Origin of the sequence: Zemynaea arenosa, assembly GCF_004614185.1 — a bacterium.
In the GTDB taxonomy this organism is placed as follows: Bacteria; Pseudomonadota; Gammaproteobacteria; order Burkholderiales; family Burkholderiaceae_D; genus Telluria; species Telluria arenosa.
Genome location: NZ_SPVF01000039.1, coordinates 1 through 52,182, shown reverse-complemented (window position 1 = coordinate 52,182; position 52,182 = coordinate 1). Strand labels below are relative to the sequence as shown.

Below are 52,182 nucleotides of genomic sequence, written 5' to 3'. Positions count from 1 at the left end.
GGCGCACACCGCTCCGGCCTGGGTGCTGGCAGCCGGTGTACTGGCCCCGATCGCCGTGCCCGCGCGCGGGGCGCCGCAGCTGCCGGCGCTGGGCGTGGACCTGGGTCAGACCACGGTGTCCGGCGTGTCGTCGGGCGCGTACATGGCGGAGCAGTTCGCGGTGGCGTATTCCAGCACCGTGTCCGGCGTGGGGATGATCGCGGGCGGGCCATATTTCTGCGCGGGCGAACCGGAGTCCAATCCGCCGCTGTGGAACGCCTTCTCGCGCTGCATGAACCCGGCCGCTGCGGGCGTCGACCCGCCCGATGCCACGGTGCTGTGGGCGAAGACGCAGGACTTTGCCGCGCAGGGACAGGTCGATGCGCTTGCGGGCATCCGCCACCAGCGCGTTTTTCTCTTCAGTGGCATCCAGGACGAAGTGGTGACCAAAGTGGTGATGGCGCAGACCCGCCGCTTCTACGAGCTGGCGCAGGCGGCGTCCATCACCTATGTGAACAACGTGCAGGCGGGCCACGGCATGATCACCGCCCGCCCGCAGGACAGCGCCTGCCAGTCCAACCTGCCACCCTACTTCAACAACTGCGGCCGCACGCTGGCCGGGGAGCTGCTGGCGGCGCTGTACGATGGGATCGCGGCCGCGCCGGCCGGGCAGCCGGTGGAGGGCAGCATCGTCCGCTTCGACCAGCGGCGCTACGCGGCGGCCAGCAGCGGGCTGGCGGCCGAGGGCTACGCCTTCATCCCGAGCGCGTGCCGTCGCTCAGCCTGCCGGGTGCATGTCGCCTTTCACGGCTGCTTCCAGACTGTGAACGCGGTGGAGGACCATTTCTACCGCTACGCCGGGTACAACGAGACCGCCGCCGCCAACCGCATTGTGGTGCTGTATCCACAAGTGGCGCCAACCACCCTGCCCTACAATCCGCTCGGCTGCTGGGACTACTGGGGCTACTCCAGCAGCGGGTTCTACGGTCGCGCCGGGCCCCAGGCCGCCGCCGTGCGCGCCATGCTGGCCCGGCTGGCCCAGCGGCGGCCGGTGCGCGTCCGGCACCGCTAGCCGGAGCGCGCCAGCCGAAAGCCCAGGTCGTCCACGCTGTACGTCGGATGGCTCTTGCGGCGGCAGGCGGCGCGCAGCTGTTCCGGCGCATCGTTCCAGCCGCCCCCGCGGAACACGCGGTAGCTGCCGTAGACCGCGGGGTCGTACAGGTCCCAGCACCACTCCCACACGTTGCCGAGCATGTCATGCAGGCCCCAAGCATTGGGCGCCAACACGCCGACCGGATGGGGCCCGCCGTCCGCATTGGCGCGGTACCAGGCGATGGTTTCCAGTTCGCCATAGCGCGCTGCGTTGCTGCCAGCGCGGCAGGCGAATTCCCATTCGGCTTCGGTGGGCAGGCGATAGCCGTCGGCGCTGCGGTCCCAGACGGCGCCCTGGTCCGGATCCAGTGCGTAGGCCGGGCGCAAGCCCTCGGCCGCCGAGCGGCGGTTGCAGTAGCGGACGGCATCGTCCCAGCTCACGCCGGTGGCGGGCAGCTGGCCCTCAGGCCCCGGCACGCCCGCATAGTCAGCCTGGGTCACCGGCGTGGCCGCCAGCAGGAAGGGGGCGATGGGAACGGTCCACCAACGGCCGGAACCTTCGTCCTTGAGACTGATGACGCCGGGCGGGATCTCGATCATGTCATGGACGTGTTATCAAAACGACAGAAACCACATCTTAACGCGCTCCTGATCGCTGTCAGCACAATCGCGTTGCCACACGGAAATAACTCATGTAATCTGCGTAACTCTTCGACCGCCCAGGAGCGCGCAATGCCCGACATGAGCCTGCCCACCGCCGTGAATCCGCACGTGCTGCGGCGCCTGGTGGCGCTGGCCCAGCGGCAATCGGTGCTGGTCATGGAGGACATCTTCGACCAGCGCGGGCAGAAGCTGGCGGCCGCCGGGGACGGTTTCACGCCCGAGGTGCAGGCGCGCATCACCCAGCACAAGCTGAAGCGGCCGCTGGAAGCCTGCCTGGGATTGGAGTCAGCGCCGGACGCCCAGCTGATCGTGGAACGGGCGCGGCACCTGATCGACACCTGCGCGCCGCTGAGGCGCATCCTCGCTCTGGCGGTACGTGAGCGCTCACCCATCCATTTGCTGGCCACCGTCGAGTTCAGTCATTCGACCGCCCTGCTGCTGGGCCTGGCCGCCGACGGGCACCCGCAGGCCCTCGACCATTGCGTGCTGGTGAGCCTGCTGGCGATCGCGATGGCGCGCACCCTGCGCCTGTCCGAGGACGACCAGGTGGCGGCCGGGATCGCGGGCCTGCTGCACGACCTGGGCGAGCTGTACATCGATCCGGCCTGGCTGGCGCCGGGCAAGCGGCTGCGGCCGCACGAGTGGGCGCACATCGTGGCGCACCCGCGCATCGGGCAGATGCTGGTCAACGAGCTGGACTCGTTTCCGCTGGCGGTCGGGCGGGCGGTGGCGGAGCACCATGAGCGCTTCAACGGCTCCGGCTATCCACGCCAGGTGGGCGGGCACAGCATCAGCGGCCCGGGCCAGGCGGTGGCGGTGGCGGAGATGATCGCGGGCCTGCTGAACCGCGACCAGCCGCTGGAGCGGGCCGAACTGGCCTTGAAGATCATCCCGGGCGAGCAGGCGCACGACCTGGTCTCGGCCGTCTCGGGCGCGCTGCGCACCCAGGCCCGGCTGGAGATGCTGGACGAGCAGATCGAAGGCGGCGCCGACGTCGAACGCCTGTTCTGGCGCATGCAGTCGGCGCACCAGATGGCCGAATGGCTGGTGGCGGGCGGCGGGCACGGCTCGGCGGCCGGGCGCACCCTGATTGCGCGGACGCTGGAGCGGCTGGAAGCAGTGCAGCGCGCCTTCGTCAGCACCGGGCTGGACACGTGGATGCGGCCGGGCCACGGCCTGCACGAGGGCGGCGCGGCGGTGCACTTCGAGCGCATCGTGGCCTCGCGCGAAATCGAATGGCGGCTGCGCGACCTGGCGCGCGACGTGGCCCTGCAATCGAGCGGCGGCGACCAGGCTGCGTTCGGGCGCCTGATCGACCTGCTGGACGGCACGGCCGACGAGCCGGACGATGGCCTGGCGCCGCCCTGCGGCTTGCACGCGCCGGCGCCGGCGGTGGCTACTCCAGCTTGAGCTTGCCGATCTTCGGATCGGTCTTGGGGAACTGCAGGTCCATGCCGCGGAACACGTCGCGCAGCAGGGTGGCGATGATCAGGTTGCGGTGGGTCTTGGAATCGGCCGGGACGATGTACCACGGCGCGGCATCGGTGTTGGTGGCGTTGATCGCGTCCTCGTAGGCTTTCTGGTAGGCGTCCCAGTGCTTGCGCTGCTCGAGGTCGGCGGGGTCGAACTTCCAGTGCTTGTCCGGGTCGTCCAGGCGCGCCTGCAGGCGCTCGCGCTGCTCCTCCTTCGAAATGTGCAGGAACACCTTCATGATGGTGGTGCCGTTTTCGGCCAGCATGCGCTCGAAGTCGCGGAGCTGGGCGTAGCGGCGCTCGCATTCCTCCGCGTCGATCATGCCGAGCACGCGCGTGATCAGGACCTCCTCGTAGTGGCTGCGGTTCCAGACGGCGATCTCGCCGTTGCCGGGGGCGTGGCGGTGCACGCGCCAGAGGTAGTCGTGGTTCTTTTCTTCCTCCGTCGGCGCCTTGAAGCCGACCGCGTTCAGGCCCATCGGGTTCATGCCGGCGAACAGGGCTTTGATGGTGCCGTCCTTGCCGGAGGTGTCGGTGCCCTGGAGGATGATCAGCAGCTTCTGGTTACGGGAGGCGTAGAGCTTGGTCTGCTGGTCGTCCAGATCGCTGGCGATCTCGCTGGCCTGGTCACGCTCGCGCTGCTTGATCACGCTGCCCGGTTCATCGGACTGCACACGCAGGGGCTTGTCGCTGGCGTCCGCGTCGCGCAGCTGGAGATCCTTGGGGGCGCGGAAGCGCTCGCGGGCGTCCATCAGGCGCCTACTGTCATCGCGTGTTCCACTTTCATGCAGGCGTCCTGCACGACGTCCAGGCCGGCGGCCGCGGCGAGGTCGGCGGCCTGCTGGTTCGCAATGCCCAGCTGCATCCACAGGACCGAGGCGCGCACGGCGATGGCGTCCCTGGCGATGGCGGGGATCTCCTCCGGCTTGCGGAAGCATTGCACGATGTCGATGCGGGTGCCGGTGGCGGCCAGGGCGTCGGCGGCGGCATGCAGGTCGGGGTAGACCTTTTCGCCCAGGATCTGCTGGCCCTCATAGCGCGGGTTCACCGGGATGATGCGGTAGCCGTGGTCTTGCAGGTAGTGGGCCACGCCCTGGCTGGGGCGGTCCGGCTTGGGGGAAAGGCCGACCACGGCGATGGTGTGGCTCTCCTGGAGGATGTGGGGGATCGATCTCATGGCGTGGTCGCTGCTTGTGTTGTCGGATACACAAGCGTAGCAAATCGCCGCCCGCCCCGTCGCACGGCCTCAGCGCGGTGATGGCGGCGCTGGAGGGGCCCCGGCGCAGTCGCGGACTGCGGTCGGCTGGCGCGCCTCCGCCTGCAAGGCTTGCAGGACTTGCTCTTGATGCTCAAGCTGTACTTGCATTGCGGCCCACCGATGGACGACAGGCATGGCGAAATAGAAAGCCCAGCTCGCGATGACCCAGATAATGAGCAGCCCCCACAGCGCGACCGATGTGACGATGCATTCGTCGCGCAAGCGTCGAGCGTCGTCGTGTGAATTGTCGGCGGCGAGATCCATGTACCTCAGGTTAGGGCACAGAATTGCAGCGGGCTTGCGGTGAATCTGGGCGGTGCGGGGAACTTTTAGGAAGGTGGCGGAGGCGCGCGGGGCGGCTCCGCCGGGACTGCGGTTACGAGGCGAAGATGATGATGTCGGCGTCGCAGTTGCGGTAATGGATCACGATGATGATGATGCGGCGCAGCCGGGCCGCACGGGCCGCCTCGGTCGCGAGGCTGGTGACGGCGGCGCGGTCGGCGCGGTTCTTCATCGTGACCTGCACGGCCGATTCATCGGTCGTCGGCACGCCCATGGCCTTGATCGCGGCCTTGGGGTTGGCCATGATGGTCATGGCGGTGGCGGCGTCCACTTCCGCGCGGTGCACGGACTCGACGATGTCGGCCTCGGGGTCGGTGGTGGACAGGTATTGCCGCAGGGCTTCGGTGTCGTCCTTGATTTCCATGATGCTGCTCCTTCACTCAAGTGCGGGGGGCACGCGGGCCCCGATGAGACACACCTTAGTCAGCAGCGGGCGGGCCGGGTTAGAGCAGCCTCAAGCTTCATGGGAAAGCGGGGAACTATCTGCGCGGGAGGGGCGGCGATGCTCCGGTCTTGGCCGCCAGCACGCTGTCGATGCGGTTTGAGAGCCCGGCAATCTCTTGCCGCACCTGCTCGCGGTCGGCCTTGCTCTCTTGCCGCAACTGCTCCCGATCGACCTTCATCTCCTGGCGCAACTGCTCGCGATCGGCCCTCATCTCCTGCCTTAGCTGGGCAAACTGGGCGTCACTATGCGCGATCAGGCTCGCATACATGCCCCCGATGCCGAACGCGCCGGTGACGATGGTGCCGATCAGCCAGTACTGCATCTTGCTCAGCCGCGCATTGATCGTTCGCTCGACGCTGAGTTGAACGTCACCCACGTAGAGCCGAATGCCAGCCATCTCTTCTTTGACGCCCAGGAGATCGGCCTTCGAAGCCAGCCGAGCGCCGGCAATCTCGTCTTTGACGCCCAGGAGATCGGCCTTCGAAGCCAGCCGGGCGCCGGCAATCTCGTCTTTGACGCCCAAGAGATCGGCCTTCGTGGCCACATGCGGCAGCGTGGCATCGAAGCGTGCGGTAAGGACCGCCACGTCGGTGGCCACTTTGGCGAGCAGTTCGTTATCGCTGTCGGAGCGCGCGTTCATGGAGACAGCTTAGGCCATCGATGGACGCTGCGCTTGTTAACTGTCAGCGGAACATACGGAACCAAAACGAAAAGGGCAGCCGAGGCTGCCCTTTCCTTTACTGCGGAGGTGAAGCTCAGCGCTTGGCGCGCAGCTTCTGGATCGCGGCGAGCTGCGCGATGGCGGCGGCCAGTTCGGCCTGGGCCTTCGCGTAGTCGATCGTCGAGTCCTTGTTCGTCATCAGCTCTTCGGCGCGCTTCTTCGCTTCCGATGCCTTCGCCTCGTCCAGGTCGTGACCGCGGATCGCGGTATCGGCCAGCACGGTAACGGCGTTCGGCTGCACCTCGAGCAGGCCGCCGGCCACGAACACGAATTCCTCGTCCGCCTGGCCCGCCACCTTGATGCGCACCGCGCCCGGGCGGATGCGCGTGATCAGCGGCGTGTGCTTGGGATAGATCCCCAGCTCGCCCGCTTCACCCGGCAACGCGACGAACTCGGCTTCGCCGGAAAAGATCTGCTCTTCCGCCGACACCACGTCCACGTGAATAGTGTTTGCCATAGTTGTCCTATCGATGCACAGCGCGGCCGCCGCAGCGGCCACGCCTGCGCGTCACATTAGCCGAGCTTCTTGGCCTTCTCGATTGCTTCTTCGATCGTGCCAACCATGTAGAACGCCTGCTCCGGCAGGTGGTCCAGCTCGCCCGATGCGATCATCTTGAAGCCCTTGATCGTGTCCTTCAGCGAGACGTACTTGCCCGGCGAGCCGGTGAAGACTTCCGCCACGTGGAACGGCTGCGACAGGAAACGCTGCATCTTACGGGCACGGGCCACCACCAGCTTGTCTTCCGGTGCCAGCTCGTCCATGCCCAGAATCGCGATGATGTCACGCAGTTCCTTGTAGCGCTGCAGGGTGCCCTGCACGGCGCGCGCGGTGTCGTAGTGCTCCTGGCCCACGACCAGCGGATCCAGCTGGCGCGAGGTCGAGTCGAGCGGGTCCACGGCCGGGTAGATACCCAGCGCGGCGATGTCACGCGACAGCACCACGGTCGAGTCCAGGTGACCGAAGGTGGTCGCCGGCGACGGGTCAGTCAGGTCATCCGCAGGAACGTACACGGCCTGGATCGAGGTGATCGAACCAGTCTTGGTGGAGGTGATGCGCTCCTGCAGGCGGCCCATCTCTTCGGCCAGGGTCGGCTGGTAGCCCACCGCGGACGGCATCCGGCCCAGCAGTGCGGACACTTCGGTACCGGCCAGGGTATAGCGGTAGATGTTATCCACGAAGAACAGAACGTCACGGCCTTCGTCACGGAACGATTCCGCGATGGTCAGGCCGGTCAGTGCCACGCGCAGGCGGTTGCCCGGCGGTTCGTTCATCTGGCCGTACACCATGGCGACCTTGGAGTTGCCCAGGTTGTCCAGGTCCACGACCTTCGCATCGGCCATCTCGTGGTAGAAGTCGTTACCTTCACGGGTACGCTCACCCACGCCGGCGAACACGGACAGACCCGAGTGCGCCTTGGCGATGTTGTTGATCAGTTCCATCATGTTCACGGTCTTGCCCACGCCGGCGCCGCCGAACAGGCCGACCTTACCGCCCTTGGCGAACGGGCAGACCAGGTCGATCACCTTGATGCCGGTTTCCAGCAGTTCCTGCGACGGCGACAGCTCGTCGTATTCCGGCGCTGCGCGGTGGATCGAGGCGGTGCGCTCCAGCGACACCGGGCCCCGCTCGTCGATCGGGTTGCCCAGCACGTCCATGATGCGGCCCAGGGTCGCAGTACCGACCGGCACCATGATCGGGTTGCCGGTGTTCTGGATGGTCATGCCGCGACGCAGACCTTCGGACGAACCCAGAGCAATGGTACGGACCACGCCGTCGCCGAGCTGCTGTTGAACTTCCAGGGTCAGCGCGGAGCCTTCCATTTTCAGTGCGTCAAACACCTTCGGCATCGCGTCACGCGGAAATTCCACGTCAACCACAGCGCCGATACACTGAACGATTTTGCCATCAGCCATTTTCGTTCCTTCTCTATATATTGAAATTCGTTACACCGCCGCCGCGCCGGCAACGATCTCGGACAGTTCCTTCGTGATGGCGGCCTGGCGGGTCTTGTTGTAGACCAGCTTGAGTTCACCAATCACGTTGCCTGCGTTGTCGCTCGCCGACTTCATCGCGACCATGCGTGCCGACTGCTCGGACGCCAGGTTTTCCGCGACCGCCTGATAAATCAGCGCTTCGACGTAACGCACCAGCAGTTCATCGATCACGACAGCCGCGTCGGGCTCGTACAGGTAGTCCCAGGAACGGGACGCCTTGTCGGCCTCCATGCGGTCGGCGGCCAGCGGGAGCAGTTGCTCCACCTGCGGCTCCTGGCGCATGGTGTTGATGAACTTGGTGTAGCACAGGTAGACCGCGTCCAGCTGCCCTTCCTGGTAAGCGTCGAGCATGACCTTCACCGGCCCGATGAGCTTGTCCAGGTGGGGCGTGTCGCCGATCTGGATCACGTGCGAGACGACAGGCACGCCGATCCGGTTCAGGAAACCGAGGCCCTTGTTGCCGATGGCAACTGCTTCAATCTTGTTGCCCGCCTGTTCCAGCTCGCGGGATTTCTGCGTCACCAGGCGCAGCACGTTCGTGTTAAGGCCACCGCACAGACCCTTGTCGGTCGTGACGATGATGAAGCCGACCTTCTTGGAAGGCTGGGCATTCTTGGCCTTGGCCATGAACGGGTGCGTGTACTCAGGATTCGCAGTCGCAAGATTGGCGGTGATGTTCCGAATCTTCTCACTGTAGGGACGGGCGGCGCGCATGCGATCCTGCGCCTTGCGCATTTTCGATGCGGCGACCATTTCCATCGCCTTGGTGATCTTCTTCGTATTCTCTACGCTCTTGATCTTGCCACGTATCTCTTTGCCTACTGCCATGAGTCCTTACTCCTTATCGCCGGGGGCCGGAGCCCCCTGGCATCATCAGAACGCGCCCGATTTCTTGAAATCGGCAATGGCGGCGGCCAGCGCAGCTTCGCCGTCCTTGTCCAGTTGCTTCGATTCTTCGATCTTGGCGAGGAGCGCAGCCTGCTTGGTCTTCAGGTAGGCGTGCAGGCCGGCTTCGAACGCGAGCACTTTCTTGACTTCGACGTCGTCGAAATAGCCCTTGTTCACGGCGTACAGCGAGGCCGCCATCAGCGAGATCGGCAGCGGTGCGTACTGGGCCTGCTTCAGCAGTTCGGTCACGCGGGCGCCGCGGTCCAGCTGCTTGCGGGTCGATTCGTCCAGGTCGGACGCGAACTGGGCGAACGCAGCCAGCTCACGGTACTGTGCCAGGTCGGTACGGATACCGCCGGACAGGCCCTTGATGACCTTGGTCTGCGCAGCACCACCGACGCGCGACACCGAGATACCGGCGTTGATCGCAGGACGGATACCGGCGTTGAACAGCGAGGTCTCCAGGAAGATCTGGCCGTCGGTGATCGAGATCACGTTGGTCGGCACGAAGGCGGACACGTCACCTGCTTGCGTTTCGATGATCGGCAGGGCGGTCAGCGAGCCGGTCTTGCCGGTCACGGCGCCGTTGGTGAAGGCGGACACGTAGTCGGCGTTCACGCGCGCAGCGCGCTCGAGCAGACGCGAGTGCAGGTAGAACACGTCGCCCGGATACGCTTCGCGGCCCGGCGGGCGGCGCAGCAGCAGGGAGATCTGGCGGTAGGCCACGGCCTGCTTGGACAGGTCGTCGTACACGATCAGCGCGTCTTCGCCGCGGTCGCGGAAGTATTCGCCCATCGCGCAGCCCGAGTAGGCCGAGATGTACTGCATCGCAGCCGATTCCGACGCGGTCGCGGCGACCACGATGGTGTACTCCATCGCGCCGTGCTGTTCCAGCGAGCGGACGATGTTCTTGATGGTCGAGGCCTTCTGGCCGATCGCCACGTACACGCAGGTCATGTTCTGACCTTTTTGGTTGATGATCGCGTCCACTGCCACGGCCGATTTACCGGTCTGGCGGTCGCCAATGATCAGCTCACGCTGGCCACGGCCGATCGGCACCATCGCGTCGATCGACTTGAGGCCGGTCTGCATCGGCTGGGAGACGGACTCACGGGCGATCACGCCCGGAGCGATCTTTTCCACCGGCGAGGTCAGCTTGGCGTTGACCGGACCCTTGCCGTCGATCGGCTGGCCCAGAGCGTTGACCACGCGGCCACGCAGTTCCGGGCCGACCGGCACTTCCAGGATGCGGCCGGTGCACTTGACGGTGTCGCCTTCCGAGATGTGCTCGTAGGCGCCCAGGATCACGGCGCCGACGGAGTCGCGCTCGAGGTTCATCGCCAGGCCAAAGGTATTGCCCGGGAATTCCAGCATCTCGCCTTGCATCACGTCCGACAGGCCGTGGATGCGGCAGATACCGTCGGCCACGGAGATCACCGTGCCTTGGTTCTTCACTTCAGCGCCGCCTTCGAGACCCTGGATGCGGCTCTTGATCAGTTCGCTGATTTCAGATGGGTTGAGTTGCATACTAACTCCGTTAATAGTTTCTTGATGCGTAGGGCCGGGGCGCGAAGGGCGCGCATGCGGCGCGGGCGTTCAGGCGGGGATCACGCCGTCAGGGCGATTTCCATCTGCTGCAGCTTGGCCTTGACGGAGGTGTCCAGCACCTCGTCGCCGACCACCACGCGCACACCACCGATCAGCGACGGTTCCACTGCCACGCTCGGGTTGAGCTTGCGGCCGAATTTCTGTTCCAGCGTGCGCACCAGCTGCGCGGTCTGTTCGGCCGACAGCGGGAAGGCGCTTTCGATCAGCGCGTCGGCGGCGCCCTCGGCGGCGTTCTTCAGGGCCGCGAACTGGGTGCCGATTTCGGGCAGCAGTTCGATCCGGCCGTTTTCGGCCAGCATGCGGAGGAAGTTCTGCGCTTCGGGAGTCACGGGAGCCTTGACCAGCGACGCAACCGCGTCGACGATCTGCTGGGCACTGACGTTCGGGTTGCGAGCGAAGGCCTGCACATCGGCGTGCGAACCGACCTGGGTCAGCTCGGACACCAGTTCGGACCAGGCTGCCGTGTTGCCGGTTTGGGCAACGCGGAACAGCGCTTCGGCGTAAGGACGGGCGACGGTTGCGAGTTCGGCCATGATTACAGCTCGGTAGCGAGTTGGTTCAGCAGGTCGGCGTGGGCCTGGGCGTTGACTTCGCGCTTGAGGATCTGCTCGGCGCCTTTGACGGCCAGCGAGGCGACCTGGCCGCGCAGTTCTTCGCGCGCCTTGGTGACTTGCTGCTCGGCGTCCGCCTTGGCTTGCGCCAGGATGCGGTTGGCTTCGGCTTGCGCGTTGGCCTTGATCTCTTCGGCGACCAGCTGGGCACGCTTCTCTGCGTCGGCGATGCGCTGGGCGCCCTGGTCGCGGGCGGAGGCCAGCTCGGCCTGCACGCGCAGTTCCGCGTCAGCCATGGCTTTCTTGCCCTGATCAGCAGCAGCCAGACCCTCGGCGATCTTCTTCGCGCGCACGTCCAGGTTGCCCGCGATCAGCGGCCACACGAACTTGGCGATCGTCCATGCCAGGATCAGGAAGACGATCGCCTGAATGAACATTGTCGAATTGAGGTTCACAGCATTTTCCTTCTCAGAAAGACACGAGCCGGGGCGGCAGGATTGCCGTCCCGGCACTCGAGAGCGGGCTCTTAGGCCGGGAACGGGCTGGAGAACGCGAACATCATCGCGATACCAACGCCGATCAGGAATGCCGCGTCGATCAGACCGGCCAGCAGGAACATCTTGGTTTGCAGGGTGTTCATCAGTTCCGGCTGACGTGCGGAAGCTTCGATGAACTTACCGCCCATGATGCCGATACCGATACATGCACCGATAGCGCCCAGACCAATGATGAGACCGCAAGCCAGTGCAACGAAAGCGACGTTAGTCATCGAAAAACTCCTTAGATAAGCAAAAAGAACAAAAATTAAAAAGGTAGAACTCTAAAAACTACTTGATGCTGCTATTAGTGGCCTTCGTGCGCCTGGCCGATGTACACCAGCGTCAGCATCATGAAGATGAATGCCTGCAGAAGAACGATCAGGATGTGGAAGATCGCCCAGATCGAACCGGCAAACAGGTGCAGACCGGCCAGCGACAGGCTCTGGGCGGTGAAGCCAACCCAGGTGGAGCCCAGCAGCGCGATCAGCAGGAAAATCAACTCGCCGGCAAACATGTTGCCGAAGAGTCGCATCGACAGCGACACGGTTTTGGCTGCGAATTCGATCAGGTTCAGTGCGAAGTTGAAGATCCACAGGGCCGGATGCGCGCCGAACGGTGCAGTGAACAGTTCATGGACGAAGCCGCCGCCGCCCTTGATCTTGATGTTGTAGTACAGCATGAAGAACAGGACGACGATGCCCATACCGAGGGTGCCGTTCAGGTCGGCGGTCGGGACCACGCGGAAGAACGGCTCGTGGCCTTCGGCGGTGTGGATGCCGGCGGCGCGGAAGAACGAAGCGAACAGGTCGACCGGCAGGAAGTCCATGGAGTTCATCAGCAGGACCCAGACGAACGCGGTCAGGGCCAGCGGGGCGATGAAGGAGCGGTCGCCGTGCACGATCTGCTTGGCCTGGTCGTCGACCAGTTCCACGACGGACTCGACCAGACCCTGGAAGCGGGTCGGCACGCCCGGCTGGACGCGGCGCGCGGCGGCGTACAGCAGCACGAAGGTGAGCGCGGCCATCAGGACCGACCAGAAGATCGTGTCGTAGTTGATGATGCCGAAATCGATGATCTTGGTCTGAGTCGCCGAACGCAGGTGCGTCAGGTGGTGGGTGATGTACTGACCCGCGGTGACGGCATGTTCGCCGGCCGGTGCTGCCGCTTCTGCGACTTTTTCGAGTGCCATGTTCAGTGCCTAAACAATAAGATGATGTAACTTTTCAGTGCCACGATGAACCCGGCGATCAGGGCCAGCCAGTTCAGGTCGGGGTACAGCTTGGCGATCGCGAACAGCAGGGCGAGCGTCATTGCAATCTTGATGAATTCACCGATGAAGAAGCTCATCGGGTTGGCCTGGCCGAGCCGCTGGGCGTTCGCGAACAGGCGCAACGCAAACAAACCATTCGGCACCACACAGCACAAACCGCCCAATACGGCCGACACCATCGCGGCCCATCCCCCCAGCAGTGCGGCGATTGCGCCAGCGACCACTGTTGCGATCAATTGCAGGGAGACTATGCGCAGCATCTTGTGTTCTTCTCGCGCCTAGCCGTTTGGGACCGAGTTACCGGATATTGAAACGTGAATCGACGGGATTATAAGTGTTTATACTGACGCACGTCAAACCACGGATGCCCGTGGGGACATTGAAAAGTGTGCAAAAGACACGCTTTACGGGCAACTTTTTTGCACTTTCATTGTGCGCCGCCGATCCGCTCCGGTCCTCCCGGCTGGTTGGCCTCGATTCATCTTTTTGACGGGTCCAGTGTGCGCTGAGCCGTTCGGGGCGCCAATTACCTGGCACGTCAAGACTCGCAGCACTGCGAGCGGTCTGCAAGAACCCCCTCGCGTGGGGCACCTGCCGGCGCGGCAAGGTGGGTACGATCACGGCTTCGAGACCCGGGCCTCTTGCCCGGTCCATGACAAAGGAACGTGATGTACCGACTCTGCCTGGCCGCCAGCGCGGCCCTGATGCTGGCGGCCGCCGGCCCCGCCGGCGCCGCCACCGCCCCTGCCCCGACCATGCTGGTGCTCGACGCGTCCAACAGCATGTGGGGCCAGATTGGCGGAGTCAGCAAGTTCGACATCGCGCGCAAGAGCCTGGCTTCATTCGTCGGCGCCCTGCCCGCTGGCCAACCGATCGGCTTGACCGCCTACGGCCACCGGCGCAAGGACGACTGCCTGGACGTCGAGACGGTGCTGCCGGTCGGCGTCCTGGACAAGTCCAGGCTCGACGCCGCCCTCAAGCCGCTCGCCCCGCGCGGCAAGACGCCGCTGGCGCGTGCCATCGCCCAGGCGGCGGAGACTCTCGACTACAAGAAGCAGCCCGCTACCGTGGTGGTGCTGACGGACGGACTGGAAACCTGCAGCGCCAACCCGTGCGCGGAGGTCGAGCAGCTGGTTGCGCAGGGGCGGCAGCTGACTGTGCATATCATCGGTTTCGACATGCGCGCTACCGAGCGCGAGCAGCTGCGCTGCATCGCCCAGGCCGGCCATGGGCGGCTGGCCTTGGCGGGCAACGCACAGGAACTGGCACTGGCGCTGGCCAACGTGCATGGCACCGCCGCGGTGCCGGAGGCGGCCGGCCGCAAGAGTGCGGCACTGCATGCGGCGCCGGCCGCACCCAGGGCGGGTGCGCAATTTGAGGTGACCTGGGACGGCGCAGCCATGGACGGGGATTCAGTCACGCTGTCGCTGCCCGAGGTGCCGCTCGGGGGCGGCGCAGGCTTCTCGTACCTCAAGAAGACCGGCAAGGCGGTCGTCACCGCGCCCGAGACTCCAGGCGCGTATGAACTGCGCTACCTCGACAAGAAGGGCGGCAAGCCGCTCGGCACGCTGGCGCTCACGGTGGAACCGGCCGAAGCGTTTGTCACGCCGCCGCCGACCGTCCCTGGCAACAAGCCCTTCCTGGTGAAATGGGGCGGTCCCGCCAATCGTGGCGACATGATCTACCTGGTCGAGGGCAAGAAGCAACTGGCCTATGCCAACCCCACCAAGGGCAGCGACGCCAAACTGCGCGCGCCCGCGCGCTCGGGTGAATTCGAGGTGGTGTATCAGACCCAGAACGGCAAGGTGCTGGCCACGCAGCGCGTGACGGTCGCCATGGAGCCTATCGTGCTGCGCCTGGCGGGGCTCGTGGCGAAGGGCAAGCCGTTCACGGTGGCCTTCACCGGCTCGGTGGGTGACGGCGATGTGGTCTCGTACACGCCGGTGGTCGATCCGCATGCGTCAGGACGCACCTATTACAACGCGATTGCCGGCAGCCCGGCCAAGCTGGTGGCGCCAACCGTGGCGGGCAAGTACGAGATTCAGTACAAGAACGATGGTGTGTTGCTGGCCACGCTGCCGCTGATCGTTCAGTAGCCGGGGGGCCGCTACCGGGGGACCGCCAGCGGGAGGCGGCCGCCAGGATGCGGCGACCGGGTGCGGCGTCAGGCGCGCAGGCGGAGGAGGACGGAGTCGAGCACGTCGAGGTCGGCGAAGTCGATGATCATCTGGCCGCGGCCTTTGGTGCCCATCTTGAACACGACCGGGGTGGCCAGCTTGTCCGACAGCTCTTCTTCCAGTCGCACGATGTCGCCCGACTTCTCGCGCTCGCGCTTGGCCGGCGCCTTGGCCTCTTCCAGCGAGCGGGCCACCAGCTTCTCGGTCTCGCGCACCGACAGGCGCTTGGCGATGACCTGGTTGGCCAGGGTGATCTGGCTGGCCGCGTCCACCGCCAGCAGCGCGCGGGCGTGGCCCATGTCGATGTCGCCGGCCATCAGCATGGTCTGCACCGGCTGCGCCAGGTTGATCAGGCGGAGCAGGTTGGACACCGCGCTGCGCGAACGGCCGACCGAGGTCGCGGCCTGCTCGTGGGTGAAGTTGAAGTCGTTGATCAGGCGCTGGATGCCCTGCGCCTCTTCCAGCGGGTTCAGGTCCTCGCGCTGGATGTTTTCGATCAGCGCCATAGCGGCGGCGGCCTGGTCGTCCACGTCGCGCACCAGCACCGGGATCTCTTCCAGCCCCGCCAGCTGCGCCGCGCGGAAGCGGCGCTCGCCGGCGATGATCTCGTAGCGCCCGGAGCCGACCGGCCGCACCAGCACCGGCTGCATGATGCCCTGCGCCTTGATCGACGCGGCCAGCTCGGACAGCGCGCCTTCGTCCATGCGCGTGCGCGGCTGGTACTTGCCGGCCTGCAGATGCGACACCGGCAGAGTCGACGGCGTGCCCGGATCGGCCTTGGTGGTGATATCCGCGCCATCGCCGCCCAGCAGGGCTTCCAGTCCGCGGCCGAGGCCCTTCATTTTTTTCGTTGCCATGATTCGTTGATTCTCTTTGCTGATTATCGGTGTTGATTACATCGTCTTGATGCGTTCGACCATCTCCGCGCCGAAGGCGATGTACGCCTGTGCGCCCTTGGAAGACGGATCGAAGGTGACGCCCGGCACGCCGTAGGACGGTGCCTCGGCCAGCCGCACGTTGCGGGGGATGATGGTCTTGAAGACCTTGTCGCCGAAGTGCTGCTCCAGCTGCGCCGACACCTGCTGCGACAGCGTCATGCGCGGGTCGAACATCACGCGCAGCAGGCCGATGATCTTCAGGTCGTGATTCAGGTTGGCGTGCACCTTCTTGATCGTGTTCACCAGGTCCGACAGCCCTTCCAGTGCGTAGTACTCGCACTGCATCGGAATGATTACGCCGTGTGCGGAGCACAGGCCGTTCAGCGTGAGCATGGACAGGGCGGGCGGGCAGTCGATCAAGATGAAGTCGTAGTCCTGGTCCACGGCGGCGAGAGCATCCTTCAGGCGCCGCTCGCGGTTATCCAGCTCCACCATCTCCACTTCCGCGCCGGCCAGCTCGCGGTTGGAGGGCAGCACGTCGAACTTGCCGGACTCGGAGGTCTGGCGCGCGGTGGCGATGTCCGCCTGGCCAAGCAGCACCTCGTAGGTCGATGCCGTCAGCCCCGCCTTGTTGATGCCGGCCCCCATGGTGGCATTGCCTTGCGGGTCCAGATCCACCAGCAGCACCCGCTGCTTCAGCTTCGCCAGCCCGGCCGACAGGTTCACGCTGGTGGTGGTCTTGCCTACTCCGCCCTTCTGATTCGCTACGCAGAAAATCTTCGCCATTGGACTTTATTATTTATACCGTTTATACGATTTATACTATCTAAACCGTATAAACGATTTGTACTGTTTATCAGGTATAAACTGTTTATACCGTTTATATCGTTTTGTTGCGCTCGATGAAAACGAGGTGACGTTCCGCTGCCAGCCCTGGGACCTGCAGAGGTTCCAGTTTCGCCACACGCCATTCCGCAGGCACCCGCTCCTGCTCGTCCTGCGGTGCCGTCCCCTTGAGTGCAATGAAGCGCCCACCGTCCGCCAGCAAGTGCCCGGACCAGTTGACGAAGTCCGAGAGGTCCGCAAATGCGCGGGAAGTTATGGTGTCGAAAAGTTCCGGAACCTGCAGCTGCTCAACGCGCGCCGTGTACACGGTGACGTTGCTTAAACCGAGTTCTGCCTTGACCTGCGTGAGGAAGGCGGTCTTCTTGTGCACGGTGTCCACGAGGGACACCTTGACGTCCGGCCGCGCGATCGCCAGCACGATGCCCGGCAATCCGCCCCCTGCCCCCACATCCAGCACATTCTGCGCATGCTCGAAGGCCGGCACGGCGGCCAGCGAATCGAGGATGTGCAGCGTCGCCATCTGCATGGGGTCGCGCACCGAGGTCAGGTTGTAGACCGAATTCCACTTGAACAGCAGTCCGAGATAGTCGAGCAGCTGCTCATGCTGCTTGTGGTCGAAGTCCAGCTTGAGTTCGCCAATCCCCTGCGCCAGCACGTCGGCCAGCGTGTCGCGGTCGAAGTTCTTCATCAGGCCGCCGCGTCAGTGTTGAGGTTGACAAATCCACCGTACCCCGCCTTCTTCAAATGTACCAGCAAAAGCGAGATCGCGGCAGGTGTCACACCGGAAATTCTGGACGCCTGGCCCAGGGTTTCGGGGCGCTGCTTGTCGAGTTTCTGGCGCACTTCGATGGACAAAGCCTTGATGTCCAGGTAGTTCAGGCCGGCCGGGAGCTTGAGGTTTTCGTAGTGCTCATGGCGCTCAACTTCGCGCGCCTGGCGCTCGATGTAGCCAGAATACTTGAGCTGGATTTCCACCTGCTCCTGCACGGCCGGGTCGGTCACGCCGGGCCCCGCCAGGGGCTGGCCTTCCATGCCCTGCATGGTCATCAGCTGGTCGTAGTCCACGCCCGGACGGCGCAGCAGGTCCGCCAGGTTGTACTCGCGCTCGATGGCCTGGCCGATCACGCGTTCGGACTCGGCGGCGGCCAGGATGCGCGGGTTCACCCAGGTCGATTTCAGGCGCTCCAGTTCGCGGGCCACCGCCTCGCGTTTGGCTTCGAAAGCGGCCCATTGGACATCTCCGACCACGCCGAGCTGGCGGCCGATCTCGGTCAGGCGCATGTCGGCGTTGTCCTCACGCAGGCTCAGGCGGTATTCGGCGCGGCTGGTGAACATGCGGTAAGGCTCGGCCACACCCTGGGTGGTGAGGTCGTCGACCAGCACGCCGAGGTAGGCCTCCGCCCTGCCCGGCACCCAGGCGTCCTTGCCTTGGGTCTGCCGCGCGGCATTCAGGCCAGCCAGCAGGCCTTGTGCGGCGGCCTCTTCGTAGCCGGTGGTGCCGTTGATCTGGCCGGCGAAGAACAGGCCCTGGATGGCCTTGGTTTCCAGCGACGCCTTCAGACCGCGCGGGTCGAAATAGTCGTACTCGATGGCATAGCCGGGGCGCAGGATGAAGGCGTTTTCCATGCCTTTCATGGAGCGCACCAGGTCCAGCTGCACGTCGAACGGCAGGCTGGTGGAGATGCCGTTCGGGTAGAACTCGTTGGTCGTCAGGCCTTCCGGCTCCAGGAAAATCTGGTGCGATTCCTTGCTGGCGAAGCGGTGGATCTTGTCTTCGATGGACGGGCAATAGCGCGGCCCCACGCCCTCGATCACGCCGGTGTACATGGGGCTGCGGTCCAGGCCGCTACGGATGATGTCGTGGGTGCGCTCGTTGGTGTGTGTCACCCAGCACGGCAGCTGGCGCGGGTGCATGGACACGTTCCCCATCACCGAAAACACGGGGATCGGGTCGAGGTCGCCCGGCTGCTCGGTCATCTGCGCGAAGTCGATGCTGCGGCCGTCGATGCGCGGCGGCGTGCCCGTTTTCAGGCGGCCTTGGGGCAGCTTGAGCTCCTTCAGGCGGGCGGACAGCGAGATCGCTGGCGGGTCCCCAGCGCGGCCCGCCGAGTAGTTTTGCAGCCCAACGTGAATCTTCCCGTCCAGGAAAGTGCCTGCCGTCAGCACCACGGCGCGGGCCCGAAAGCGCAGACCGACCTGGGTCACGGCGCCGACCACGCGGTCGCCCTCCACCATCAGGTCATCTACCGCCTGCTGGAATAGCCACAGGTTGGGCTGGTTTTCGATGCGGGAGCGGATGGCCGCCTTGTACAGGACGCGGTCTGCCTGGGCGCGGGTGGCGCGCACGGCCGGGCCCTTGGACGAGTTCAGGATGCGGAACTGGATGCCCGCCTCGTCCGTGGCGATTGCCATCGCGCCGCCCAAGGCATCGACTTCCTTGACCAGGTGGCCCTTGCCAATACCGCCAATGGACGGGTTGCACGACATCGCACCCAGGGTTTCGATGTTGTGGGTAAGCAAGAGCGTCTTCTGCCCCGTGCGGGCGGAGGCCAGCGCGGCTTCGGTACCGGCGTGGCCGCCGCCGACGACGATCACGTCGAATTCGGTTGGATAAAGCATGGTGATGAGATGAGGCGGGAGTGAGTCGAGATTATAGGCCGATTCGCTGATTGTTTCACGTGGAACAGTCGAGGCGGGACTTGTCCGAACGTTTCACGTGAAACAATCAGAGGCCTACCATGGGAGCTTGGTAAGCGCGTCGTAACCCGTTTTCACAATCAACAGTCCGACGACCACCAGAAACAACCGACGTACGAAGCCGCTGCCATGCTTCAGGGCGAGACGGGTGCCGACCAGCGAACCGGCAATCTGACCGAGCGCCATTACCGCACCGAGCTGCCACAGCAGGTGTCCGCTGTACTGGAACCACATCAGGGCTGACAGGTTGCAGGCCACATTGACCACCTTCGCGGCCGCCGAGGCGGACAGGAAGTCGAAGCCGAAAAAGCGCACGAACAGGAAGATCAGGAAGCTGCCCGTACCCGGACCGAACAAGCCGTCATAGAACCCGATCGCACCGCCCGCCCCCAGTGCGAACAGCCGCTCGGTGCTGCCGCTGTGGCGCGGCGCATGGACGCTGCCCAGATCCTTCTTCCTGAAAGTGTAGACGGCCACAGCGAGCAGGATTAGCGGCAGCAGGCCGCGCACGAAATCGGCGGGCACGTGCGTCACCGTGTAGGCGCCGGCGAAGGACATCACAAAGGCGGCCGCGGCCGCTGGGGCAGCCGTGCTCCAGGCCACGGCCACCCGGCGCGCGTAGTTCACGGCCGCGGTCGAGGTGCCGACGATGCTGCCCAGCTTACTGGTGCCGATCACCGTGGCCGCTTCCACACGCGGGAACAGCGAGAAGAACGCGGGCAGTTGGATCAGCCCGCCTCCGCCGACCACGGCATCCACCAGACCGGCGAAGAAGGCGGCACATCCCAGCAAAACGATCTCGAGCATCAAAGTCTTTCAGCGGCAAAAGATGGGATTGTACGGAACATTGGTCTGCGCCGCCTGTCCCAGCCTGGAGGCTTTGGTGTAAGCTTTCCGCAACACTCATCCCAGGATTGCCATGGCCGACCTCGCTGCCTTCGCCTTCTCCACCGTCCCCCACCTCGTCTGCCAGACCGGCGCCATCCGCCACCTCGGCAAGCTGGTCGCCGAGCGTTTCCCGCAAGCGCGGCGGGCGCTTCTGATCACGGACCGCGGCTTCCTGAAAACCGGGCTGCTGGATGCGCCGCGCGCGAGCCTGGCCGCCAACCAGATGCATGTCGAAATCTATGCGGACGTCATGGCGGACCCGCCCGAGCACGTCGTGCGCAGCGCAGTCAAGTTCGCGCGCGAGCAGGCCATTGACCTGGTGATCGGCGTGGGCGGCGGCAGCTCCATGGATGTCGCCAAGCTGATCGCCGTGCTGGCCGGGCACGAGCAGCCCCTGAGCGACATCTACGGCATCGGCAATGTGAAAGGTGAACGGCTGCCGCTGGTGCAGATTCCGACGACGGCCGGGACCGGCTCCGAAGTCACCAACATCGCCATCGTGACCACCGGCGAAACCACCAAGATGGGCGTGGTCTCAGCGCAGCTGTATGCCGACCTGGCGATCCTGGATGCGGAGCTGACCCTGGGCCTGCCGCCCGCCGTGACCGCTGCCACGGGCATCGACGCCATGGTTCATGCGATCGAGGCGTACACCAGCAAGCACAAGAAGAATCCGCTGTCGGACAGTCTGGCCCGCCAGGCGCTTGGCCTGCTGTCGGCCAACCTGCTGAAGGCCTGCGAGAACGGGCAGGACCTGCAAGCCCGGCAGGCGACGCTGCTCGGAGCCATGCTAGCCGGGCAGGCGTTCTCGAATGCGCCGGTGGCGGCGGTGCACGCGCTGGCATACCCGATCGGCGGCATCTTCCACGTCCCGCACGGGCTGTCCAACTCGCTGGTCCTGCCGCACGTCCTGCGCTTCAACCTGCCGTACGCCGCACAGCTGTACGCGGAGCTGGCCGATGTCGTTGTGCCGCACGCGGCCGGCAGCCCCGCCGTCAAGGCGGAAGCGCTCATTGTTGCGATGCAGCAAATCGCAACGCTCACCGGGATCCCGACCCGGCTCGAGCAGGTGGGCGTCAAGGAGTCCGACCTCGACCGGCTGGCCGACGACGCCATGTTGCAAACCCGCCTCCTTGGCAACAATCCGCGCGAGCTCACGCGGGCGGACGCCTATGCCATCTACGCAGCCGCGTTGTAGAGTACCGGAAACACTCTCAGCACGAGGAGGCCCATGGATTGGCTGTACACGCTGCGGGCGCGCTGGCACCTCGGCACCTCCGGGCACCGGGCTCAACTGGAGGCCCTTCCGGAGCCTCTATACGCGTTTTGGGCGCGTTCTGTGGCCCGGGAGTACCCCAGCCTACCCCGCAACCGCTACACCTTCCTGCGGGCCGCTGAAGGGCTCGTCTACTTCTTCAAGGCCGTGAGCGCCACGGGCCGTGCCTGCGCCCTGCCATCTGCCGCCGCCGACTCCGTCTGGCATGCCTGGCTGGCCTGGAACCGCATCAACCTCGGTACCTATGGCAGCACCCATTTCGGCCGCGACGTCAGCCACTTGCCCAACGCCAGCCTCGCTTCGACGGCGCTGGCCCACACACTGGTCCTGTGCCGCGAACTGGAGGGCAAGCCCGCACACGGGCCCGACCTTCCCAGCCTGTTCCGCCTCGACCGCGATGTGCGCATGCCGGGCGGCCACGGCTATTTCCGCACAGCCGAAGGCATCATGTACGTGCCACTGAGTCCGCGCGGGAGGACGGCGCGCCGCCCCGCCCTGCACCCCAAGTTGACCCCGGACGCACTGCTGGCCGCCGGGCTGATCACGCGCCGGCAGTACGCCGCCCTGCTGCGCGAGCAGCGCATGATGAGCGACGACACGGCGGCCACCTGGGCGGGCGCGGACACCACCGCCCTGGCCTTCGCGGACGCGGAAGACAGCAGCTCATCGGACCGCGGAGACAGCCTTGCCTACGACGCCAGCAGCAGCGACAGCAGTGGCAGCGACAGTGGCAGCAGTGATTGTGGAAGCAGCTGCGGCGGCAGCAGCTGTGGAGGCGGCGGAGACTAGCCCCGCCGCGGGTGAGGACAGGATCAGCCCGCGTGGGGCTTGCGGTTCAGCAGGGCACTGATTTCGCCCACGATGCCGCGGCGGAACAGCAGTACGCAGGCGATGAAGATCAGCCCGGTGACCATGCCGACCGACTCGCCCAGCGTGTTGAACCATTCCACCTGGGTCTGGTTGTACAGGAAGGTGCCGATGTCCCCCAGCTTGTTCTCCAGCGCCACGATGACGAAGGCGCCGATGATCGGCCCGGCCAGCGTGCCCATGCCACCGACCAGCGTCATCAGGATCACCGAGCCGGACATGGTCCAGGCCACGTCCGTCAGCGTCTCAAAGCCCAGCACGACCGTCTTGGTGGCGCCTGCCAGCCCGGTGAGCCCAGCCGACAGCACGAAGGCCAGCAGCTTGTACTTGTCCACGTCATAGCCCAGCGACACCGCCCGCGGCTCGTTGGCTTTGATCGCATTGAGCACCTGCCCGAACGGCGAATGCACGATGCGCATGATGATGGCGAACCCGGCCACCGCGATGGCCAGCACCACGTAGTACATGGTCAGGTCCGGCGACAGGTCCAGCAGGCCCAGCAGCTTCCCGCGCGGCACGCCCTGCAGGCCGTCCTCACCGCCGGTGAATGGCATCCGCAGGCAGGCAAAATAGACCAGCTGGGCCAGCGCGAGGGTGATCATGGAGAAATAGATGCCCTGCCGCCGGATCGCCAGCGAACCCATCACGTACCCGATGACCGCGCCCACCCCCACGCCCGCCAGGATGCCGGCCTCGGGCGAAAAACCCATGTCGCGAATCACGTGTCCGGCGATGTAGCCCGCCGAGCCAAAGAAGGCCGCATGGCCGAACGACAGCAGTCCGGTGAACCCGATCAGCAGGTTGAACGCGCAGGCAAACAGCGCGAAGCACAGCAGCTTCATCAGGAACACGGGGTAGCCGACGAAGGGCGCCGCGAGCGCAATGGCGAGGGCGATGCCGTAGCCGATTTTCTTGTTCATATGTATAAGCCCTCCCCGATTATTTTTCCTTACCGAATAATCCGGCAGGGCGCAGCAGCAGCACGATGATCATCACCACGAACACGACGGTGGACGAGCCTTCGGGATAGAACACCTTGGTCAGCCCCTCGATCACGCCCAGGCCCAGGCCTGTGACGATGGAACCGAGGATCGAGCCCATGCCGCCAATCACCACGACCGCGAACACGGTGATGATGAGGCCAGACCCCATCAGCGGGCTGGGCGGCGTGATCGGGGCCGCCAGCACCCCGGCCAGGCCCGCCAGCGCGACGCCGAAACCATAGGTCAGCGTCACCATCAGCGGCACGTTGATGCCGAACGCTTCCACCAGCTTGGGGTTCTCGGTGCCGGCGCGCAGGTAGGCGCCCAGCCGCGTCTTTTCGATCACGAACCAGGTCGACAGGCACACCGCCAGCGAGGCCACCACGACAAAGCCGCGGTACTTGGGCAGCACCATGAAGCCGAGGTCCATGGCCCCGGCCAGCGCGTCCGGCACCGAATACTGCTGGCTGGACACGCCGTAGAACGAACGGAACAGCCCTTCGATCAGCAGGGTGAGCCCGAAGGTCAGCAGCAGCCCGTACAGGTGATCCAGCTTGTACAGCCAGCGCAGCATGGTCTTCTCGATGAGGATGCCGAGCACTCCGACCACCAGCGGTGCGAGCGCCAGCATGATCCAGTAGTTCAGCTCGAAGTAATTCATCCCCATCCACGCCAGGAACGCGCCCATCATGTAGAACGCGCCGTGCGAAAAATTGATGACGTTGAGCAGGCCGAAGATCACGGCCAGGCCGAGCGACAGCATGGCGTAGAACGAGCCGTTGACCAGGCCCAACGTCAGCTGGCTGAGCATGGCGGGAAGGGGAACGCCGAAGATGTCCATAGGCGGGAACAGGTGAGTGACGAAGCGTGATGCCGCACGCTCTCCGCCCGCCGCAGCGGGACCGGGAGCGTCAGGAGACGAGGCGCTGGCTTACTTCCAGGCCGCGCACTTCGATTCCGCCTTGGTGGCGTAGGCTTGCGCACCCGGAATCGTCTGCACCACCTTGTAGTAGTCCCATGGATACTTGGACTCGGACGGCTTCTTCACTTCCATCAGGTACATGTCGTGGACCATGCGGCCGTCCGGACGGATCACGCCCCCTTTCGCGAACATGTCGTTAATCGGCGTCTTCTTCAGGTAAGCCATCACCTTGTCCGCGTCATCGGTCTTCAGGGTCTTGACCGCGTTCAGGTAGTTGGTCACCGCCGAGTAGTCCGCCGCCTGCAGCATGGACGGTTCCTTCTTCATCTTGGCGAAGTAGCGCTTGGCCCAGGCGCGGGTGTCCGCGTTCATGTCCCAGTACCAGCCGGTGGTCAGGTACATGCCCTGGGTCACGTTCAGGCCCAGCGAGTGCACATCGTTAATGAACATCAGCAGGCCGGCCAGCTTGGCGGACTTGGTGATGCCGAACTCGTTGGCGGCCTTGATCGAGTTGACCGTGTCCAGTCCGGCATTGGCCAGGCCGATGATCTGGGCCTTGGACGACTGCGCCTGCAGCAGGAAAGACGAGAAGTCCGACGCCGACAGCGGATGCTTCACGCTGCCCAGCACCTGACCGCCTTTGGCCTTGACGACCTCGGTGGTGTCACGTTCCAGCGACTGGCCGAAGGCATAGTCGGCAGTCAGGAAGAACCAGGTCTTGCCACCCTTGGCGACCACGGCGCTGCCGGTGCCGCGCGCCAGCGCGATGGTGTCGTAGGCGTAGTGCACGGTGTACGGCGAGCAGGCCTCGTTTGTCAGCTGCGAGGTGCCGGCGCCGATGGAGATGAACACCTTCTTCTTGTCCTGCGCGATCTTCGCCATGGCCAGGTTGGTGCCCGAATTGGTGCCGCCGATCAGTAGGTCCACGCCCTGCTGGTCGAACCATTCACGCGCCTTGGACGCGGCCACATCGGCCTTGTTCTGGTGGTCGGCGTAGATGAACTCGATCTTCTTGCCGTTGATCGCGCCGCCCGCGTCGGCAATCGCCATGCGGATCGCTTCCACGCCGCCTGCCCCGTCGATGTCGGCATACACCCCGGACATGTCGGTAATGATGCCGATCTTGATGGTATCGCCCGAGATCTGGGCCTGAGCCGGCAGCGACATGCCGAGTGCGCACGCGGCGGCCGCGGCAACAGCGAGTACTTTGCGTTTCATATTGTCTCCGTGAGAAGTTGTTTTTAGACGCCCAGCAGTTCCGTGAGGACAGGCATTTTGGCGCTGAGTTCCGAGGAAGCGAAGGTCTCGACGATATGACCATGCTCCATCACGTAAAACCGGTCCGCCAGCGGCGCGGCAAACCGGAAATTCTGTTCCACCATCACGATCGTGTAGCCCTTGGCCTTGAGCGTGGTGATCATGCGGGCCAGCGCCTGCACGATCACCGGCGCCAGGCCTTCCGAGATCTCATCCAGCAGCAGGATGCGCGCTCCGGTGCGCAAAATGCGCGCCACTGCCAGCATCTGCTGCTCGCCGCCGGACAGGCGGGTGCCCTGGCTTTGCCGCCGTTCCTGCAGGTTCGGGAACATCTCGTAGATCTCGTCCACCGTCATGCCCTGGTGGCCGGTGCTCAGCACAGGCGGCAGCATCAGGTTTTCCTCGGTGGAGAGCGAGGAGAAAATGCCGCGCTCTTCCGGGCAGTAACCGACGCCGAGGTGGGCGATCTTGTGCGTGGGCAGGCCGATCGCCTCCTTGCCGTTGACCTTGATGGAGCCCTTGCGCGTGCCCGTCAGGCCCATGATCGCGCGCAGCGTGGTCGTGCGCCCGGCGCCGTTCCGTCCCAGCAGGGTGACGACTTCACCCTCGCTCACGCTCAGGTTCACATCGTGCAGGATGTGCGATTCGCCGTACCAGGCCTGGAGGTTGGAAATGTCGAGCACGGTCGCCATCAGTGGGCACCCTCCAGCTCGCTCGCCGAAGTGCCCATGTAGGCCTCCATCACCTGGGGATTCTTCGACACCTCGGCGTAGCTGCCTTCGGCCAGCATGGCGCCGCGCTGCAGCACCGAAATGCGGTCGCAGATGCCGGACACCACGTTCATGTTGTGTTCGACCATCAGGATGGTGCGCCCGGCCGAGACCTTTTTGATCAGCTCGGTGACGCGGTGGACGTCCTCATGGCCCATGCCCTGGGTCGGTTCGTCCAGCAGCATCAGTTCGGGTTCCATCGCCATCGTCGTGGCGATCTCCAGCGCGCGCTTGCGGCCGTAGGGCAGGTCGACGGTCACGGTGTCCGCAAATCCGGCCAGGTCGACCTCGGCGAGCAGGGCCATGGCGCGCTCGTTCAAGCTGTTGAGTGAACGCTCACTGCGCCAAAAATGGAAGCTGGTGCCCAGGTTGCGCTGCAAACCGATGCGCACATTCCCGAGCACGGTCAGATGGGGGAACACCGCTGAGATCTGGAACGACCGGATGATGCCCATGCGGGCAATCTGGGCCGGCCTGGCGCGAGTGATGTCCTTGCCGTTGAACAGGATGTGGCCCGAGGTCGGCACCAGGAACTTGGTGAGCAGGTTGAAGCAGGTGGTCTTGCCGGCCCCGTTGGGCCCGATCAGCGCATGGATGTGCCCGCGCTGGACCTGGAGGTTCACGTCATTCACCGCCGTGAACCCTTTGAATTCCTTGGTCAGGTTCCGTGTTTCCAGGATGACGTCGGACATTGTGTCTCCGCTTTTTTTCGTTCCGTTTTGACAAACGTTTCAGCAGATCATACACAGAAAAACAACAGTGTCCAATACAGTAGCACTACGCAGAAATGCACACTCATTCTGCGGTCTGCAGAATGAGCGCCGCCGCTTTTTCCGCGAACATCAGGGTCGGGGAATTGGTGTTGCCGGAGGTAATCGTGGGCATGATGGATGCATCGATTACGCGCAGTCCGCTGATGCCCACAACACGGAACTGGCTGTCGACCACCGCGCCCGGGTCGCCTGCCCTGCCCATGCGGCAGGTACCGACCGGGTGAAAGATCGTGGTGCCGATCTGTCCCGCTGCCTCGGCCAGTTCCTCATCGGTGCGGCAGTGAATACCGGGGCGGAACTCTTCCGGCGCGTACTTCTGCAAGGCGGGCGCAGCGACGATCCGGCGGGTCAGGTTGAGGGCATCGGCCGCCACCTTGCGGTCCTCGGGCGTGCTCAGGTAGTTGGGCGTGATTTTCGGTGCGGCGTAGCTGTCCGCGCTGGCAATGCGCACGTGGCCGCGGGCGGTCGGCCGCAGGTTGCAGACGCTGGCGGTGAAGGCCGGAAAGGCGTGCAGCGGTTCGCCGAACTTGTCCAGCGACAGCGGCTGCACATGGTATTGCAGGTTCGGAGACGCCTGAGACGGATCGGACTTGGCGAAGGCACCGAGTTGCGATGGTGCCATAGACATCGGCCCGCTCTGCGTCAGCGCATACTGAAGGCCGATCTTCATTCGTCCGAACCAGCTGGCGGCCGTGGTATTCAGCGTACGCGCCTTGACCTTGAAAACCATGCGCAGCTGGAGATGATCCTGCAGGTTCTCGCCCACGCCAGGCGCGTCATGCTTGACCGGAATGCCATGCCTCTGCAGCAGCTCGCCCGGGCCAATGCCGGACAGCTGCAAGAGCTGCGGAGTACTGACCGCCCCCGCTGCCAGCAAGGTTTCGCGCCTGGCCTCCGCCGTCCAGCGGGTGCCGCCGCCGGTGAACTCGACGCCCCGGCAGCGCCCTTCTTCAATGATCAGCCGCTCCACATGGCAGCCCGTCATGATGGTCAGGTTCTCGCGCTTGGAAGCAGGGCGCAGGAAAGCCTTCGCGGTATTCAACCGGATGCCACGGCGCTGGTTGACGTTGAAATACGCGCAGCCGAAGTTGTCGCCGCCGTTGAAATCGTCCACTTTGGGAATACCAGTCTGGTGCGCCGCCTCGCGGAACGCATCCAGGATCTCCCACGAGAGGCGCTGCCGCTCGACCCGCCATTCCCCGCCCGCCCCATGCAGTTCGCTGGCGCCGCCGTAGTAGTCCTCGCTCTTCTTGAACAACGGGAGCACCTGATCCCAGCGCCAGCTTTCATCGCCTGTCAGCTCAGCCCAACGGTCATAGTCCCAGCGCTGGCCGCGCATGTAGATCATGCCGTTGATGGACGACGAGCCACCGAGCACCTTGCCGCGCGGGTAGATCAGCGAGCGCCCGCCCAGGCCGGGATCGGCTTCCGTCCGGAACAGCCAGTCGGTACGAGGATTGTTGATGCAGTAGAGGTAGCCGACGGGAATGTGGATCCACAGGTAGTCGTCCTTGCCCCCGGCCTCGATGAGGAGGACCTGGACCTCCCGCTTGCGGGTCAGGCGGTTGGCAAGCACGCAGCCCGCGGTCCCGGCACCAATGATGATGTAGTCGTACTGGCCAGCCGATTCCAATCCCGCTCCCCGATGATCTTTTGACCAGCATACGCCGGAACCGTTCAGCAGCGCAATCACCCAACTGTGGATAACCCGCTGAATATCCACAGGGACGGATTGTGAAGAACCGGGTCAGTTGCCCACAGCCGGAATCTTGTCCCAAAAGAGTTCTTCGCAAACACAAGGGTAAACCACCTGCTTGTCCGGCCTCCAAATCATTGATTCTTCTACGTTAACCGGGCTTGTCCACAGATGAGTCCCCCTGTTAACAACTACTACTACCGTTGTATACATACTTGTTTTGTTAACCCGAAAAACCTGCCGAACCCAATTTTTGAAAAACAGAGCAAAAAAGCCATTGTGGATAAACCCCTGAATATCCACAGGAACGGATTGTGCAAAACCGCCCTTCTTGTTCACTGGCTCGGAATTGTCCAGATTTCCCAACAGCCAGAATCAGCGTTAACTCACCGGTTTACGCATGCCTCAAGCTTTTGATTCTGTGGACAAAAGACGATTTATCCACAACTGAAGCCTCCGTTAACCACTACTACTACCTTTGTATACATACTTTTGTTTTAAAAGCAGAATACAGAGATGAAGCTCGGAATCATCAGCGCCCTCCATGAAGAACAGGCTGGCATCGTAGAAGCGATGTCTGGAGCCACCCGGCACGTACACGGCATGCGGGATTACTGGTCTGGCAGGCTGGGAGACACCGAAACGGTCTGCGTGCTCTCGAGAATCGGCAAGGTCGCCGCTGCCATGACTGCGGTCACGCTGGTGGAACGCTTCCAGGCGACGCACATCGTGTTCACAGGCGTAGCCGGTGGGGGCAATCCTGGGGTGAAAGTCGGGGATATCGTGATTGCCGAGTCCTTGGTCCAGTACGACATGGACGCCAGCCCCCTTTTCCCGCGTTTTGAGGTGCCTCTAACGGGTCTTTCACACTTCCCCTCGGACACGAAGCTCAGCAGCGCTCTGGCCCGCGCGGCGCAAGATTTCGTCGACCAGGATTTCGAGAAGGTCATTGATATCGCCGAGAGACGCGATTTCAGCCTCGTGGCGCCCCGCGTGCATCGCGGCCTCATCGGGAGTGGGGATCAGTTCATTTCGAGCCGCCAGCGCCTTCTGACGCTGTCTGAGGCCCTTCCCGGGCTGCTGGCGGTGGAGATGGAGGGCGCCGCGGTGGCGCAGGTGTGTTTCGAGCTGGGCGTGCCGTTCGCCGTGGTCCGGACGATTTCCGACAACGCCAATGAAGAAGCGGCCACCGATTTCATGCGCTTCGTGAAATCGGTGGCCGCCATTTACTCACGACGGGTGGTGCTGAGGCTTAGCCGAGCATAGCGTCCGCTGGCACATAGTCGTAGCCCAAGTCCTTGGCCACGGCTTCGTAGGTCACCTTCCCCTTGCAGACATTCAGGCCGTTCTTCAGGTGCGCATTGTCCTTCAGCGCCTGCTGCCAGCCCTTCTCCGCCAGCGCCACCGCGTGGACGATGGTGGCGTTATTCAGCGCAAAGGTGGAGGTGCGGGCGACAGCGCCTGGCATGTTGGCCACGCAGTAGTGGATCACGCCATCCACCACGAAGGTCGGCTCCGCGTGGGTGGTCGCGTGCGAGGTTTCGAAGCAGCCGCCCTGGTCGATCGCCACGTCGACGATCACCGCGCCCTTCTTCATCTTGGAAACCATCTCGCGCGTCACCAGCTTCGGCGCCGCCGCACCCGGCACCAGCACGCCGCCGATCACCAGGTCCGCCGCCAGCACGGATTCCTCGATCGACTGGGCGTTGGAGTACAGGGTCGTGATGCGGTTGCCGTAGACGAGGTCCAGCTGGCGCAGGCGGTCCACGCTCTTATCGAGCACGGTGACCCGCGCACCGGTACCGACGGCCATCTGCAGCGCATTGGTGCCCACGACGCCGGCGCCGATGATCACCACATGGCCCGGCGCCACGCCCGGCACGCCGCCCAGCAGCAGGCCCATGCCGCCCTTCGACTTCTCGAGGTGCGCGGCACCGGCTTGAATGGACATGCGCCCCGCCACTTCGCTCATCGGCGCCAGCAGCGGCAGCCCGCCGCCCGCACCGGTGATGGTCTCGTAGGCGATGCAAATCGCACCCGAGGCGGCGAGCGCCTTGGTCTGCTCCGGGTCCGGCGCCAGGTGCAGGTAGGTGTAGAGGATCTGGTCCGGGCGCAGCATCGCGCATTCCACGGGCTGCGGCTCCTTGACCTTCACGATCATGCCCGCGCGCTGGAAGATCTCCTGCGCCGTGTCCACGATCTGCGCGCCGGCAGCGACGTACTGGCTGTCATCCAGCCCGATGGCGCTCCCGGCATCTTTCTGCACCAGCACCGTATGCCCGCGCGATGTCAGCTCGCGCACGCTGGGCGGGGTGAGCCCGACGCGGTACTCGTGGTTCTTAATCTCTTTTGGGACGCCTACTATCATGGTGAAACTCCTCCGAAGGGTACTTCGTCTCCAAATCCGCGGCGCTGGATCGCAGTCGCCACGAATCTTCCTAAAGCTTCTTACAGCCCGAGTGTCATCAGGCTGGCATTGCCGCCCGCCGCCGTCGTGTTGACGCACAGCGCGCGTTCAGCCACCAGCCGCCAGAGCGGGATCGCACCTTCTTCCGAGGTGTCGATCACGGCGGCGATGGCGCCGCTGCGGGCCGCGAGGGCCGGGCGCAGCGTGGATACCAGCGGCAGCTCGATCATCGTGGCCTGGAACGGGGCCGTGATACCCTGAATATCGCCGACCTGGTGGATCCAGTCCTTGACTTCGTTTGGCAGATTCGCAGGCAGCAGCTGCTGGCCATTCACGACCAGCGCGCGGTTGCCGGTGGCGAGAGCCGCGGCGACCTGGTTCAGCAGACCGGCACTGGATGCCGCCGCACACACCACATCCCCGCGCGGCGCGAACGACAGCGTGTTGCGTTCACCGGTCGGGCCGGGGAGCGTAAGCGTGGTGCCGATCAGCGTGGTGCGCTGGTACTGCTCCGCCAGCGCAGCCAGCCCGGTGTGATTGTTCTGGCGGGCCCACGCCAGCAGCGCGTCAATGCAGGCGCTCGGCTGGCGCTCGTGCTGGAGCAGCGGCGGCGCGTTCTTCTGCAGGCGCTTGAGGTAGAGCGGTCCGCCCGCTTTCGGGCCGGTGCCGGATTTGCCCTCGCCGCCGAACGGCTGCACGCCCACCACCGCGCCCACGATATTCCGGTTCACGTAGATATTGCCCACGTGCGCCCGGGCAACGATGAAGTCGATGGTCTCGTCGATCCGCGAATGCACGCCCAGCGTGAGGCCGTAGCCGGTCGCGTTGATCGAGTCGATCACCTGGCCCAGTTCCGAACGGCGGTAGCGCACGATGTGCAGCACGGGGCCGAACACTTCCTGCGTCAGTTCGGCGAGCGAACCGATTTCCAGCACGGTCGGCGGCACAAAAGTGCCGTTCAGCGTGGGCAGCTCGAGCTGGTAGACGCCTTTGGCCTGCGCCTTCATGCGCTCGATGTGGCCCAGCAGATTACCCTGCGCTTCCGCATCGATGACCGGGCCGATGTCGGTGGCCAGGCGGTCCGGCACGCCCACGCGCAGCTCCTGCATCGCACCCTTGAGCATGCGGATGGTCTTGTCCGCGATGTCCTCCTGCAGGAACAGTACGCGCAGCGCCGAGCAGCGCTGGCCCGCGCTGTCGAAGGCGGAGGTGATCACGTCCTGCACCACCTGCTCCGGCAGCGCGGACGAATCGACGATCAGCGCATTCTGGCCGCCCGTCTCCGCGATCAGCGGAATGTCGCAGCCCTCGCTGACGGCGCGCTTGGCGAGGGTACGGTTGATCAACTGCGCCACTTCGGTGGAACCGGTAAAGATCACGCCCTTCACGCGCGCATCCGCGGTGAGGCGCGCGCCCACTACTTCGCCGCGGCCCGGCAGGAACTGCAGGGCGGCCATCGGGACGCCCGCCTCATGGAATAGCTGCACGGCGCGGTAGGCGATCAGCGGGGTTTGTTCCGCAGGCTTGGCCAGCACCACATTGCCCGCGACCAGCGCCGCCGCCACCTGACCGGTGAAGATCGCGAGCGGGAAGTTCCAGGGGCTGATGCAGACCACGGGGCCCAGCGCCGGCGCGGGTGCGGTGCCATGCACCAGCGACGGGTAATAGCGCAGGAAGTCGACGGCCTCGCGGATCTCGGCGATCGCATTCGGCAGCGACTTGCCCGCTTCGCGCACGGCCAGCGACATCAGCTCCGCCATGTGCTCTTCAAACAGGTCGGCCACGCGGGCGATGATGTCGGCGCGGCTGGACGGCGACATCGACTGCCAGTCCTGCGCGTGCGCGGTGGCGCTGGCGATGGCTGCTTCCACATCGGTCTCAGTGGCTTCGGTCACGTAGCCCACCAGGTCCGCGTGCTGCGCGGGATTGGTCACCGGCAGCGGCTTGCTGGCAGCGCTGATGGGCGCATCGATCAGCGGGGTGGCGATCCAGTCGCGCTGTTCGGCGAGGGCCACGGCCAGCTTGGCCAGCACGTCTTCATTGGTCAGGTCCAGGCCGGCGGAGTTGGCGCGCTCGCGGCCGAACATCGCGCGCGGCAGCGGGATATTCGGGTGCGGCTCGCCGCCGAGCGAGCGGGCCACATCGATCGGGTTGGCGATCAGGCGTTCCACCGGAATGGACTCGTCGACGATCTGGTTCACGAACGAGGAATTGGCGCCGTTCTCGAGCAGGCGGCGCACCAGGTAGGCCAGCAGCGTTTCGTGCGAACCGACGGGCGCGTAGATGCGGCAGGCCTTGCCCAGGTTTTCGCTGCCGACCACCTGGTCGTACAGCGTTTCGCCCATGCCGTGCAGGCACTGGAATTCGTAGTTGTCGATGCCCGCTTCCTGCGCCCAGGTGTAGATGACCGACAGCGTGTGCGCATTGTGGGTGGCGAACTGCGGGTAGATCACGTCAGTGGCGCCAAGCAGCTTGCGGGCGCAGGTCAGGTACGAGACATCGGTGTACACCTTGCGGGTGTAGACCGGGAAGCCCGGCATGCCATCGACCTGCGCGCGCTTGATTTCCGCGTCCCAGTAGGCGCCCTTCACCAGGCGCACCATGAATTTGCGGTTGCTGCGGCGGGCCAGGTCGGCCAGGTAGTCGATCACGAACGGGCAGCGCTTCTGGTAGCCCTGCACCACGAAGCCGATGCCCTCGAAGCCGGCCAGGTCGCGATCGAAGGCCAGGGCCTCCATCAAGTCCAGCGACAATTCCAGGCGGTCCGCCTCTTCGGCGTCGATGTTCACGCCGATGTTGTATTCCTTGGCCAAGGCCACCAGCTTTTTCACGCGCGGCAGCAGCTCGGCCAGCACGCGTTCAGACTGCGCGCGGCTGTAGCGCGGGTGCAGGGCGGAGAGCTTGATCGAGATGCCCGGGCCGTCCTTGATGCCGCGGCCATTCGAAGCCTTGCCGATCGCGTGGATCGCCATCTCATAGGCTGCGTAGTAATTGGCCGCATCGTGTTCGGTCAGGGCCGCTTCGCCCAGCATGTCGTACGAATAGCGGTAGCCGCGCGCCTCGTTGGGGCGGCTGTTTTTCAGCGCTTCCTCGATGGTCTGGCCGGTCACGAACTGGTTGCCCAGCATGCGCATCGCCAGGTCCACGCCTTTGCGGATCAGCGGCTCGCCGCCCTTGCTGATCAGGCGCGTGAGCGCGCTGCCCAGCCCCTGCTCGCTATTGGTCGACACCAGCTTGCCCGTGATGAGGAGGCCCCAGGTGGCCGCGTTCACGAACAGGGACGGCGATTCGCCCAGGTGCTTGCGCCAGTCGCCCTTGCTGATCTTGTCCGCGATGAGGCGGTCCGCGGTTTCCGAATCGGGAATGCGCAGCAACGCTTCGGCGAGGCACATCAGCGCCACGCCTTCGTCCGAGGACAGCGAGAACTCGTGCATCAACGCATCCACGCCGGAAGCGCGGGTGCGCTTGGCGCGCACCTGCGTCACCAGCTTTTCGGCCAGGTCGTGCGCCTGCGGCAGCGCCTGTGCGCCTTGCGCCAGCAGCCATTGCACGGCCTCGCGCTCGTCGCGGCGGTAGGCGGCGGTGACGGCGGCGCGCAGCGGCGTTTGTTCGGTCTTGGCCTCGGAGAGCAGGGCCTGGAAGGGGGCGTACGCGGTGGCAGGAGAAGCGCCAATATGCATGAAAAACTCGTCAAGAAAATAGGTGAACCGTAGATACGACGACGCAGCAAAAGCCGGCACCTGTTGCGAGAGAAGGCGGCGGCGTTTGCTGCGCGTGAATGATGATTGGATTGTAGAGGAGTATCTTTCGGATTAATTCTGGAATTACGAAAGAGTAGCAATAGATAGTTTTTGGTGAGACAATTCCACCAAATAATATTCAAGGGGAGAGACATGCTGGACAAGATCAGCAAGAAGATCCTGGCTGAGCTGCAGAACGACGGACGCATCAGTAACGTCGAGCTGGCTGCAAGGGTGAACCTGTCACCCGCCGCCTGCCTTGAACGGGTGCGCAAGCTGCACGAAGCCGGGTACATCATGGGGTACACGGCGCAGCTCAATCCGCAGCTGCTCGATGTCTCCCTGCTGGTCTTTATCGAAGTGGTGCTGGACCGGACGACGCCGGAGGTGTTCGATGCGTTCAAGAACAGCGTCCAGATCATCCCCGAAGTGCTCGAGTGCCATATGGTCGCGGGCGGCTTCGACTACCTCGTCAAGGCGCGCGTGAAGGACATGGCCGCCTACCGCGAATTCCTCGGCAAGACCCTGCTCCAGAAAGGCGTGCGCGAGACGCACACCTACGCCGTCATGGAAGAGGTCAAGAATACGACCAAGTTGCCCATCCGATAGTGGTATTTGCGCCGCAGTTTAGCCGGATGGGCTAGCGCGCGGGCGGGGAAAGCGATAGTTTGTTGTTGTAGAGCATCATCCGGTGCGGGTGATGCGCTCCGACATCATGGAGGCTATCGTGCTGACCTTCGTCCGCCATCACCGCGGGGCCGTTGCGGCGGTCCTGGCCCTGGGCGCCGCCGCCCTGCTGGCTCATGTGGCGTCTCTTGCTCCCCTTGTCTCCGCCCTGCTCGGCGGCGTGTGCGTGGTGCTGGCGTACTGGCTGGCCGCGCGAGCGGACGGGGCCGGCAGCGCCGACCAGGTGATCGGCACCGTTGGCCACGCCATCGACGACATCATGATCGGCGCGGCCGAGACCTCTTATTTTGTCGATTCCATGCGCCGCAAGGTGGAGGTCGACACCCAGGCAGCCGTCGGCGTGGTGCAGAGCGCGCACCGGAATGCCGCGACCACGGACGAGATGGCGGCCAAGGCCCAGCGCGCCGCGGCGGCCATCGCACTGGTTCGGGAGCGCAGCGTGCAGGGGCAGCGCGAGATTGCCTCCGGCCTGGACAGCATCGGCCAGGCCCGTGACGAGGCCCGGCAGGCCGGCAGCGTGATGGAGGCGCTGCGCGGCAATGCGCACGGCATCGCCGGGTTCGCCGGCGTGATCAGCGAGATCTCGGCCCGCACCAATTTGCTGGCGCTGAACGCGGCCATCGAGGCGGCCCGTGCCGGGGAACATGGGCGCGGCTTTGCCGTGGTCGCCGGCGAGGTGCGGCAGCTGGCGCACCGGACGCAGGAGGCCACCGATGAAATCCGCACCATGGTCCGCGCCATCAATGAGCAGGCCGAGCAGGCTGCCCGCGGCATGGACACGCTGAACACGGCGGTGGGCGCGGCGGCCGGAAATGTCGAGCGGGTGCACGGGATGATGGACGAGATCGAGACCGCGGCCGAGGATTCGGAGCGCGAGACCGGGCAGATTGCGCGCGCGGCCGCGGAGCAGGTCAGCGTGACGCACGAGATTGCCGATGCGCTGAGCGGAATCCGGGACCGGCTCGCGTCGACCGAGCGCGAGCTGCCGCGGGTGGCGGGGTCGGCCAATGCGCTGGCGGAGAAGGCAGAGGCGATCGCCGGCGCGCTGGGCGAGGCCGGCGTGGCGACCGCGCACGACGCGATGCGCGCGGCGGTGCAGGCCGCGGCGGCCGAGGTCGGCCAGCTGTTCGAGCAGGCGCTCGCGCGCGGCGACATCACGCGGGACGCGCTGTTCGACCGGCGCTACCGGCCGATCCCGAACACCAACCCGCAGAAGTACCACACCCAGTTCGACGGTTTCACCGACCGGGCCCTGCCGGGGCTGCAGGAGGGCCTGCTGGCGCGGATACCGCAGCTGGCCTACGCGGGCGCGGTGGACGACCACGGCTACTTCCCGACGCACAACAAGAAGTTCTCTCAGCCGCTGACAGGCGATTACGACATCGACATCGTCAACAACCGCACCAAGCGCATCTTCGAGGACCGCACCGGCCAGCGCTGCGCGCAGAACACGCGCTCGTTCCTGCTGCAGACGTACAAGCGGGACACGGGCGAGGTCATGCACGACATGTCCGCCCCGATCTACGTGCAGGGCCGCCACTGGGGCGCCTTCCGCATCGGCTACCGCTCCCAACCCGCCGCGCACCAAAGTCGCGCCATGTGATACCGGGGTCAGGCCTGTTTCTGACCCAGCGCAAAAGTCACGAGCCAGCCGCCCGGCTCCCCGCATCCGGTGCCAGACCCCGGTAGCAGATTCCGCGACAAAGTCGCATTCCCCGATACCGGGGTCTGGCCTGTTTTTGAGATAGCGCAAACGGCGCGAGGGGGGCGAGCCGGCGACGGCGCGCGGTGCCAGACCCCGGTAGTGGATTTCGCGACGAAGTAGCGCGCTGCGCTACCGGGGTCTGGCCTGTTTTTGAGGTGGCGCAAACGGCGTGAAGGGGGCGAACCGGCGACGGCGCGCGGTGCCAGACCCCGGTAGTGGATTTCGCGACGAAGCAGCGCGCTGCGCTACCGGGGTCTGGCCTGTTTTTGAGGTGGCGCAAACGGCGTGAGGGGGGCGAGCCGGCGACGGCGTGCGGTGCCAGACCCCGGTAGTGGATTTCGCGACGAAGTAGCGCGTTGTGATACCGGGGTCTGGCCTGTTGTTGAGGGGGCGCAAACGGGCCGGGGGCCGGGCGCGGGGGGCGGCGCTCAGGCGGGACGGGCCAGGGGGGTCTTGGACATGTCTTCCAGGTGCTGGCGCAGCCATTTGTGCGCGGGGCTGCGCGAATCGCGCTCGTGCCAGAGCATGTCGAGATGCACGGCGGGCAGCTGGAACGGCAGCTCGCGCCACACCAGCGCGTGCATCATGCCGGTCGAGGCGATCAGGTGCTTCGGCAGCACGGTGATGAGGTCGGAATCGGCCACCACCCGCCCGGCCGTGAAGAACTGGTTCACCGTCAGCAGGATGCGGCGTTCGCGCCCCAGCTGGGCCAGCGCCTCGTCCACCAGCCCGTGCGCGCGGCCCGAAAAGCTCACCAGCAGGTGATTGGCCGCGCAATACTTGTCCAGCGTGAGCTCGCCCTTGGCCAGCGCATGCCCCTTGCGCATCACGCTCACGTACTGCCCGGAATACAGGCGCTCATGGCGGATCGGCGAGACGGCGTCGCTGGTCAGCTGGGCCGCTACGCCGGGGAAGAAGCCGACCGCCAGGTCGATGTCCCCGCGCAGCAGCATCGGCCGCGGCTCGCGCGTGGTCAGTGGCACCATCCGAATGTTGATGTTCGGCGCTTCCTGCTGGATCGAGCGCATCAGCGAAGGCAGCCACAAGGCTGCGGTCGCATCCGCCATCGCGAGGCGGAAGGTGGCATGCGCCTTGGCGACGTCGAAGGTTTCCGGCGAGACGGCCGCCTCGAGGTTGGCCAGCGCCTGTCGCACGGTCGGCCACAGCGCTTCCGCGCGCGGGGTCGGCTTGACGCCATACGCGGTGCGGATCAGCAGCTCGTCGCCGAGGCTCTCGCGCAGGCGCTTGATGGCGTTCGAGACGGCCGGCTGGGTCATCGCCAGGCGCCCGGCGGCGCGCGTCAGGTTCTGTTCGGTCATCACGGCGTCAAAGACGCGCAGCAGATTCAGGTCCAGCGTGAGGAAACTCATGTCGTGCTTGCCACTTTCTGTTCGTCCGTCGAGTGTACCCGAGTTTTATTCACGGTCAATATAACACCCATGGGAAATCAAAATTAGATTTATATGTTGCGTCGCCGTATAGTTCTCTACATCAATACATTGTGCGCAGGTTTATCGTGTCGTCGTCCTTCATTCTCCGCATGTTCGCTCTCGCCGTGACGGTGGTGTTCTTCCGCCCACTGCTGGTGGGTGTGCTCAAGGCCCTGGTCCTGGTGGTGCGCCCGCGCCTGACCCATGAGCAGCGCGTGGCCCGCGCGCAGCAGCTGAACGCCCGCATGGTGCACGAAGTGTCCAGCCTCGACCCCGTCACCTCCGCCGAACTGCGCGCCATCGCCGCCCGCGGCTGATTCCAGACAGACGAAAAACGCGGCGTCCCGGGTCACCGGGCGCCGCGTTTTTCTTTGCCCCGCCGAAAACGCTCAGCCAGCCTCGCCCAGCAGGTTCGGCTTGAGCCCGCTGTCCGCCGGGTGCTCGCCCAGCCAGATCTTCAGCACGGCGTTATAGAAAGCCACGTCCGGCACGGCATCGCCGACCTTCTTGCCATTCAGCGTGACCACCGTGCCGGTGCCCGGCACCCAGTCCAGGTGCAGCGTGTCGCCCTTCTTCAGGCCCGGGAACATGGCGAACATCTCGCCAAACTGCATGGTCTGGTTCAGGATCTTGGTCTTCTCTTCCTTGGTCGAGTTGGCGTTCAGGCCGGTCATGAAGGCCTGGCCGAAGTCCTCGGACGAGATCTCGCGCATCATCACCAGTGTCACGCGGCGCGGGCCGTCCATCTTCATGATGTCCGCCACGTTGTGGGTCTTGTCGGTCAGATACAGGCCGGCGGCGTAGACCTTGAACATCAGCTTCTTGCGCAGGCCCGCGCCATTCAGCTTGAGGTCTTTGCCGGCCACCTTGGTAGTGTCGTCAAACTTGATGCCGGCCACGTCGGCGGCGTGCGCGGCGGTGGCGGCCACGGCCAGGCAGACGCCGGCCAGCAGGGCTTTCAGGCGGAAGGTCGAGGTTGCAGTCATACAGGTCTCCGTTCAGGTGTGTTGTGGTGTTATGAGGTTCAGGCCGCTTCGGCTTCGGCTTCAGCTTCAGCTTCGGCCGGGCGGATGGTCGGTGCGGCTTGGCCGATGGCTTTGGCGCGCCTGGAGCGCACCGGCGCGTGCGCGGGTGGCACTTCGTCCAGCTTGAAGACGCTGACCACGCGCGCCAGTTCGGCGGCCTGGTCCTGCATCGACGCAGCGGCCGCGGCCGCTTCTTCGACCAGCGCGGCGTTCTGCTGAGTGGTCTCGTCCATCGCGTGGATGGCGGTGTTGACTTGGGCAATCCCTTCGCTCTGCTCCATGCTGGCGGCGGTGATCTCGCCCATGATGTCGGTCACGCGGCGCACGCTGGCCACGACCTCGTCCATGGTGGCGCCGGCGGCGGCGACCAGCTTGCTGCCCTCGCCCACCTTGTCCACCGAGTCCCCGATCAGGGTCTTGATTTCCTTGGCGGCGGCGGCCGAGCGCTGCGCCAGGCTGCGCACTTCGGAAGCGACCACGGCGAACCCGCGGCCCTGCTCCCCAGCCCGGGCCGCTTCCACGGCGGCGTTCAGGGCCAGGATGTTGGTCTGGAAGGCAATGCCATCGATCACGCTGATGATGTCCACGATCTTCTTGGACGAGGTGGTGATCGAGCCCATGGTGTCGACCACCTGGGCCACCACGCTGCCGCCGCGCACGGCGATCTCGGAGGCCTGCGCGGCCAGCTGGTTGGCCTGGCGCGCGTTGTCCGCATTCTGCTGCACGGTGCCGGTCAGCTCGCGGATCGAGCCGGAGGTCTGGCCCAGCGCGGCGGCCTGCTGCTCGGTGCGCGAGGACAGGTCCAGGTTGCCGCTGGCAATTTCGCTGGAGGCGGACGTGATCGCCTCGGTGCCGCCGCGGACCTGGGCCACGATGCGGATCAGGCTGTCGTTCATGTGGCGCAGGGCGCTCATCATCTGGCCGGTCTCGTCGCTGCGGGTGGCGACGATGGTGCTGGTCAGGTCGCCTTCGGCCACGCGGCGGGCGATGTCCACCGCCTCGCTCAGCGGCTGGGTGATCGAGCGGGTGGACAGCACCGCCACCGCCAGCGAACCGGCCGCAGCAACCACGGTTAGCACCACGATCAGCAGCTCGGTGCGGTGGGTGACTGCGGCGGCCCCGGCGCCCGCGTCCGCCATCACGTCATTCTGGTAGGCGACGAAGCGGTCCAGCTGCTCGAAATACTTGGCCTGCAGCGGACGGACCGAGAACATGTACTTGAGCATGGCCTCGTCCTTGCGGTCCTCGGCGATCAGCCCGGCAAAGGTGGTGTGGATGGGGCCGAACTTGTCGCGCAGCGGCAGCAGGGCCTTCAGGATCTCCTGGCCCTTGGCGTCCGTGGTGGTCGCGGCCAGTTCGTCGATCGCCTTCGAGGCGCCCACGGTGCGGGCGGCCACATTGTCCATTTCTTTCTTGACCTGGCCGGGGTCGGTCATGATCAGCGACAGCAGCATCCCGCGTGCGGCCTCGCTCACATCGGCCTTCACCTTGTTCGCCGCCACCGTCTTGGGGTAGCGCTCCTTGATGATGCTCTCGACCTCGCGGTTCAGCGAAGCCATCCGGTTATAGGACAGCCCCGCCAGCAGAATCAGCAGGGCAATCACGATGCCAAATCCACAGGCCAGGCGCTGGCCGATACTCATGTCTCTCATTGTCGTTGTCGTTGTGAGTTTTAGTGGCGGCCACCGGCTTTCCGCAACCGGTTGTGAAAAAAAAGAATGGCCGTGCTAATTTATTTCTAAAAATATACCACCGGAAAGACTCCACTTAGTGGGCTGGCGGTGGCTTTTTTGAAGAAATAGTTATGAAAAACCAACAGGCTGTGGCTGAGTTATCACAGTTCTTAATGTCGGTTATGGTTTTTCGTTTTCGATGGCATTGAGGACGGCGGCGGCATCAGCCGGCTTGGCCAGTTCGTCGGCTTCCGGATCGGGCTTGTTGCGTACGTTGGGGAGGTCGGCGCGCAGGTCTTCGAGCAGGCAGATGATCTTGCTGCTCTTCTTCTCGGTCAGCAGATTGACCTGCAAGTCCAGGTGGGCGTGGTGCTCGGCCAGCTTGGCGGCGTGGTTCTGCCGGATCAGCACGGTGGTCGAGATGATGAAGGCGTTCAGGGCGATGATGCCCTGCAGCCAGAAGAAGGGCGGCTCGTCGAATACCGTCCAGGTGAACTCCTCGGCCAGCAGGTTGTAGGCGATCCAGGCCAGCACAAACGCCAGATTGGCCAGCACATAAGCCGGGCTGCCGACGACATGGCTGAACCGTTCCACGAAACGCTGGGCGCGCGGCTTCTCGCGCTCGTGCCGTTTGTAGAAATCGAGAATGGTGTCGATGTTGTCGCTGACCGCTTCCGGCAAGTCCTCGCGGGTGGGCCGTTGCGGTGGCGCCAGGGGATCGTGCTCGTGCTGCGGCTGCTCTGCCATGCGGGGCCTCCTGCGGCCGAGCATAGCACCGGGGCGGGGCGCCCGGCGTCCGGCAGCTTACTCGGCCTTGGCGAGCGTGAGGCGCTCGTATTTGGCCATCAGCTGCTCCCTGGACTCGCGCCAGTCCGGGTGCAGCGGAATGCAGGCCACCGGGCACACCTGCTGGCACTGCGGCTCATCGAAATGGCCGACGCATTCGGTGCACTTGTTCGGATCGATGACGTAGATCTCCGGACCGAGGGAGATCGCTTCGTTCGGGCACTCGGGCTCGCAAACGTCGCAGTTGATACAGTCGTCCGTGATCATCAAAGCCATGGCTGGCCCTACCTCGACAGCAAGTTGTTACGGATTGGCGGCCTTGAGCTGGGCGATTTTCTTCTGCAGCCAGCGGTCCACCGAGGGGAACACGAACTTGGACACGTCCCCGCCCAGCATGGCGATCTCGCGCACGATGGTGCCGGAGATAAATTGGTACTGGTCGGACGGGGTCAGGAACAGCGTTTCCACGTCCGGCAGCAGGTAGCGGTTCATGCCCGCCATCTGGAATTCGTATTCGAAGTCCGACACGGCGCGCAGGCCGCGCACGATCACACGGGCGTCGTGCTGGCGCACGAAATCCTTGAGCAGGCCGGAGAAGCTCTCCACCTTGACGTTCGGATAATGCCCGAGCACTTCGTTGGCGATTTCGAGCCGCTCGTCGAGCGAAAAGAAAGGCCGCTTGTTTTTGCTGTCCGCCACGCCGACCACCAGCGTGTCGAAGAGCCCGGATGCGCGGCGCACCAAGTCTTCATGTCCCCGGGTCAGGGGATCGAACGTTCCTGGATAAACGGCTACAACCATCGTGGCTCCCTGCGATGCACCAATTCAGAACGCGCATTATGCCTGAAAATTGTGCGCTGCATTAATTTCGGGCAAGGCCCGCCTTCAGCCGCTCCGCCGCAGCAGATGAAAGTACACCATCCCGGCTTTGTCGGCGCGCACGGCTTCCCAGCCTTGCAGCCACTGCGGCACCGCGTCGGCGCCCTGCCCATCGAAGGGCAGGGCGAGGCCGGACTCAGCGTACACCAGGCCGCCGGGCTTCAGCAGCGTTAGGCACAGCGGCAGCGCGGTGGCCAGCAGATCCTGCTGGTAGGGCGGGTCCAGGAAGATCAGGTCGAAGGTCTGGCCGCGCGCCGCCATGTTGCGGGCGGTGGTGAGCGCGTCGCCGCGCACAACGCTGAGGTTGGCGGCCTCCAGCTTGTCCTTGTTGGCCTGCAGCTGGCGCACCACGCCCTGATGGGCATCGACCAGGATGACGGACGCAGCGCCACGGCTGGCGGCTTCGAAGCCGAGCGCGCCGCTGCCGGCGAACAGGTCCAGGCAGTCGCGCGTGCTCCAGACGCCGTCGAACTGGTGGTTGATCCAGTTGAATATGGTTTCGCGCACCCGGTCGGGCGTGGGGCGCAGGCCGAGCGCGTCCAGCACGGGCAGAGGGGTGCGCTTCCAGGTACCGCCGATGATGCGGACCGACTGCGGAGCCAGGCGTGGGGTGTGGCGGGTCAGGGTGCGCTGCGGGCTGCGGCTGTCTTCGCTTCGCGCGCCGCCGCGGCCACCGGATGAGGATTTCTTGTACATGGGCGGCACTATAGCACCGCCCTGCGGCTTACCTGCCCTCGGCCGCCAGCGTGTTCAGGTCGTTGATCCAGCCCTGCATGCGGTCCTGGGCGTGGGCGCGCTGCTCGGGCGTGGTGAGCTGGATGACGGCCAGGATGAACTTGGAGGTGGTGTCCACGTAGCCGTCGAAGAAGGCCTTGCGGTCGGGCTGGTCGAAGCGGTCGACCGTGTCCTTGATCAGCCCGGCGACCAGGGGCGTGGCCGCCTCCTTGCTCAGCTTCTCGGCCTGGATCTTGCGCACCACCTCGATGATGCGCTTCTGGCGCCGCATGCGTTCATCGAGCCAGATGTCGTTGTCCAGCGGCCGCGCGTCCGACAGGCGCCGGATCTGCGCCTCCTGCTCGCGGCTGAAGCTGCCGAACCAGAGCTTGAACTGCTCCATCGCCTTGTCGTAGCGCACTTCCTTGCGGTGGTCGAAGCTGCCGCTCATGAACTTCTTGCGGTAGTCCGCGTTGTTCTTTTCGAACTTCTTTTCCATGCGCTCGATCTGTTCGGGTTTCACCGAGCGGGCCAGGTCGACCAGGTCCGGCAGCGATTTCACCATTAACTCGCGCGTTTCATCGCGGATCTTCTTGTAATCGCCCAGCAAATCCTGCTGAGTCGGGTTGCCGGCCAGCTGCTTCTGCGCGGTGCGCAGGATGTTGACGTAGTCGGGCAGCTGGGTCTTGCGGTGCCAGTCGAAGAACGCGTCGATGTCGCGCTTGACCCAGGCTTTCTGGTCCGAATCGATGTCGAGGTAGGCGTTGAGCCACCAGTACAGCAGGGTGTCGCCATGGTCGTAGGTGAAGCGGATGGTGCTGCAGGCCGACATCAGCAGCAGCAGACCCAGCGCGAGGAGCATGGAAAAGCGTTCTTGGAGTGTCCGCTGCGTGTTAAACTTTTTCATCTTTTTTAACTTTTCGAACCCTGGTCTTATGAATGTCGTGATCCTCGCTGCCGGTATGGGCAAGCGCATGCAATCGTCGCTGCCCAAAGTGCTGCACCGCCTCGCAGGCAAGCCGCTGCTGAAGCATGTGATCGATACGGCGCGCGAGCTGTCGCCGTCCAGATTATGTGTCATCTATGGACACGGCGGCGCAGCGGTGCCCGAGATGGTGGGCCAGCAGAACACCGGCGCCTTTCCCGAGATCCTGACCGCGCTGCAGGAGCCGCAGCTGGGCACCGGCCACGCCGTGATGCAGGCGCTGCCGCAGATCGACGAGAACGACTCGACCCTGATCCTGTACGGCGACGTGCCGCTGACCACGGCGGCCTCGCTGCGCAAGCTGCTGGAAGCCGCCGGCACGGACAAGCTGGGCATCCTGACGGTGGAGATGGGCAACCCCTTTGGCCTCGGCCGCATCATCCGCGAAAACGGGCGTATTGTCCGCATCGTCGAGGAAAAGGATGCGACCGACGCACAGCGCCAGATTCGCGAGATCAACAGCGGCATTCTCGTTGTGCCAGGCGGGAAGCTGAAGCAGTGGCTGGGCGCGCTCTCCAACACCAATGCGCAGGGCGAGTACTACCTGACCGACATCGTCGCTCAGGCGGTGGCGGAGGGCGTGGAGGTCGTGTCCGCCAATCCGTCGGCGGAGTGGGAAGTGGCCGGTGTCAACAGCAAGGTCCAGCTGGCCGAGCTGGAGCGCCAGCACCAGCGCAACATCGCCAATGCCCTGCTCGAGCGCGGCGTGACGCTGATGGACCCGGACCGCATCGACGTCCGCGGCGAGCTGATCTGCGGGCGCGACGTGACCATCGATGTTGGCTGCGTGTTCGAAGGCCGGGTCGACCTGGCCGATGGTGTCACCGTTGGCGCGCACTCGGTGATCGTGAATTCCGCGATCGCGGCCGGCGCCAGCGTCAAGCCATTCTGCCATATCGAAGAAGCCGTGGTCGGCGCGCAGTCGCTGATCGGCCCGTATGCGCGCCTGCGCCCGGGCACCACGCTGGCCGAGGACGTGCACATCGGTAACTTCGTGGAAGTGAAGAACAGCCAGATCGCCGCACACACCAAAGCCAACCACCTGGCCTACGTGGGCGACGCCACCATCGGCTCCAAGGTCAACATTGGCGCAGGCACCATCACCTGCAACTACGACGGCGCCAACAAGTTCCGCACCGTCATCGAAGACGACGCCTTCATCGGCAGCGACTCGCAGCTGGTGGCCCCGGTCACGGTCGGCAAGGGCGCCACCCTGGGCGCCGGCACCACCCTGACCAAAGACGCCCCGGCCGGCAAGCTCACCATCTCGCGCCCCAAGCAGCTGACCATCGACAACTGGAAGCGCCCGGTCAAGACCAAGCACTGAGCCGGGCCGCGCCGGTCAGGGCGCGATCCGCGTTTCAAATTTGCTGCGGAAGGTGGAGAAGTAAGCCTTCACATTCCGCACATTCTTCTGCGCCGCGAACACCCGGTGCGCCAGCGCGTGATAGGCGGGCATGTCTGCAACCTGCACCACCAGCACGAAGTCCGGCCCCGGCGAGACGCGGTAGCACTGCAGTATCGCCGGCTCCGCCGCCACCACCTTTTCGAACTCGTCCATCCGTTCGGCCGCCTGCACATCCAGCGTAATCTCCACGATGGCGGTCAGCCGTGCGCCCAGTTTCTCGGGCGCTACCAGGGCCACCTGGCGCTGGATGACGCCGGTTTCGGTCAGATGCTTCACTCGCCGCAAGCAAGTCGGCGGCGATACGTGCACCAGTTCAGCCAACTCGGCATTGGTGTGCGACGCGTCCATCTGCAGCACATCTAGAATGCGGCGGTCGAGTTCGTCGAGTGTGTCCATAAATTTCAACGGGCGAGCCAAGATGAAAGAATATTTCAATCATAGCATATCGTGAAATATTCTGTCATCGCAAACGCGATTTAGAAAGCTTATTTCAACACGACTGCTCTAAGATTCCTGGCATCATTTAATTCATTTGCAAGAGGTCATTATGTGTGGAATCGTCGGCGCCGTCGCCCAGCGGAACATTACCCCGATCCTGATCGAGGGCCTCAAGCGCCTTGAGTACCGCGGCTACGACTCCTGCGGCGTCGCCCTCCACGTCGATGGCCAGCTGCAGCGCTCGCGCAGCACCTCGCGCGTGGCCGACCTGGAAAGCCAGATCGGCACCGCCCGCCTGCAAGGCTTCACCGGCATCGCCCACACCCGCTGGGCCACCCACGGCGCCCCGGCCTCGCACAACGCCCACCCGCACTTCTCCCCCAGCAGCGAGAACGCCCGCATCGCCCTGGTGCACAACGGCATCATCGAAAACCACGATGAGCTGCGCAGCGAACTGCAAGGCCTCGGCTACGAATTCCAGAGCCAGACCGACACCGAAGTGATCGCTCACCTGGTCGACCACATGTACAACGGCGACCTGTTCGACACCGTCCAGCAGGCCGTCAAGCGCCTGCACGGCGCCTACGCCATCGCCGTGTTCGCCCGTGAAGAGCCGCACCGCGTGGTCGCCGCCCGCCAGGGTTCGCCGCTGATCGTCGGCCTCGGCGAAGGCGAGAACTTCGTCGCCTCCGACGCGATGGCCCTGGCCGGCACCACCGACCAGATCATCTACCTGGAAGAAGGCGACGTGGTCGACCTGCAGCTGGGCCGCGTCTGGATCGTGGACGCCGACGGCAAGCCGGTCGAGCGTGAAGTGAAGACCGTGCACGCCCACACCGGCGCGGCCGAGCTCGGCCCGTACCGCCACTACATGCAGAAAGAAATCTTCGAGCAGCCGCGCGTGGTCGGCGACACGCTGGAAGGCGTCACCGGCATCATGCCCGAGCTGTTCGGCGACAACGCCTACAAGATCTTCAAGGAGATCGACCGTGTGCTGATCCTGGCCTGCGGCACCAGCTACTACGCCGGCGTGACCGCCAAGTACTGGATCGAATCCCTGGCCAAGGTCCCCGTCAACGTCGAGATCGCCAGCGAATACCGCTACCGCGACAGCGTGCCCAACCCGAACACCCTGGTGGTCACCATTTCCCAGTCCGGCGAAACCGCCGACACCCTCGCCGCGCTCAAACACGCGCGCGCGCTGGGCATGACCAAGACCCTGACCATCTGCAACGTCGCCACCAGCGCCATGGTGCGCGAATGCGAGCTGTCGTACATCACTCGCGCCGGCGTGGAAGTGGGCGTGGCCTCGACCAAGGCCTTCACCACCCAGCTTGCGGCCTTGTTCCTGCTGACCCTGACGCTGGCCCAGGTCAACGGCCACCTCACCGACGAGCAGGAAGCGCAGCACCTGAAGCAGATGCGCCACCTGCCGGTCGCGATCGCCGCCGTGCTGGCGCTGGAGCCCCAGATCATGGCCTGGGCCGACGAATTCGCACGCAAGGAAAACGCCCTCTTCCTGGGCCGCGGCATCCACTACCCGATCGCGCTCGAAGGCGCGCTCAAGCTGAAGGAAATCTCGTACATCCACGCCGAGGCCTACCCGGCGGGCGAGCTCAAGCACGGCCCGCTGGCGCTGGTGACGGACGAGATGCCGGTGGTGACCATCGCCCCCAATGACCAGCTGCTGGAAAAGCTCAAGTCCAACATGCAGGAAGTGCGCGCCCGCGGCGGCCAGCTGTACGTGTTCGCCGACGTTGATTCGCGCATCAGCTCGTCGGATGGCGTGCACGTGATCCGCCTGCCGGAGCACTATGGTCTGCTGTCGCCGATCCTGCACGTGGCCGCCCTGCAGCTGCTGGCCTACCACACGGCGCTGGCCCGCGGCACCGACGTCGACAAGCCGCGCAACCTGGCCAAGTCCGTGACGGTGGAGTAAGCGCCAGGCGCTGCCGCTTGAGCAACCACACCAATCTCGTCGGCCTGCACGGCGAATACCTCCTGGGAACAGAACTCATGTGGCCCGTCCCGGGTCCACGGGTTCTGTTAGAGCCTTATCTCATTGGAGGCAAGGCGCCGACGCTCGACTACATCGTCTATTTGCTGGACGCGAGCGGCCATCGGTCGGGACCCTTCTTCTTTGTTCAGGGGAAGACCACGGATCAGCGCCCGCAACCGGGTGATCCCTACCCCATCAAATTCGCCGCCACCGATGTGGACCGAGCGATCGCCACCAACTATATCGTGAGCTGTGACCTCCGCAAGGGTCGCGGCGGCCGGCCGCAGGACGTAAGAAGTCCTTAAGATCCCGGCCGGAACATGGTGCACAAGGAGGTTCACCATGTTCAGCACAGCACGCATCTGTCTCACGGCCGCATTGGCCGCCATGCTCGCCACCGGCAGCGCGCAGGCCGCGACACCGCCCGAACTGCTGGCTAGCTATACCGCCCAGGCCGGCGCCCCCGCCGATCCCGAACGCGGCCGCCAGTTCTTCGTTAACCGTCACGGCCAGCAGTGGGCCTGCGCCTCGTGCCACGGCGCGCGGCCGGTCAGCGCCGGCGAGCACGCCGCCACCGGCAAGTCGATCTCGCCCCTGGCGCCCGCCTTCAGCCCGCAGCGCTTCACTGAGGCCGCCAAGGCCGACAAGTGGTTCCGCCGCAACTGCAAGGATGTCATCGGCCGCGAATGCACCGCGGCGGAAAAGGCCGACGTGCTGGCCTGGCTGCTGACCCTCAAGTGACGGGAGCCCGATCATGTCCGCTACCCTCGCATGGCGCGCCGCCCTGCTGTCCCCCCTGCTGCTTCCGCTGGCAGGCCAGGCCCGGGATGGCGTGCGCGTGCCGTCCAATCCGCTCTACCAGCAGGAATGTGCCGCCTGCCACGTCGCCTACCCGCCGGGCGCCCTGCCGGCCGCCAGCTGGCGCCGCCTGATGCAGAATCTGCCGAACCACTTCGGCACCGATGCCTCGCTCGACCCGGCGGCGGTGCGCCAGTTGTCCGCCTGGCTGGACCAGTACGCCGCCACCGGCCGCCGCGCCCAGCAGGCTCCCCCGGACGACCGCATCACGCGCAGCGCCTGGTTCCAGCGCAAGCACGACGAGATCGCGCCGCGCACCTGGCAACTGCCGAAGGTGAAAAGCCCCGCCAACTGCGCGGCCTGTCATACCCAAGCCCCTCAAGGAGTTTTCGATGAACACGATGTCCACATCCCGCGCTGACGCCGCCGCGGCAGCCGGCGCGCCGGCCGCCCAACCGGCCGCCCGCCGCATCCTGGTCTGGGACGCCCCGGTCCGCATCGTCCACTGGCTGCTGGTGCTGTGCTTCGCCGGCGCCTGGCTCACCGCCGAGAGCGAAACTCTGCGGCTGGTCCACGTCACGCTCGGCTACACGATGGCCGGGCTGGTGGTCTTCCGCCTGCTCTGGGGCCTGGCCGGCACCCGCCACGCGCGCTTCGCCAGCTTCGTGCGGGGACCGGGCGCCGCCCTGCGCTACCTGCGCTCGCTGGTGTCGCGCCATCCCGACCACCACACTGGCCATAACCCCGCCGGTGCGCTGGCCATCCTGGCGCTGCTCGGCGGCATGCTGGTGCTGGTGGCCAGTGGCTGGGCCAACTACAACGACATCGGCGGCGAATGGACCGAAGAGCTGCACGAGGCCATCGCCAGCGGCCTGCTTGCCCTCGTGATCGTCCACGTGCTCGCCGTGCTGGCCAGCAGCTGGCTGCATCGCGAAAACCTGGTCGGCGCCATGCTCCACGGCCGCAAGCCCGTGCCTGCCGCCGACGGCATCGGCACGCCGCGCCGCGCGGTGGGCGCCTTGGTCCTGGCCTGCGTGCTGGGCTTCTGGTGGTGGCAGTGGCAGCATGCGCCCGCGGCCCTGGCCGATGGCCACCCCGCCGCCACCCAGCGCCATCACGGCGATGACGACGACTGAGCCGCGCACCGTGCGACAATAGCCCCATGCGGATCCTGCTCGCGGAAGATGATGCCCTGCTTGGCGACGGCCTGCGCGCCGGGCTGCGCCAGCGCGGCTACCAGGTGGACTGGGTGCGCAGCGGGGACGCCGCCGAAAGCGAACTGCGCGCCCAGCCCTACGCCGCCGCCGTGCTCGACCTGGGATTGCCCCACAAGGACGGCATGGAGGTCCTGGCCGCCGTGCGCCGCGCCGGCGTGACGGTGCCCGTGCTGGTCCTCACTGCGCGCGACGCCATCCCCGACCGCATCCGCGGCCTGGACGCTGGCGCCGACGAATACGTGGTCAAGCCGGTGGACCTGGACGAACTCGCGGCCCGCCTGCGCGCCCTGGTGCGGCGCGCCCATGGCCAGGTGCAGGAGACGCTGCGCTTCCAGGACCTGGAGCTGGACCCCGCCGCCCGCCAGCTGCGCCAGGCCGGGGCGCCGGTCACACTCTCTGCGCGCGAATTCGACCTGCTGCACACCTTCCTTCTGAACGCAGGCCGCGTCCTCACCCGCGACCAATTGGAACAGCACCTCTACAGCTGGGGCCAGGAGGTCGACAGCAACGCGGTGGAAGTCCACGTCCACAACCTGCGCCGCAAACTGGGCGCGGGCCTGATCCGCACCGTCCGCGGAATCGGCTACATGCTGCCGCGCGAGGACGGCGCATGAGGGCGCCGTCGCTGCAGCGGCGCCTGGTCTGGCTCGTGCTGGGCATGGTCAGCGTCGCCTGGCTTCTGGCACTGGCCGCCACCTGGAGCGACAGCCGCCACGAACTCGACGAGCTACTGGACAGCCATCTCGCGCAGGCGGCGGCGTTGCTGGTGGTGCAGCAGGCCGGCGAGTTGGGCGAGGACGGCCACCGCGTCGAGACGCCCTCCCTGCACCGCTATGCACCGCGCGTGACCTTCCAGGTGTTCCACGAGGGCCGTCTGGTGGTCCGCTCCGCCAATGCCCCGGTGGCGCCGCTGCTCGACCCGGTGCGCGGCCAGGCGCGCGGCTTCACCACAGTGCACCTGGATGGTGCCGACTGGCGCGTGTTTGCCGCGCGCGGCGCCGAGCGCGATGTGCAGGTCTACGTGGGCGAACGGCTGGACGCGCGCCGCGAGATCCTGGTCGCGGTGCTGCGCAGTGTCCTGTGGCCGCTGGTGGTCGTGCTGCCGCTGTTGGCCGCCGCCGTATGGTGGGCGGTGCGCTACGGTCTGCGCCCGCTGCACCGCCTCGGCGAGCGGCTGGTCGTGCGCCGCCCGGATGCGCTGGAACCACTGCCGGAGGCCGGCCTGCCGCTGGAGATGCGGCCCATGGTCACGGCCCTGAACGGCCTGTTCAGCCGCATCGCAAGCCTGATCGGCAATGAGCGCCGCTTCACCGCCGACGCCGCGCACGAGCTGCGCACGCCGATCGCCGCGATTCGCGCCCAGGCCCAGGTGGCGCTCGGCGAAACGGACGATGCGGCGCGCCGCCAGGCTTTGCTGCGCACCGTGGAAGGCTGCGAC

54 protein-coding genes are annotated in these 52,182 nt (G+C 65.2%); 17 read left to right on the top strand and 37 right to left on the bottom strand.

The window, feature by feature from the left end; translation table 11 throughout:
* Nucleotides 1-1,051 (top strand): extracellular catalytic domain type 2 short-chain-length polyhydroxyalkanoate depolymerase (locus E4L96_RS23470; protein ID WP_167758584.1); only part of this gene is annotated, 1,051 nt, incomplete at its 5' end.
* On the opposite strand, the gene E4L96_RS02885 is transcribed toward E4L96_RS23470, so the two are convergent.
* Nucleotides 1,048-1,671 (bottom strand): formylglycine-generating enzyme family protein, encoded by a 624-nt coding sequence (locus E4L96_RS02885; protein ID WP_135205729.1) that lies wholly within the window; start codon nt 1,669-1,671, stop codon nt 1,048-1,050. The two genes, E4L96_RS23470 and E4L96_RS02885, sit on opposite strands and share 4 nt — an antisense overlap.
* A gap of 132 nt (nt 1,672-1,803) precedes the next feature.
* Between E4L96_RS02885 and E4L96_RS02880 the strand changes: the two genes are divergently transcribed.
* A complete protein-coding gene (locus E4L96_RS02880) occupies nt 1,804-3,144 on the top strand; it encodes an HD-GYP domain-containing protein (RefSeq protein WP_167758583.1) in 1,341 nt (446 codons plus the stop codon).
* On the opposite strand, the gene E4L96_RS02875 is transcribed toward E4L96_RS02880, so the two are convergent.
* The 14 genes from E4L96_RS02875 to E4L96_RS02810 all read right to left on the bottom strand — a co-directional run bounded on the left by E4L96_RS02875 (nt 3,131) and on the right by E4L96_RS02810 (nt 13,083).
* Nucleotides 3,131-3,958 carry a PPK2 family polyphosphate kinase gene (locus E4L96_RS02875; protein ID WP_135205727.1) on the bottom strand — a complete coding sequence of 276 codons (828 nt, stop codon included), beginning with the start codon at nt 3,956-3,958 and terminating at the stop codon, nt 3,131-3,133. The genes E4L96_RS02880 and E4L96_RS02875 overlap by 14 nt on opposite strands.
* Nucleotides 3,958-4,383 carry a CoA-binding protein gene (locus E4L96_RS02870; protein WP_135205726.1) on the bottom strand — a complete coding sequence of 142 codons (426 nt, stop codon included), beginning with the start codon at nt 4,381-4,383 and terminating at the stop codon, nt 3,958-3,960. The genes E4L96_RS02875 and E4L96_RS02870 overlap by 1 nt, the downstream gene beginning before the upstream one ends.
* Before the next feature lie 69 nt (nt 4,384-4,452).
* Complete coding sequence (locus E4L96_RS02865) at nt 4,453-4,728, bottom strand: hypothetical protein (RefSeq protein WP_135205725.1); 276 nt, start codon at nt 4,726-4,728, stop codon at nt 4,453-4,455.
* Between the two features lie 112 nt (nt 4,729-4,840).
* On the bottom strand, nt 4,841-5,170 hold the full coding sequence (locus tag E4L96_RS02860) for a hypothetical protein (RefSeq protein WP_135205724.1): 330 nt from the start codon (nt 5,168-5,170) through the stop codon (nt 4,841-4,843).
* 115 nt (nt 5,171-5,285) lie between these two features.
* A complete protein-coding gene (locus E4L96_RS02855) occupies nt 5,286-5,891 on the bottom strand; it encodes a hypothetical protein (protein WP_135205723.1) in 606 nt (201 codons plus the stop codon).
* A gap of 115 nt (nt 5,892-6,006) precedes the next feature.
* Nucleotides 6,007-6,429, bottom strand: a complete 423-nt coding sequence (locus E4L96_RS02850; protein ID WP_135205722.1) for a F0F1 ATP synthase subunit epsilon — start codon at nt 6,427-6,429, stop codon at nt 6,007-6,009.
* Nucleotides 6,430-6,485: 56 nt separating this feature from the next.
* Nucleotides 6,486-7,886, bottom strand: a complete 1,401-nt coding sequence (gene atpD / locus E4L96_RS02845; RefSeq protein ID WP_135205721.1) for a F0F1 ATP synthase subunit beta — start codon at nt 7,884-7,886, stop codon at nt 6,486-6,488.
* A 30-nt stretch (nt 7,887-7,916) separates the two neighbouring features.
* Nucleotides 7,917-8,795 carry a F0F1 ATP synthase subunit gamma gene (gene atpG, locus E4L96_RS02840; protein WP_135205720.1) on the bottom strand — a complete coding sequence of 293 codons (879 nt, stop codon included), beginning with the start codon at nt 8,793-8,795 and terminating at the stop codon, nt 7,917-7,919.
* A 45-nt stretch (nt 8,796-8,840) separates the two neighbouring features.
* Nucleotides 8,841-10,382 (bottom strand): F0F1 ATP synthase subunit alpha, encoded by a 1,542-nt coding sequence (gene atpA, locus E4L96_RS02835; protein WP_135205719.1) that lies wholly within the window; start codon nt 10,380-10,382, stop codon nt 8,841-8,843.
* 80 nt (nt 10,383-10,462) lie between these two features.
* Entirely contained in the window at nt 10,463-10,996 is a 534-nt protein-coding gene (locus tag E4L96_RS02830) for a F0F1 ATP synthase subunit delta (protein ID WP_135205718.1), read from the bottom strand.
* A gap of 2 nt (nt 10,997-10,998) precedes the next feature.
* The gene (locus tag E4L96_RS02825; protein WP_135205717.1) at nt 10,999-11,469 is read right to left on the bottom strand and encodes a F0F1 ATP synthase subunit B; all 471 of its coding nucleotides are present in this window, start codon (nt 11,467-11,469) and stop codon (nt 10,999-11,001) included.
* Between the two features lie 71 nt (nt 11,470-11,540).
* Entirely contained in the window at nt 11,541-11,783 is a 243-nt protein-coding gene (atpE, locus tag E4L96_RS02820) for a F0F1 ATP synthase subunit C (RefSeq protein WP_135205716.1), read from the bottom strand.
* A gap of 74 nt (nt 11,784-11,857) precedes the next feature.
* A complete protein-coding gene (gene atpB, locus E4L96_RS02815; protein ID WP_135205715.1) occupies nt 11,858-12,742 on the bottom strand; it encodes a F0F1 ATP synthase subunit A in 885 nt (294 codons plus the stop codon).
* Nucleotides 12,743-12,744: 2 nt separating this feature from the next.
* Nucleotides 12,745-13,083: an ATP synthase subunit I gene (locus E4L96_RS02810; protein ID WP_135205714.1), complete on the bottom strand. Its 339-nt coding sequence runs from the start codon at nt 13,081-13,083 to the stop codon at nt 12,745-12,747.
* Nucleotides 13,084-13,491: 408 nt separating this feature from the next.
* Between E4L96_RS02810 and E4L96_RS02805 the strand changes: the two genes are divergently transcribed.
* On the top strand, nt 13,492-14,919 hold the full coding sequence (locus E4L96_RS02805) for a vWA domain-containing protein (RefSeq protein ID WP_135205713.1): 1,428 nt from the start codon (nt 13,492-13,494) through the stop codon (nt 14,917-14,919).
* 68 nt (nt 14,920-14,987) lie between these two features.
* Here the strand turns inward: E4L96_RS02805 and E4L96_RS02800 are convergent, their stop codons facing one another.
* From E4L96_RS02800 to E4L96_RS02780, 5 genes are all read right to left on the bottom strand, one after another.
* On the bottom strand, nt 14,988-15,857 hold the full coding sequence (locus tag E4L96_RS02800; RefSeq protein ID WP_135205712.1) for a ParB/RepB/Spo0J family partition protein: 870 nt from the start codon (nt 15,855-15,857) through the stop codon (nt 14,988-14,990).
* 36 nt (nt 15,858-15,893) lie between these two features.
* A complete protein-coding gene (locus E4L96_RS02795; protein ID WP_135205711.1) occupies nt 15,894-16,664 on the bottom strand; it encodes a ParA family protein in 771 nt (256 codons plus the stop codon).
* 94 nt (nt 16,665-16,758) lie between these two features.
* Nucleotides 16,759-17,412, bottom strand: coding sequence for a 16S rRNA (guanine(527)-N(7))-methyltransferase RsmG (gene rsmG / locus E4L96_RS02790; protein ID WP_135205710.1), 654 nt, complete (start codon nt 17,410-17,412; stop codon nt 16,759-16,761).
* Nucleotides 17,412-19,343, bottom strand: coding sequence for a tRNA uridine-5-carboxymethylaminomethyl(34) synthesis enzyme MnmG (mnmG, locus tag E4L96_RS02785; protein WP_135205709.1), 1,932 nt, complete (start codon nt 19,341-19,343; stop codon nt 17,412-17,414). Before mnmG ends, rsmG begins: the two co-directional genes overlap by 1 nt.
* Before the next feature lie 114 nt (nt 19,344-19,457).
* Nucleotides 19,458-20,228, bottom strand: a complete 771-nt coding sequence (locus tag E4L96_RS02780; protein ID WP_135205708.1) for a TSUP family transporter — start codon at nt 20,226-20,228, stop codon at nt 19,458-19,460.
* A gap of 112 nt (nt 20,229-20,340) precedes the next feature.
* On the opposite strand from E4L96_RS02780, the gene E4L96_RS02775 reads away from it, so the two are divergent.
* Together E4L96_RS02775 and E4L96_RS02770 are read left to right on the top strand one after the other, a co-directional pair.
* On the top strand, nt 20,341-21,507 hold the full coding sequence (locus E4L96_RS02775) for an iron-containing alcohol dehydrogenase (RefSeq protein ID WP_135205707.1): 1,167 nt from the start codon (nt 20,341-20,343) through the stop codon (nt 21,505-21,507).
* Between the two features lie 33 nt (nt 21,508-21,540).
* Nucleotides 21,541-22,374, top strand: coding sequence for a UCP032817 domain-containing protein (locus tag E4L96_RS02770; protein WP_135205706.1), 834 nt, complete (start codon nt 21,541-21,543; stop codon nt 22,372-22,374).
* A 23-nt stretch (nt 22,375-22,397) separates the two neighbouring features.
* Here E4L96_RS02770 and E4L96_RS02765 read toward each other — a convergent pair whose 3' ends face one another.
* The 6 genes from E4L96_RS02765 to E4L96_RS02740 form a co-directional block, all read right to left on the bottom strand.
* The gene (locus E4L96_RS02765; protein ID WP_135205705.1) at nt 22,398-23,372 is read right to left on the bottom strand and encodes a branched-chain amino acid ABC transporter permease; all 975 of its coding nucleotides are present in this window, start codon (nt 23,370-23,372) and stop codon (nt 22,398-22,400) included.
* Between the two features lie 19 nt (nt 23,373-23,391).
* Entirely contained in the window at nt 23,392-24,276 is an 885-nt protein-coding gene (locus E4L96_RS02760; RefSeq protein ID WP_135205704.1) for a branched-chain amino acid ABC transporter permease, read from the bottom strand.
* Between the two features lie 90 nt (nt 24,277-24,366).
* Nucleotides 24,367-25,575 (bottom strand): ABC transporter substrate-binding protein, encoded by a 1,209-nt coding sequence (locus E4L96_RS02755; RefSeq protein ID WP_135205703.1) that lies wholly within the window; start codon nt 25,573-25,575, stop codon nt 24,367-24,369.
* A gap of 23 nt (nt 25,576-25,598) precedes the next feature.
* Nucleotides 25,599-26,306: an ABC transporter ATP-binding protein gene (locus tag E4L96_RS02750; protein ID WP_135205702.1), complete on the bottom strand. Its 708-nt coding sequence runs from the start codon at nt 26,304-26,306 to the stop codon at nt 25,599-25,601.
* Nucleotides 26,306-27,076, bottom strand: a complete 771-nt coding sequence (locus tag E4L96_RS02745) for an ABC transporter ATP-binding protein (RefSeq protein WP_135205701.1) — start codon at nt 27,074-27,076, stop codon at nt 26,306-26,308. Before E4L96_RS02745 ends, E4L96_RS02750 begins: the two co-directional genes overlap by 1 nt.
* A 103-nt stretch (nt 27,077-27,179) precedes the next feature.
* A complete protein-coding gene (locus E4L96_RS02740) occupies nt 27,180-28,790 on the bottom strand; it encodes a GMC family oxidoreductase (RefSeq protein ID WP_135205731.1) in 1,611 nt (536 codons plus the stop codon).
* A 579-nt stretch (nt 28,791-29,369) separates the two neighbouring features.
* Between E4L96_RS02740 and E4L96_RS02735 the strand changes: the two genes are divergently transcribed.
* Nucleotides 29,370-30,119: a 5'-methylthioadenosine/adenosylhomocysteine nucleosidase gene (locus E4L96_RS02735; RefSeq protein WP_135205700.1), complete on the top strand. Its 750-nt coding sequence runs from the start codon at nt 29,370-29,372 to the stop codon at nt 30,117-30,119.
* Here E4L96_RS02735 and ald read toward each other — a convergent pair.
* Together ald and putA are read right to left on the bottom strand one after the other, a co-directional pair.
* Nucleotides 30,106-31,221, bottom strand: a complete 1,116-nt coding sequence (gene ald / locus E4L96_RS02730; RefSeq protein ID WP_135205699.1) for an alanine dehydrogenase — start codon at nt 31,219-31,221, stop codon at nt 30,106-30,108. The two genes, E4L96_RS02735 and ald, sit on opposite strands and share 14 nt — an antisense overlap.
* Nucleotides 31,222-31,301: 80 nt before the next feature.
* The gene (gene putA / locus E4L96_RS02725; RefSeq protein ID WP_135205698.1) at nt 31,302-34,940 is read right to left on the bottom strand and encodes a trifunctional transcriptional regulator/proline dehydrogenase/L-glutamate gamma-semialdehyde dehydrogenase; all 3,639 of its coding nucleotides are present in this window, start codon (nt 34,938-34,940) and stop codon (nt 31,302-31,304) included.
* A gap of 213 nt (nt 34,941-35,153) precedes the next feature.
* Here putA and E4L96_RS02720 point away from each other — a divergent pair, with 213 nt between their 5' ends.
* Together E4L96_RS02720 and E4L96_RS02715 are read left to right on the top strand one after the other, a co-directional pair.
* Nucleotides 35,154-35,609: an Lrp/AsnC ligand binding domain-containing protein gene (locus E4L96_RS02720; RefSeq protein WP_135205697.1), complete on the top strand. Its 456-nt coding sequence runs from the start codon at nt 35,154-35,156 to the stop codon at nt 35,607-35,609.
* 91 nt (nt 35,610-35,700) lie between these two features.
* Nucleotides 35,701-37,290, top strand: coding sequence for a methyl-accepting chemotaxis protein (locus E4L96_RS02715; protein WP_167758582.1), 1,590 nt, complete (start codon nt 35,701-35,703; stop codon nt 37,288-37,290).
* Nucleotides 37,291-37,820: 530 nt separating this feature from the next.
* Here E4L96_RS02715 and E4L96_RS02710 read toward each other — a convergent pair.
* Nucleotides 37,821-38,762 carry a LysR family transcriptional regulator gene (locus E4L96_RS02710; RefSeq protein ID WP_135205696.1) on the bottom strand — a complete coding sequence of 314 codons (942 nt, stop codon included), beginning with the start codon at nt 38,760-38,762 and terminating at the stop codon, nt 37,821-37,823.
* A 170-nt stretch (nt 38,763-38,932) separates the two neighbouring features.
* Here E4L96_RS02710 and E4L96_RS02705 point away from each other — a divergent pair, with 170 nt between their 5' ends.
* Complete coding sequence (locus E4L96_RS02705; RefSeq protein ID WP_135205695.1) at nt 38,933-39,139, top strand: hypothetical protein; 207 nt, start codon at nt 38,933-38,935, stop codon at nt 39,137-39,139.
* A gap of 72 nt (nt 39,140-39,211) precedes the next feature.
* Here the strand turns inward: E4L96_RS02705 and E4L96_RS02700 are convergent, their stop codons facing one another.
* From E4L96_RS02700 to E4L96_RS02670, 7 genes are all read right to left on the bottom strand, one after another.
* On the bottom strand, nt 39,212-39,808 hold the full coding sequence (locus E4L96_RS02700) for a chalcone isomerase family protein (RefSeq protein ID WP_135205694.1): 597 nt from the start codon (nt 39,806-39,808) through the stop codon (nt 39,212-39,214).
* A gap of 38 nt (nt 39,809-39,846) precedes the next feature.
* Entirely contained in the window at nt 39,847-41,490 is a 1,644-nt protein-coding gene (locus E4L96_RS24640) for a methyl-accepting chemotaxis protein (RefSeq protein WP_307721623.1), read from the bottom strand.
* 210 nt (nt 41,491-41,700) lie between these two features.
* The gene (locus E4L96_RS02690) at nt 41,701-42,267 is read right to left on the bottom strand and encodes a DUF1003 domain-containing protein (RefSeq protein ID WP_167758581.1); all 567 of its coding nucleotides are present in this window, start codon (nt 42,265-42,267) and stop codon (nt 41,701-41,703) included.
* 57 nt (nt 42,268-42,324) lie between these two features.
* Entirely contained in the window at nt 42,325-42,582 is a 258-nt protein-coding gene (locus tag E4L96_RS02685) for a YfhL family 4Fe-4S dicluster ferredoxin (protein WP_135205691.1), read from the bottom strand.
* 27 nt (nt 42,583-42,609) lie between these two features.
* Nucleotides 42,610-43,107, bottom strand: coding sequence for a pantetheine-phosphate adenylyltransferase (gene coaD / locus E4L96_RS02680; protein ID WP_135205690.1), 498 nt, complete (start codon nt 43,105-43,107; stop codon nt 42,610-42,612).
* Nucleotides 43,108-43,191: 84 nt separating this feature from the next.
* The gene (rsmD, locus tag E4L96_RS02675; RefSeq protein ID WP_135205689.1) at nt 43,192-43,881 is read right to left on the bottom strand and encodes a 16S rRNA (guanine(966)-N(2))-methyltransferase RsmD; all 690 of its coding nucleotides are present in this window, start codon (nt 43,879-43,881) and stop codon (nt 43,192-43,194) included.
* A 28-nt stretch (nt 43,882-43,909) separates the two neighbouring features.
* A complete protein-coding gene (locus E4L96_RS02670) occupies nt 43,910-44,761 on the bottom strand; it encodes a DUF6279 family lipoprotein (protein ID WP_135205688.1) in 852 nt (283 codons plus the stop codon).
* 73 nt (nt 44,762-44,834) lie between these two features.
* Here E4L96_RS02670 and glmU point away from each other — a divergent pair, with 73 nt between their 5' ends.
* Nucleotides 44,835-46,211, top strand: a complete 1,377-nt coding sequence (gene glmU, locus E4L96_RS02665) for a bifunctional UDP-N-acetylglucosamine diphosphorylase/glucosamine-1-phosphate N-acetyltransferase GlmU (RefSeq protein ID WP_135205687.1) — start codon at nt 44,835-44,837, stop codon at nt 46,209-46,211.
* A 15-nt stretch (nt 46,212-46,226) separates the two neighbouring features.
* Here glmU and E4L96_RS02660 read toward each other — a convergent pair whose 3' ends face one another.
* Nucleotides 46,227-46,688 carry an Lrp/AsnC family transcriptional regulator gene (locus E4L96_RS02660; RefSeq protein WP_135205686.1) on the bottom strand — a complete coding sequence of 154 codons (462 nt, stop codon included), beginning with the start codon at nt 46,686-46,688 and terminating at the stop codon, nt 46,227-46,229.
* A gap of 151 nt (nt 46,689-46,839) precedes the next feature.
* On the opposite strand from E4L96_RS02660, the gene glmS reads away from it, so the two are divergent.
* The 7 genes from glmS to E4L96_RS02625 all read left to right on the top strand — a co-directional run.
* The gene (glmS, locus tag E4L96_RS02655; RefSeq protein ID WP_135205685.1) at nt 46,840-48,669 is read left to right on the top strand and encodes a glutamine--fructose-6-phosphate transaminase (isomerizing); all 1,830 of its coding nucleotides are present in this window, start codon (nt 46,840-46,842) and stop codon (nt 48,667-48,669) included.
* A gap of 17 nt (nt 48,670-48,686) precedes the next feature.
* A complete protein-coding gene (locus tag E4L96_RS02650) occupies nt 48,687-49,034 on the top strand; it encodes a hypothetical protein (protein WP_135205684.1) in 348 nt (115 codons plus the stop codon).
* An 82-nt stretch (nt 49,035-49,116) separates the two neighbouring features.
* Nucleotides 49,117-49,470, top strand: a complete 354-nt coding sequence (locus E4L96_RS02645; protein WP_229414197.1) for a DUF1924 domain-containing protein — start codon at nt 49,117-49,119, stop codon at nt 49,468-49,470.
* 13 nt (nt 49,471-49,483) lie between these two features.
* On the top strand, nt 49,484-49,948 hold the full coding sequence (locus E4L96_RS02640; protein WP_135205682.1) for a diheme cytochrome c: 465 nt from the start codon (nt 49,484-49,486) through the stop codon (nt 49,946-49,948).
* A complete protein-coding gene (locus E4L96_RS02635) occupies nt 49,920-50,663 on the top strand; it encodes a cytochrome b/b6 domain-containing protein (RefSeq protein ID WP_135205681.1) in 744 nt (247 codons plus the stop codon). The genes E4L96_RS02640 and E4L96_RS02635 overlap by 29 nt, the downstream gene beginning before the upstream one ends.
* Nucleotides 50,664-50,689: 26 nt before the next feature.
* Entirely contained in the window at nt 50,690-51,358 is a 669-nt protein-coding gene (locus tag E4L96_RS02630; RefSeq protein ID WP_135205680.1) for a response regulator transcription factor, read from the top strand.
* Nucleotides 51,355-52,182, top strand: an 828-nt coding sequence (locus E4L96_RS02625) for a sensor histidine kinase N-terminal domain-containing protein (RefSeq protein WP_181017573.1), incomplete at its 3' end; no start/stop codon positions are given. The genes E4L96_RS02630 and E4L96_RS02625, both read left to right, overlap by 4 nt.

Excerpts from the sequence above, each read along its gene's own strand:
- E4L96_RS02745 (WP_135205701.1), bottom strand. The coding sequence starts at position 27,076 with ATGTCCGACGTCATCCTGGAAACACGGAACCTGACCAAGGAATTCAAA.
- E4L96_RS02860 (WP_135205724.1), bottom strand. The coding sequence starts at position 5,170 with ATGGAAATCAAGGACGACACCGAAGCCCTGCGGCAATACCTGTCCACC.
- rsmG (WP_135205710.1), bottom strand. The coding sequence starts at position 17,412 with ATGAAGAACTTCGACCGCGACACGCTGGCCGACGTGCTGGCGCAGGGG.
- E4L96_RS02735 (WP_135205700.1), top strand. The coding sequence starts at position 29,370 with ATGAAGCTCGGAATCATCAGCGCCCTCCATGAAGAACAGGCTGGCATC.
- mnmG (WP_135205709.1), bottom strand. The coding sequence starts at position 19,343 with ATGCTTTATCCAACCGAATTCGACGTGATCGTCGTCGGCGGCGGCCAC.
- E4L96_RS02850 (WP_135205722.1), bottom strand. The coding sequence starts at position 6,429 with ATGGCAAACACTATTCACGTGGACGTGGTGTCGGCGGAAGAGCAGATC.
- E4L96_RS02705 (WP_135205695.1), top strand. The coding sequence starts at position 38,933 with ATGTTCGCTCTCGCCGTGACGGTGGTGTTCTTCCGCCCACTGCTGGTG.
- E4L96_RS02635 (WP_135205681.1), top strand. The coding sequence starts at position 49,920 with ATGAACACGATGTCCACATCCCGCGCTGACGCCGCCGCGGCAGCCGGC.
- E4L96_RS02750 (WP_135205702.1), bottom strand. The coding sequence starts at position 26,306 with ATGGCGACCGTGCTCGACATTTCCAACCTCCAGGCCTGGTACGGCGAA.
- E4L96_RS02830 (WP_135205718.1), bottom strand. The coding sequence starts at position 10,996 with ATGGCCGAACTCGCAACCGTCGCCCGTCCTTACGCCGAAGCGCTGTTC.
- E4L96_RS02760 (WP_135205704.1), bottom strand. The coding sequence starts at position 24,276 with ATGGACATCTTCGGCGTTCCCCTTCCCGCCATGCTCAGCCAGCTGACG.
- E4L96_RS02710 (WP_135205696.1), bottom strand. The coding sequence starts at position 38,762 with ATGAGTTTCCTCACGCTGGACCTGAATCTGCTGCGCGTCTTTGACGCC.
- E4L96_RS02755 (WP_135205703.1), bottom strand. The coding sequence starts at position 25,575 with ATGAAACGCAAAGTACTCGCTGTTGCCGCGGCCGCCGCGTGCGCACTC.
- E4L96_RS02670 (WP_135205688.1), bottom strand. The coding sequence starts at position 44,761 with ATGCTCCTCGCGCTGGGTCTGCTGCTGCTGATGTCGGCCTGCAGCACC.
- E4L96_RS02720 (WP_135205697.1), top strand. The coding sequence starts at position 35,154 with ATGCTGGACAAGATCAGCAAGAAGATCCTGGCTGAGCTGCAGAACGAC.
- E4L96_RS02885 (WP_135205729.1), bottom strand. The coding sequence starts at position 1,671 with ATGATCGAGATCCCGCCCGGCGTCATCAGTCTCAAGGACGAAGGTTCC.
- atpG (WP_135205720.1), bottom strand. The coding sequence starts at position 8,795 with ATGGCAGTAGGCAAAGAGATACGTGGCAAGATCAAGAGCGTAGAGAAT.
- putA (WP_135205698.1), bottom strand. The coding sequence starts at position 34,940 with ATGCATATTGGCGCTTCTCCTGCCACCGCGTACGCCCCCTTCCAGGCC.
- E4L96_RS02630 (WP_135205680.1), top strand. The coding sequence starts at position 50,690 with ATGCGGATCCTGCTCGCGGAAGATGATGCCCTGCTTGGCGACGGCCTG.
- atpE (WP_135205716.1), bottom strand. The coding sequence starts at position 11,783 with ATGACTAACGTCGCTTTCGTTGCACTGGCTTGCGGTCTCATCATTGGT.
- E4L96_RS02805 (WP_135205713.1), top strand. The coding sequence starts at position 13,492 with ATGTACCGACTCTGCCTGGCCGCCAGCGCGGCCCTGATGCTGGCGGCC.
- E4L96_RS02700 (WP_135205694.1), bottom strand. The coding sequence starts at position 39,808 with ATGACTGCAACCTCGACCTTCCGCCTGAAAGCCCTGCTGGCCGGCGTC.
- glmU (WP_135205687.1), top strand. The coding sequence starts at position 44,835 with ATGAATGTCGTGATCCTCGCTGCCGGTATGGGCAAGCGCATGCAATCG.
- E4L96_RS02770 (WP_135205706.1), top strand. The coding sequence starts at position 21,541 with ATGGATTGGCTGTACACGCTGCGGGCGCGCTGGCACCTCGGCACCTCC.
- E4L96_RS02690 (WP_167758581.1), bottom strand. The coding sequence starts at position 42,267 with ATGGCAGAGCAGCCGCAGCACGAGCACGATCCCCTGGCGCCACCGCAA.
- E4L96_RS02775 (WP_135205707.1), top strand. The coding sequence starts at position 20,341 with ATGGCCGACCTCGCTGCCTTCGCCTTCTCCACCGTCCCCCACCTCGTC.
- ald (WP_135205699.1), bottom strand. The coding sequence starts at position 31,221 with ATGATAGTAGGCGTCCCAAAAGAGATTAAGAACCACGAGTACCGCGTC.
- E4L96_RS02685 (WP_135205691.1), bottom strand. The coding sequence starts at position 42,582 with ATGGCTTTGATGATCACGGACGACTGTATCAACTGCGACGTTTGCGAG.
- E4L96_RS02870 (WP_135205726.1), bottom strand. The coding sequence starts at position 4,383 with ATGAGATCGATCCCCCACATCCTCCAGGAGAGCCACACCATCGCCGTG.
- glmS (WP_135205685.1), top strand. The coding sequence starts at position 46,840 with ATGTGTGGAATCGTCGGCGCCGTCGCCCAGCGGAACATTACCCCGATC.
- E4L96_RS02660 (WP_135205686.1), bottom strand. The coding sequence starts at position 46,688 with ATGGACACACTCGACGAACTCGACCGCCGCATTCTAGATGTGCTGCAG.
- E4L96_RS02765 (WP_135205705.1), bottom strand. The coding sequence starts at position 23,372 with ATGAACAAGAAAATCGGCTACGGCATCGCCCTCGCCATTGCGCTCGCG.
- atpB (WP_135205715.1), bottom strand. The coding sequence starts at position 12,742 with ATGGCACTCGAAAAAGTCGCAGAAGCGGCAGCACCGGCCGGCGAACAT.
- E4L96_RS02640 (WP_135205682.1), top strand. The coding sequence starts at position 49,484 with ATGTCCGCTACCCTCGCATGGCGCGCCGCCCTGCTGTCCCCCCTGCTG.
- E4L96_RS24640 (WP_307721623.1), bottom strand. The coding sequence starts at position 41,490 with ATGAGTATCGGCCAGCGCCTGGCCTGTGGATTTGGCATCGTGATTGCC.
- E4L96_RS02645 (WP_229414197.1), top strand. The coding sequence starts at position 49,117 with ATGCTCGCCACCGGCAGCGCGCAGGCCGCGACACCGCCCGAACTGCTG.
- E4L96_RS02715 (WP_167758582.1), top strand. The coding sequence starts at position 35,701 with ATGCGCTCCGACATCATGGAGGCTATCGTGCTGACCTTCGTCCGCCAT.
- E4L96_RS02800 (WP_135205712.1), bottom strand. The coding sequence starts at position 15,857 with ATGGCAACGAAAAAAATGAAGGGCCTCGGCCGCGGACTGGAAGCCCTG.
- E4L96_RS02810 (WP_135205714.1), bottom strand. The coding sequence starts at position 13,083 with ATGCTGCGCATAGTCTCCCTGCAATTGATCGCAACAGTGGTCGCTGGC.
- atpD (WP_135205721.1), bottom strand. The coding sequence starts at position 7,886 with ATGGCTGATGGCAAAATCGTTCAGTGTATCGGCGCTGTGGTTGACGTG.
- coaD (WP_135205690.1), bottom strand. The coding sequence starts at position 43,107 with ATGGTTGTAGCCGTTTATCCAGGAACGTTCGATCCCCTGACCCGGGGA.
- atpA (WP_135205719.1), bottom strand. The coding sequence starts at position 10,382 with ATGCAACTCAACCCATCTGAAATCAGCGAACTGATCAAGAGCCGCATC.
- E4L96_RS02880 (WP_167758583.1), top strand. The coding sequence starts at position 1,804 with ATGCCCGACATGAGCCTGCCCACCGCCGTGAATCCGCACGTGCTGCGG.
- E4L96_RS02865 (WP_135205725.1), bottom strand. The coding sequence starts at position 4,728 with ATGGATCTCGCCGCCGACAATTCACACGACGACGCTCGACGCTTGCGC.
- E4L96_RS02855 (WP_135205723.1), bottom strand. The coding sequence starts at position 5,891 with ATGAACGCGCGCTCCGACAGCGATAACGAACTGCTCGCCAAAGTGGCC.
- E4L96_RS02795 (WP_135205711.1), bottom strand. The coding sequence starts at position 16,664 with ATGGCGAAGATTTTCTGCGTAGCGAATCAGAAGGGCGGAGTAGGCAAG.
- E4L96_RS02780 (WP_135205708.1), bottom strand. The coding sequence starts at position 20,228 with ATGCTCGAGATCGTTTTGCTGGGATGTGCCGCCTTCTTCGCCGGTCTG.
- E4L96_RS02875 (WP_135205727.1), bottom strand. The coding sequence starts at position 3,958 with ATGGACGCCCGCGAGCGCTTCCGCGCCCCCAAGGATCTCCAGCTGCGC.
- rsmD (WP_135205689.1), bottom strand. The coding sequence starts at position 43,881 with ATGTACAAGAAATCCTCATCCGGTGGCCGCGGCGGCGCGCGAAGCGAA.